At 71.7% G+C, this 55387-nt stretch carries 55 protein-coding genes, 6 tRNA genes and 1 other RNA gene (1 of these 62 running past the window's edge); 33 read left to right on the top strand and 29 right to left on the bottom strand.

The window, feature by feature from the left end; translation table 11 throughout:
• From hrpA to ACFYQQ_RS19010, 3 genes are all read left to right on the top strand, one after another.
• Positions 1–101, top strand: partial view of an ATP-dependent RNA helicase HrpA gene (gene hrpA, locus ACFYQQ_RS19020; protein ID WP_388904858.1) — the final stretch only. Its footprint begins 3868 nt before the window's first position; only the last 101 of its 3969 coding nucleotides appear in the window; its start codon lies beyond the left edge, outside the window; it ends in the stop codon at positions 99–101.
• Between the two features lie 92 nt (positions 102–193).
• A tRNA-Asp gene (locus ACFYQQ_RS19015) sits at positions 194–268 on the top strand.
• Positions 269–430: 162 nt separating this feature from the next.
• On the top strand, positions 431–622 hold the full coding sequence (locus ACFYQQ_RS19010; protein WP_355793926.1) for a DUF6274 family protein: 192 nt from the start codon (positions 431–433) through the stop codon (positions 620–622).
• 471 nt (positions 623–1093) lie between these two features.
• On the opposite strand, the gene bldC is transcribed toward ACFYQQ_RS19010, so the two are convergent.
• Positions 1094–1300 (bottom strand): developmental transcriptional regulator BldC, encoded by a 207-nt coding sequence (gene bldC / locus ACFYQQ_RS19005; RefSeq protein WP_003949541.1) that lies wholly within the window; start codon positions 1298–1300, stop codon positions 1094–1096.
• 544 nt (positions 1301–1844) lie between these two features.
• On the bottom strand, positions 1845–2696 hold the full coding sequence (locus ACFYQQ_RS19000; protein ID WP_355793925.1) for a hypothetical protein: 852 nt from the start codon (positions 2694–2696) through the stop codon (positions 1845–1847).
• Between the two features lie 245 nt (positions 2697–2941).
• On the opposite strand from ACFYQQ_RS19000, the gene ACFYQQ_RS18995 reads away from it, so the two are divergent.
• A complete protein-coding gene (locus ACFYQQ_RS18995; RefSeq protein WP_388904857.1) occupies positions 2942–4024 on the top strand; it encodes a Leu/Phe/Val dehydrogenase in 1083 nt (360 codons plus the stop codon).
• A 312-nt stretch (positions 4025–4336) separates the two neighbouring features.
• Positions 4337–4591: a DUF3073 domain-containing protein gene (locus ACFYQQ_RS18990; protein WP_355791219.1), complete on the top strand. Its 255-nt coding sequence runs from the start codon at positions 4337–4339 to the stop codon at positions 4589–4591.
• 108 nt (positions 4592–4699) lie between these two features.
• Here the strand turns inward: ACFYQQ_RS18990 and purM are convergent, their stop codons facing one another.
• The 6 genes from purM to purS all read right to left on the bottom strand — a co-directional run bounded on the left by purM (position 4700) and on the right by purS (position 11766).
• Entirely contained in the window at positions 4700–5767 is a 1068-nt protein-coding gene (gene purM, locus ACFYQQ_RS18985; RefSeq protein ID WP_355791217.1) for a phosphoribosylformylglycinamidine cyclo-ligase, read from the bottom strand.
• A 45-nt stretch (positions 5768–5812) separates the two neighbouring features.
• Complete coding sequence (gene purF, locus ACFYQQ_RS18980) at positions 5813–7339, bottom strand: amidophosphoribosyltransferase (protein ID WP_356163576.1); 1527 nt, start codon at positions 7337–7339, stop codon at positions 5813–5815.
• A gap of 266 nt (positions 7340–7605) precedes the next feature.
• Complete coding sequence (locus tag ACFYQQ_RS18975; protein ID WP_355795449.1) at positions 7606–8403, bottom strand: sterol carrier family protein; 798 nt, start codon at positions 8401–8403, stop codon at positions 7606–7608.
• 179 nt (positions 8404–8582) lie between these two features.
• Entirely contained in the window at positions 8583–10841 is a 2259-nt protein-coding gene (gene purL / locus ACFYQQ_RS18970) for a phosphoribosylformylglycinamidine synthase subunit PurL (RefSeq protein WP_355793163.1), read from the bottom strand.
• Positions 10838–11518 (bottom strand): phosphoribosylformylglycinamidine synthase subunit PurQ, encoded by a 681-nt coding sequence (gene purQ, locus ACFYQQ_RS18965; protein ID WP_355793161.1) that lies wholly within the window; start codon positions 11516–11518, stop codon positions 10838–10840. Before purQ ends, purL begins: the two co-directional genes overlap by 4 nt.
• Positions 11515–11766, bottom strand: a complete 252-nt coding sequence (purS, locus tag ACFYQQ_RS18960) for a phosphoribosylformylglycinamidine synthase subunit PurS (protein WP_121404865.1) — start codon at positions 11764–11766, stop codon at positions 11515–11517. The genes purQ and purS overlap by 4 nt, the downstream gene beginning before the upstream one ends.
• Before the next feature lie 361 nt (positions 11767–12127).
• Between purS and ACFYQQ_RS18955 the strand changes: the two genes are divergently transcribed.
• The 4 genes from ACFYQQ_RS18955 (at position 12128) to ACFYQQ_RS18940 (ending at position 13211) form a co-directional block, all read left to right on the top strand.
• Positions 12128–12445, top strand: a complete 318-nt coding sequence (locus tag ACFYQQ_RS18955; protein ID WP_355788774.1) for an Lsr2 family protein — start codon at positions 12128–12130, stop codon at positions 12443–12445.
• A 159-nt stretch (positions 12446–12604) separates the two neighbouring features.
• Positions 12605–12676 (top strand) — tRNA-Gly (locus ACFYQQ_RS18950).
• Between the two features lie 79 nt (positions 12677–12755).
• Positions 12756–12831 (top strand) — tRNA-Gly (locus tag ACFYQQ_RS18945).
• A gap of 304 nt (positions 12832–13135) precedes the next feature.
• A tRNA-Gly gene (locus tag ACFYQQ_RS18940) sits at positions 13136–13211 on the top strand.
• 43 nt (positions 13212–13254) lie between these two features.
• Here ACFYQQ_RS18940 and ACFYQQ_RS18935 read toward each other — a convergent pair.
• The 6 genes from ACFYQQ_RS18935 to ffs form a co-directional block, all read right to left on the bottom strand.
• On the bottom strand, positions 13255–14154 hold the full coding sequence (locus ACFYQQ_RS18935) for a phosphoribosylaminoimidazolesuccinocarboxamide synthase (protein WP_355788771.1): 900 nt from the start codon (positions 14152–14154) through the stop codon (positions 13255–13257).
• A 242-nt stretch (positions 14155–14396) separates the two neighbouring features.
• Positions 14397–15923 (bottom strand): N,N-dimethylformamidase beta subunit family domain-containing protein, encoded by a 1527-nt coding sequence (locus ACFYQQ_RS18930; protein ID WP_355788768.1) that lies wholly within the window; start codon positions 15921–15923, stop codon positions 14397–14399.
• 173 nt (positions 15924–16096) lie between these two features.
• Positions 16097–17962 carry a hypothetical protein gene (locus tag ACFYQQ_RS18925; protein ID WP_388904866.1) on the bottom strand — a complete coding sequence of 622 codons (1866 nt, stop codon included), beginning with the start codon at positions 17960–17962 and terminating at the stop codon, positions 16097–16099.
• A 403-nt stretch (positions 17963–18365) separates the two neighbouring features.
• Positions 18366–19619, bottom strand: coding sequence for a phosphoribosylamine--glycine ligase (gene purD / locus ACFYQQ_RS18920; protein WP_355794024.1), 1254 nt, complete (start codon positions 19617–19619; stop codon positions 18366–18368).
• Positions 19620–20570: 951 nt separating this feature from the next.
• Positions 20571–22859, bottom strand: coding sequence for a DNA polymerase III subunit gamma and tau (locus ACFYQQ_RS18915; RefSeq protein ID WP_388904856.1), 2289 nt, complete (start codon positions 22857–22859; stop codon positions 20571–20573).
• A gap of 117 nt (positions 22860–22976) precedes the next feature.
• An RNA gene (gene ffs, locus ACFYQQ_RS18910) (signal recognition particle sRNA small type) lies at positions 22977–23071 on the bottom strand.
• A gap of 72 nt (positions 23072–23143) precedes the next feature.
• On the opposite strand from ffs, the gene ACFYQQ_RS18905 reads away from it, so the two are divergent.
• Positions 23144–23231: transfer RNA gene (locus ACFYQQ_RS18905), tRNA-Ser, on the top strand.
• Positions 23232–23306: 75 nt separating this feature from the next.
• On the opposite strand, the gene ACFYQQ_RS18900 is transcribed toward ACFYQQ_RS18905, so the two are convergent.
• A complete protein-coding gene (locus tag ACFYQQ_RS18900) occupies positions 23307–24044 on the bottom strand; it encodes an SDR family oxidoreductase (protein ID WP_355782251.1) in 738 nt (245 codons plus the stop codon).
• A gap of 143 nt (positions 24045–24187) precedes the next feature.
• Here ACFYQQ_RS18900 and ACFYQQ_RS18895 point away from each other — a divergent pair, with 143 nt between their 5' ends.
• On the top strand, positions 24188–24823 hold the full coding sequence (locus ACFYQQ_RS18895; RefSeq protein WP_355782249.1) for a TetR/AcrR family transcriptional regulator: 636 nt from the start codon (positions 24188–24190) through the stop codon (positions 24821–24823).
• 225 nt (positions 24824–25048) lie between these two features.
• On the opposite strand, the gene ACFYQQ_RS18890 is transcribed toward ACFYQQ_RS18895, so the two are convergent.
• The 4 genes from ACFYQQ_RS18890 to ACFYQQ_RS18875 all read right to left on the bottom strand — a co-directional run bounded on the left by ACFYQQ_RS18890 (position 25049) and on the right by ACFYQQ_RS18875 (position 28690).
• Positions 25049–25504, bottom strand: coding sequence for a hypothetical protein (locus tag ACFYQQ_RS18890; RefSeq protein ID WP_355782246.1), 456 nt, complete (start codon positions 25502–25504; stop codon positions 25049–25051).
• 95 nt (positions 25505–25599) lie between these two features.
• The gene (locus ACFYQQ_RS18885; RefSeq protein WP_355782243.1) at positions 25600–27423 is read right to left on the bottom strand and encodes an alpha/beta hydrolase; all 1824 of its coding nucleotides are present in this window, start codon (positions 27421–27423) and stop codon (positions 25600–25602) included.
• Position 27424: 1 nt separating this feature from the next.
• Positions 27425–27886 (bottom strand): hypothetical protein, encoded by a 462-nt coding sequence (locus ACFYQQ_RS18880; protein WP_355782240.1) that lies wholly within the window; start codon positions 27884–27886, stop codon positions 27425–27427.
• 162 nt (positions 27887–28048) lie between these two features.
• A complete protein-coding gene (locus ACFYQQ_RS18875) occupies positions 28049–28690 on the bottom strand; it encodes a hypothetical protein (protein ID WP_355782237.1) in 642 nt (213 codons plus the stop codon).
• Between the two features lie 138 nt (positions 28691–28828).
• Here ACFYQQ_RS18875 and ACFYQQ_RS18870 point away from each other — a divergent pair, with 138 nt between their 5' ends.
• Positions 28829–29704, top strand: coding sequence for a DUF72 domain-containing protein (locus ACFYQQ_RS18870; protein ID WP_355782234.1), 876 nt, complete (start codon positions 28829–28831; stop codon positions 29702–29704).
• Between the two features lie 60 nt (positions 29705–29764).
• Here ACFYQQ_RS18870 and ACFYQQ_RS18865 read toward each other — a convergent pair whose 3' ends face one another.
• The 5 genes from ACFYQQ_RS18865 to ACFYQQ_RS18845 form a co-directional block, all read right to left on the bottom strand.
• Complete coding sequence (locus ACFYQQ_RS18865) at positions 29765–31750, bottom strand: copper resistance protein CopC (RefSeq protein WP_355782230.1); 1986 nt, start codon at positions 31748–31750, stop codon at positions 29765–29767.
• A 323-nt stretch (positions 31751–32073) separates the two neighbouring features.
• On the bottom strand, positions 32074–32904 hold the full coding sequence (locus ACFYQQ_RS18860) for an SDR family NAD(P)-dependent oxidoreductase (protein ID WP_356238135.1): 831 nt from the start codon (positions 32902–32904) through the stop codon (positions 32074–32076).
• On the bottom strand, positions 32892–33371 hold the full coding sequence (locus ACFYQQ_RS18855) for a cupin domain-containing protein (RefSeq protein WP_355782748.1): 480 nt from the start codon (positions 33369–33371) through the stop codon (positions 32892–32894). The genes ACFYQQ_RS18860 and ACFYQQ_RS18855 overlap by 13 nt, the downstream gene beginning before the upstream one ends.
• Before the next feature lie 9 nt (positions 33372–33380).
• Positions 33381–34007, bottom strand: coding sequence for a GNAT family N-acetyltransferase (locus ACFYQQ_RS18850; protein ID WP_355782745.1), 627 nt, complete (start codon positions 34005–34007; stop codon positions 33381–33383).
• Positions 33997–36102 (bottom strand): penicillin acylase family protein, encoded by a 2106-nt coding sequence (locus tag ACFYQQ_RS18845; RefSeq protein WP_355782743.1) that lies wholly within the window; start codon positions 36100–36102, stop codon positions 33997–33999. The genes ACFYQQ_RS18850 and ACFYQQ_RS18845 overlap by 11 nt, the downstream gene beginning before the upstream one ends.
• Before the next feature lie 84 nt (positions 36103–36186).
• Between ACFYQQ_RS18845 and ACFYQQ_RS18840 the strand changes: the two genes are divergently transcribed.
• From ACFYQQ_RS18840 to ACFYQQ_RS18810, 7 genes are all read left to right on the top strand, one after another.
• A complete protein-coding gene (locus ACFYQQ_RS18840; RefSeq protein ID WP_355782741.1) occupies positions 36187–36927 on the top strand; it encodes a siderophore-interacting protein in 741 nt (246 codons plus the stop codon).
• 87 nt (positions 36928–37014) lie between these two features.
• Positions 37015–37617: an HhH-GPD-type base excision DNA repair protein gene (locus ACFYQQ_RS18835; protein ID WP_355782738.1), complete on the top strand. Its 603-nt coding sequence runs from the start codon at positions 37015–37017 to the stop codon at positions 37615–37617.
• Positions 37618–37712: 95 nt separating this feature from the next.
• Positions 37713–38414, top strand: coding sequence for an HdeD family acid-resistance protein (locus tag ACFYQQ_RS18830; RefSeq protein ID WP_355782736.1), 702 nt, complete (start codon positions 37713–37715; stop codon positions 38412–38414).
• A 340-nt stretch (positions 38415–38754) separates the two neighbouring features.
• The gene (locus ACFYQQ_RS18825; RefSeq protein ID WP_356238131.1) at positions 38755–39021 is read left to right on the top strand and encodes a hypothetical protein; all 267 of its coding nucleotides are present in this window, start codon (positions 38755–38757) and stop codon (positions 39019–39021) included.
• Between the two features lie 70 nt (positions 39022–39091).
• Entirely contained in the window at positions 39092–39235 is a 144-nt protein-coding gene (locus tag ACFYQQ_RS18820; RefSeq protein WP_355794820.1) for a hypothetical protein, read from the top strand.
• A 330-nt stretch (positions 39236–39565) separates the two neighbouring features.
• Positions 39566–39862 carry a type II toxin-antitoxin system VapB family antitoxin gene (locus ACFYQQ_RS18815; RefSeq protein ID WP_003999914.1) on the top strand — a complete coding sequence of 99 codons (297 nt, stop codon included), beginning with the start codon at positions 39566–39568 and terminating at the stop codon, positions 39860–39862.
• A gap of 98 nt (positions 39863–39960) precedes the next feature.
• On the top strand, positions 39961–40608 hold the full coding sequence (locus tag ACFYQQ_RS18810) for a LytR C-terminal domain-containing protein (protein WP_355794819.1): 648 nt from the start codon (positions 39961–39963) through the stop codon (positions 40606–40608).
• A 67-nt stretch (positions 40609–40675) separates the two neighbouring features.
• Here the strand turns inward: ACFYQQ_RS18810 and upp are convergent, their stop codons facing one another.
• The gene (gene upp / locus ACFYQQ_RS18805; protein ID WP_355794129.1) at positions 40676–41311 is read right to left on the bottom strand and encodes a uracil phosphoribosyltransferase; all 636 of its coding nucleotides are present in this window, start codon (positions 41309–41311) and stop codon (positions 40676–40678) included.
• Between the two features lie 174 nt (positions 41312–41485).
• Between upp and ACFYQQ_RS18800 the strand changes: the two genes are divergently transcribed.
• The 9 genes from ACFYQQ_RS18800 to ACFYQQ_RS18760 all read left to right on the top strand — a co-directional run bounded on the left by ACFYQQ_RS18800 (position 41486) and on the right by ACFYQQ_RS18760 (position 47022).
• Positions 41486–41668, top strand: a complete 183-nt coding sequence (locus ACFYQQ_RS18800) for a hypothetical protein (RefSeq protein WP_355794128.1) — start codon at positions 41486–41488, stop codon at positions 41666–41668.
• Positions 41669–41940: 272 nt separating this feature from the next.
• Positions 41941–42483 (top strand): hypothetical protein, encoded by a 543-nt coding sequence (locus ACFYQQ_RS18795; protein ID WP_355794131.1) that lies wholly within the window; start codon positions 41941–41943, stop codon positions 42481–42483.
• A gap of 69 nt (positions 42484–42552) precedes the next feature.
• On the top strand, positions 42553–42984 hold the full coding sequence (gene tadA, locus ACFYQQ_RS18790; protein ID WP_355794130.1) for a tRNA adenosine(34) deaminase TadA: 432 nt from the start codon (positions 42553–42555) through the stop codon (positions 42982–42984).
• Between the two features lie 61 nt (positions 42985–43045).
• A tRNA-Ser gene (locus ACFYQQ_RS18785) sits at positions 43046–43130 on the top strand.
• Between the two features lie 187 nt (positions 43131–43317).
• The gene (locus tag ACFYQQ_RS18780; RefSeq protein WP_355796266.1) at positions 43318–43497 is read left to right on the top strand and encodes a hypothetical protein; all 180 of its coding nucleotides are present in this window, start codon (positions 43318–43320) and stop codon (positions 43495–43497) included.
• A gap of 58 nt (positions 43498–43555) precedes the next feature.
• Positions 43556–43849 carry a Dabb family protein gene (locus ACFYQQ_RS18775; protein WP_355796263.1) on the top strand — a complete coding sequence of 98 codons (294 nt, stop codon included), beginning with the start codon at positions 43556–43558 and terminating at the stop codon, positions 43847–43849.
• A gap of 194 nt (positions 43850–44043) precedes the next feature.
• Positions 44044–45063 carry an RNA polymerase sigma factor SigF gene (locus tag ACFYQQ_RS18770; protein WP_356163856.1) on the top strand — a complete coding sequence of 340 codons (1020 nt, stop codon included), beginning with the start codon at positions 44044–44046 and terminating at the stop codon, positions 45061–45063.
• A gap of 244 nt (positions 45064–45307) precedes the next feature.
• Positions 45308–46225: an RNA polymerase sigma factor SigF gene (locus ACFYQQ_RS18765; RefSeq protein WP_355788848.1), complete on the top strand. Its 918-nt coding sequence runs from the start codon at positions 45308–45310 to the stop codon at positions 46223–46225.
• A 38-nt stretch (positions 46226–46263) separates the two neighbouring features.
• On the top strand, positions 46264–47022 hold the full coding sequence (locus ACFYQQ_RS18760) for a hypothetical protein (RefSeq protein ID WP_355788850.1): 759 nt from the start codon (positions 46264–46266) through the stop codon (positions 47020–47022).
• Between the two features lie 25 nt (positions 47023–47047).
• Here the strand turns inward: ACFYQQ_RS18760 and ACFYQQ_RS18755 are convergent, their stop codons facing one another.
• On the bottom strand, positions 47048–47242 hold the full coding sequence (locus tag ACFYQQ_RS18755; protein WP_355788853.1) for a hypothetical protein: 195 nt from the start codon (positions 47240–47242) through the stop codon (positions 47048–47050).
• Between the two features lie 332 nt (positions 47243–47574).
• Here ACFYQQ_RS18755 and ACFYQQ_RS18750 point away from each other — a divergent pair, with 332 nt between their 5' ends.
• The 3 genes from ACFYQQ_RS18750 (at position 47575) to ACFYQQ_RS18740 (ending at position 51561) form a co-directional block, all read left to right on the top strand.
• Positions 47575–48075, top strand: a complete 501-nt coding sequence (locus ACFYQQ_RS18750; RefSeq protein ID WP_355788856.1) for a MarR family transcriptional regulator — start codon at positions 47575–47577, stop codon at positions 48073–48075.
• 20 nt (positions 48076–48095) lie between these two features.
• Entirely contained in the window at positions 48096–50618 is a 2523-nt protein-coding gene (locus ACFYQQ_RS18745; RefSeq protein WP_388904855.1) for an MFS transporter, read from the top strand.
• 121 nt (positions 50619–50739) lie between these two features.
• Complete coding sequence (locus ACFYQQ_RS18740) at positions 50740–51561, top strand: YceI family protein (RefSeq protein ID WP_355789635.1); 822 nt, start codon at positions 50740–50742, stop codon at positions 51559–51561.
• 27 nt (positions 51562–51588) lie between these two features.
• Here the strand turns inward: ACFYQQ_RS18740 and ACFYQQ_RS18735 are convergent, their stop codons facing one another.
• Both ACFYQQ_RS18735 and ACFYQQ_RS18730 read right to left on the bottom strand, forming a co-directional pair.
• Positions 51589–52353 carry a GAF and ANTAR domain-containing protein gene (locus tag ACFYQQ_RS18735; protein WP_355789632.1) on the bottom strand — a complete coding sequence of 255 codons (765 nt, stop codon included), beginning with the start codon at positions 52351–52353 and terminating at the stop codon, positions 51589–51591.
• A gap of 28 nt (positions 52354–52381) precedes the next feature.
• Positions 52382–53107 carry a GAF and ANTAR domain-containing protein gene (locus ACFYQQ_RS18730; RefSeq protein ID WP_355789629.1) on the bottom strand — a complete coding sequence of 242 codons (726 nt, stop codon included), beginning with the start codon at positions 53105–53107 and terminating at the stop codon, positions 52382–52384.
• A 237-nt stretch (positions 53108–53344) separates the two neighbouring features.
• On the opposite strand from ACFYQQ_RS18730, the gene ACFYQQ_RS18725 reads away from it, so the two are divergent.
• Together ACFYQQ_RS18725 and ACFYQQ_RS18720 are read left to right on the top strand one after the other, a co-directional pair.
• On the top strand, positions 53345–53695 hold the full coding sequence (locus tag ACFYQQ_RS18725) for an STAS domain-containing protein (RefSeq protein ID WP_355789626.1): 351 nt from the start codon (positions 53345–53347) through the stop codon (positions 53693–53695).
• A gap of 25 nt (positions 53696–53720) precedes the next feature.
• Complete coding sequence (locus ACFYQQ_RS18720; RefSeq protein ID WP_355789623.1) at positions 53721–54191, top strand: PPOX class F420-dependent oxidoreductase; 471 nt, start codon at positions 53721–53723, stop codon at positions 54189–54191.
• 16 nt (positions 54192–54207) lie between these two features.
• Here ACFYQQ_RS18720 and ACFYQQ_RS18715 read toward each other — a convergent pair whose 3' ends face one another.
• Positions 54208–54981 (bottom strand): TetR/AcrR family transcriptional regulator, encoded by a 774-nt coding sequence (locus ACFYQQ_RS18715; RefSeq protein ID WP_355789620.1) that lies wholly within the window; start codon positions 54979–54981, stop codon positions 54208–54210.
• Between the last annotated feature and the right edge of the window lie 406 nt (positions 54982–55387).

Genomic DNA, 55387 nt, shown 5'->3' with positions numbered 1-55387 from the left:
TGGAGGAGCTGCGGGTCAGCTATTTCGCCCACGCGCTGGGCACCGCGTACCCGGTCTCCGACAAGCGGATCGTGAAGGCGATCGACGCGGCGGCCCCGTGATCGGGTCCGCACGCTGAGTGAGTTCGACCACCGGGCTCCTGCTCCTGTACAGTCCTTCTCGCAGCACAGCGAAGGAAAGTGCCGCGAAACCTGGTCCTGTGGAGCAGTTTGGAGTGCTCGCCACCCTGTCAAGGTGGAGGCCGCGGGTTCAAATCCCGTCAGGACCGCAGAAAATCGAGAGCCCGGGTCTTCGGACCCGGGCTCTCGTGCGTGTGCCCGTCCCCCGGTCGGGGCCCTTTCGGCAACCCCGGCGGCACGACGGCGTCTTGACGGCGCCCCGTTCCGCCGGTACCCAGAAACCAGGGCCCTCGACCTCTCGGAGGTGGCGTATGGCAGCGACCGCCAGGCACGAGACGCGAGCCCTGCTGCGGGCCCATCTGGCGGCCGCCACGCAGTACCGCCACCTGACGCGGCACTGCCCCATCTGCCACCAACTCCTGCGGCTGGCCATGGAACCCGCCGCACGGGACGAGGAGAGCCCGGAGACGGCCGCCGAGGACGAGAGCCCCTCCCCGGCCTGACGCAGGCCGGTCCTCATCGGGACAACTCCCCTCTAGCGCACACCTCACAGGGGCAACAAGGACCCCGACGTGTGACGGGTGTCACCGCATAAGTTTTCAGAAGGGCGGTACTTACGCCCCACCTACAACAGGTCAATTTTATATGTGCAATTGCACGGGCCCCGTGGATGCCCCACAGGAGATCCGACACCCCTCCCCAGACTCCGACAAGCTCGCTCACAGTCGGGCCGTCCGGCGCACATCCCGGTCAGAAGCGGGGCACATCCAGAGCCCATCCCGGGAGCAACAGGGCATAAAAAAGATCGCGCTGGACCCGGCGGAGTCCAGCGCGATCTACGACACACCCTTGGCGCCTGCTTGTTCAGCTGGGGCGTGGGCTCCGTTGGGGCGGAACCCGCGTCGCTTGGAGCTGTTGGCCCGGACCTGCGGCGGGTTTGGGGGACCAGCCGAAATGCCCGGTTATGCGGTTGTTCAGGCTTCGCTGCGCTGCTGGGGGATGCCCGCGAGCAATGCGCGGACCTCCGCCTCGCGGTAGCGACGATGCCCGCCGAGCGTGCGGATCGACGTGAGCTTGCCGGCCTTCGCCCACCGCGTGACCGTCTTGGGGTCGACGCGGAACATGGTGGCGACCTCAGCCGGGGTCAGCAGCGGCTCGGCATCAGGGGTGCGAGCGGTCATGAGCGGCCTCCTCGGGAGAACCGAACCTTCTCGGTTCTTTCCTCTAAATTCTGCACCTTGACCCGCGTTGCCCGAAATGGCGGACGCGAGTCGAGTCGGTTATAGGACGAACGGCTTGTCCTCGGCACTACAACTACACCATCTGTCCAGCCGCGTCGGCCAAACCGATGGAATTGCCCTCCCAGGTGTTCATCAGCGACGGAAGCCGATGGACCATGCCATAGCGGACAGTCACACCCCTGTGACGATCAGTCACAGGGGCGATCAGGAGTCACCAGACCCCCCATAGCGTGCAATGCTGAGATTCCACCCAAAGTCGGACGGACGGAGTCCTCCCCGGACTCCTTGTCCTATTTTGGCATGAGGAGGGGCAAGCGGCGCAAGGGCCGAGTAAGTGCGGTCCGTCACCCTTGCGACAAACGCCCGGATCGGGACCTACGTCCGTGCCGAAGGATCCACGGCCCCGGACGGGAGCCGCGGGACGGCCGTGAAGACCGGCACGCGGCAGGTCAGTCCACCACGGCGGCCGTCTCCTGTCAGCCCCTCAGTTCGCCGAGCGCCGGTCCCGGACCGCGCGCCAGCGCTCCACGAGCCGGCCGTACGCCTCGCCCGCCATGGTGCCGTCCCCGGCCCGCAGCGCCTCGATGCCCTCGGCGACGTCGGCGGCCGAGTGGTCGCCCTCCAGCTCCCGGGCCGGCAGGACGTGCACCAGGCCGCCGTAGTCCAGCTCGACGAGCGAGCGGGGGTGGAACTCCTCCAGCCACCGGCCGACGTCCAGCAGGCCGTCGATCAGCGGCCCCTCCTCGATGGTGTCCTTGAGGGTGCGCAGGGCCCGCGCCACCCGCCGCCGCGCCTGCACCATCGGCGTCCGGTAGCGGAGCAGCGGCGCGTCCTGCCCCGACTCCCCCGGACCCTTGTCGTACTCGCGCTCCTCGTCGGAGACCAGCACGAACCAGTTCAGCGGCACCTGCCAGGTCGAGGTGCGGATCCACGGGCGGGCGTCGGGGTTGCGGGCCAGCCAGCGCTCGTAGTCCTGGGTGGCCTGGTGGCGTACGAGCGGCGGCAGCAGGGCGTCCAGGACCGGTGCCGGGAACTCCTCCGCGAGCTCGCCAAGGGCCAGCCAGCCGCGCAGCCGGGTGCGCCACGGGCAGACGCACAGCACCCCGTCGACCTCGGTGACGAAGGCGTCCCCGCTCTCGTGCACCGGCACCGGGACGGGCGGGACGGGCAGCAAGTCCGCCAGGGAACGACGCAGTTCGTCCTGGTACGACGGACGGTCGGGGCGCCGGGCGTAACGGTCCCAGTGACCGCGCTCCGGCTCCGGGAAGGCGGCCAGCGGTTCGTACACCCGCAGATAGGACGCGTACGGGACGATCACCGAGGACACCTTGGGCACCCCTGCTCCCTCCCCAACCGACCAGCCGTGAAACCCGGGCACGCCGGGCGCTCGACCCGCGCGCGAGCGACCGGGAAAACACTCAAATCGTCCCACGGCCGTGACCGAACGTACTCCGGGAGAGGGTGATCCTGAACACTGCCCGGATGGCGGCCGGGCGCAGGCTCTAATCTCAAGCCATCGGGAGCCCGCCACCCGCACGGGCACCGCCTCCAACCGCCGCTTCGTAGCTGGGAGTCACCACCGTGACCGACGTAACCAACGGCGTCCTGCACACCCTGTTCCAGTCGGATCAGGGGGGCCACGAGCAGGTCGTGCTCTGCCAGGACCGGGCCAGTGGCCTGAAGGCCGTCATCGCCATCCACTCCACCGCGCTGGGCCCCGCCCTGGGCGGTACGCGCTTCTACCCCTACGCGAGCGAGGAGGAGGCCGTCGCCGACGCCCTGAACCTCTCGCGCGGGATGTCGTACAAGAGCGCCATGGCCGGCCTCGACCACGGCGGCGGCAAGGCCGTCATCATCGGCGACCCCGAGCAGATCAAGACGGAGGAGCTCCTCCTCGCGTACGGGCGCTTCGTGGCCTCCCTCGGCGGCCGGTACGTCACCGCGTGCGACGTGGGCACCTACGTGGCCGACATGGACGTCGTGGCGCGCGAGTCCCGCTGGACGACCGGGCGCTCCCCGGAGAACGGCGGCGCGGGCGACTCCTCCGTGCTGACGGCGTTCGGCGTCTTCCAGGGCATGCGGGCCAGCGCCCAGCACCTGTGGGGCGACCCGACGCTGCGCGGCCGGACCGTGGGCGTCGCGGGCGTCGGCAAGGTCGGCCACTACCTGGTGGAGCACCTGCTCTCCGACGGCGCCGAGGTCGTGATCACGGACGTGCGCGAGGACGCGGTGCGCCGGATCGTCGAGCGGCACCCGTCGGTGCGGGCGGTGGCGGACACCGAGGCGCTGATCCGGGTCGAGGGACTCGACGTCTACGCCCCGTGCGCGCTGGGCGGGGCGCTGAACGACGACTCCGTGCCGGCGCTCACCGCGAAGGTGGTCTGCGGCGCCGCCAACAACCAGCTGGCGCACCCGGGCGTGGAGAAGGACCTCGCGGACCGCGGGATCCTCTACGCCCCGGACTACGTGGTGAACGCGGGCGGGGTCATCCAGGTCGCCGACGAGCTCCACGGCTTCGACTTCGACCGGTGCAAGGCGAAGGCGACGAAGATCTTCGACACCACGCTCGGAATATTCGCACGTGCGAAGACGGACGGGATTCCGCCGGCCGCGGCGGCCGACCGGATCGCCGAGCAGCGCATCGCGGAGGCACGCTCCCGCTGACCGCGGGCCGGCCCCTCGGGCGCCTGACACACCCTTGTCAGGGACCCGCCGACGCGTACTTCGAGAGAACTCTCACGTCCGTCGGCGGGTCGTGCGCCGAGAAGAGGTTAAAATCGCCGTTGACCAGCGGGGAAAGGGCACCTCGCGGGTTCTGGGCGAAGGCGCGTCCTGCGGGCGACGTACCGTATGGCCGCGGGCTCAGGTACCGTGGAAGCCCTACGGACCGGTCTCTCCACGGAGAGTCCGTTCCAGATCATGAACGCGTGTCAAGACTCTGGGGCCGTCGAGCCCCGTCACCGAGGGGGTCGAGCCATGGGGCGCGGCCGGGCCAAGGCCAAGCAGACGAAGGTCGCCCGCCAGCTGAAGTACAACAGCGGCGGGACTGACCTGTCGCGTCTGGCCAACGAGCTGGGCGCTTCGACTTCGAGCCAGCCGCCTAACGGCGAGCCGTTCGAGGACGATGACGAGGAAGACGACCCGTACGCCCAGTACGCGGATCTCTACAACGACGACGACGAGGACGAGGACGATCAGTCCGGTCCCCAGTCGCATCGTCGTGGCGCGTAGCGCTTGCAGCGGGCTCAGCAGGTTCCACGGCATCCGTAGGAACTCGTAGCACTTCACCCGGTCCGGGGCCTCAGCGCCGGACCGGGTTCAGTGCTGTCCCGGCCTGTCTCAGCTCGCGTAGTCACCCACGAGCGCCGCGCCCGTGGTGTGCTCGCCGCGCTCGGTGATCTCGCCCGCGATCCAGGCGTCCACGCCCCGGTCGGCGAGGGTGGCGAGCGCCGCGTCCGCCGACTCCTCCGGGACCACGGCGATCATTCCGACGCCCATGTTCAGCGTCTTCTCCAGCTCCAGCCGCTCCACCTGACCGGTCCGGCCGACCAGGTCGAAGACCGGGGCCGGGGTCCAGGTCTCACGGTCCACGATCGCGTGCAGCCCGTCCGGGACCACCCGGGCCAGGTTGGCCGCCAGGCCGCCGCCCGTGACGTGGGAGAAGGCGTGCACGTCGGTCGTGCGGGTGAGCGCCAGGCAGTCCAGCGAGTAGATCTTGGTGGCCTCCAGGAGTTCCTCGCCGAGCGTCCGGCCGAACTCCTCGATCCGCTGGTCCAGGCTGAGGTTGCCCCGGTCGAAGAGCACGTGCCGCACCAGCGAGTACCCGTTCGAGTGAAGGCCGGAGGACGCCATGGCGATCACCGCGTCACCCTTACGGATGCGATCCGCGCCGAGGAGCCGGTCGGCCTCGACCACGCCCGTGCCCGCGCCGGCGACGTCGAAGTCGTCCGGGCCGAGGAGACCCGGGTGCTCGGCCGTCTCGCCGCCCACCAGGGCGCAGCCGGCGAGGACACAGCCCTCGGCGATGCCCTTCACGATGGCGGCGACCCGCTCCGGGTGGACCTTGCCGACGCAGATGTAGTCGGTCATGAAGAGCGGCTCGGCCCCGCACACCACGATGTCGTCCATGACCATCGCGACCAGGTCGTGGCCGATGGTGTCGTACACGCCGAGCTGCCGGGCGAGGTCGACCTTCGTGCCGACGCCGTCGGTGGCGGAGGCGAGCAGCGGGCGCTCGAAGCGCTTGAGGGCGGAGGCGTCGAAGAGGCCGGCGAACCCGCCGAGGCCGCCGAGGACCTCGGGGCGCTGCGTCTTCTTCACCCACTCCTTCATCAGCTCGACGGCGCGGTCGCCCGCTTCGATGTCGACGCCCGCGGCTGCGTAGCTGGCACCTGTGGTCTCAGACATGGCTGTGAGAACTTTCGTGTCGTACAGCTGTAGTGCTGCGGAGTCTTACGGGCGACGGATCGCGTCGGCCGCGGCCGTCGCGGCGGGACCCGCCGCGAGCTCGGTCTCCAGAAGCTGCTTGCCCAGCAGTTCCGGGTCGGGGAGCTCCATCGGGTACTCGCCGTCGAAGCAGGCGCGGCAGAGGTTCGGCTTGGCGATGGTGGTCGCCTCGATCATGCCGTCGAGGGAGATGTACGAGAGGGAGTCGGCGCCCAGGGACGTGCCGATCTCGTCGATCGACATGCCGTTGGCGATCAGCTCGGCCCGGGTCGCGAAGTCGATACCGAAGAAGCAGGGCCACTTCACGGGCGGCGAGGAGATCCGGATGTGGACCTCGGCGGCGCCGGCCTCGCGGAGCATGCGGACCAGGGCGCGCTGGGTGTTGCCGCGCACGATCGAGTCGTCGACGACGACCAGGCGCTTGCCCTTGATGACTTCCTTGAGCGGGTTCAGCTTCAGACGGATGCCGAGCTGGCGGATCGTCTGCGAGGGCTGGATGAAGGTCCGGCCGACGTACGCGTTCTTCACGAGACCCGCACCGAAGGGGATGCCGGATGCCTCGGCGTAACCGATCGCGGCGGGCGTCCCGGATTCCGGAGTCGCTATGACCAGATCGGCGTCGACGGGAGCTTCCTTGGCCAGCTTGCGGCCCATCTCGACACGCGAGAGGTACACGTTCCGGCCGGCGATGTCCGTGTCCGGGCGGGCCAGGTAGACGTACTCGAAGACGCAGCCCTTGGGCTTTGCCTCCGCGAACCGCGACGTCCGCAGGCCGTTCTCGTCGATGGCGACGAACTCGCCCGGCTCGATCTCGCGCACATAGGCGGCGCCGCAGATGTCCAGGGCGGCGGACTCGGAGGCCACCACCCAGCCGCGCTCCAGCCGGCCGAGGACCAGCGGGCGGATGCCCTGCGGGTCGCGGGCCGCGTACAGGGTGTGCTCGTCCATGAAGACGAGGCTGAAGGCGCCCTTGACCTGCGGAAGGATCTTGGCGGAGGCCTCCTCGATGGTCAGCGGCTTGCCGTCGTCGTCCACCTGGGCGGCGAGGAGCGCTGTGAGGAGGTCGGTGTCGTTGGTGGCCGCGACCCGGGTGGTCCGGCCGTCCTGCTTGGGGAGGTCGGCGACCATCTCGGCGAGCTGCGCCGTGTTGACCAGGTTGCCGTTGTGGCCGAGCGCGATCGAGCCGTGCGCGGTGGCACGGAACGTCGGCTGGGCGTTCTCCCACACGGAGGCACCGGTGGTCGAGTAGCGGGCGTGACCGACCGCGATATGACCCTGGAGCGAACCGAGAGAGGTCTCGTCGAAGACCTGGGACACGAGGCCCATGTCCTTGAAGACGAGGATCTGGGAGCCGTTGCTGACCGCGATCCCCGCGGATTCCTGACCTCGATGCTGGAGGGCGTAGAGCCCGAAGTAAGTGAGCTTGGCGACCTCTTCGCCCGGAGCCCAGACACCGAAGACGCCGCAAGCGTCCTGGGGGCCTTTCTCACCGGGGAGCAGATCATGATTGAGTCGACCGTCACCACGTGGCACGCCTCCGAGTGTAGGCGAGATCGAGTACTGGTCCGAATTGGGTACGGCGGGTCACCGGGCGTCACACGACGGCCACGACCACCGAGCTCGTATCGTTTGCGCAGGTCAGAGCGGGTGCGTGGAGGCCGGAGCGGTCCCGTGCCGGCCCGGCGGGGGGCGTGCGGGGGCTCCGTCCGGCGTCCGTGAGTGAGCCGTCGCACATCAATCTGGTGCGGACGGGGGCTCCGAGGGTGATATGTCCGTCGCGGACGGCGACACCCGGCCGCTCACTTCATCAGCGGCAGCAGCCCCGACAGGTCCGCGCGCTCCCCGCTCGCGCTGACCTTGGCCTCGTCCAGTGCCGTACGCCAGGCGATCCGGCCCGTCGCGAGCCTGATCCACGTCAGCGGGTCGGTCTCCACGACGTTCGGCGGGGTGCCGCGGGTGTGCCGGGGGCCCTCGACGCACTGCACCACGGCGAACGGCGGGATCCGCACCTCCGTGGAGGCCCCCGGCGCCTTCAGGGCGAGGGCGTCGGCGAGCAGCCGGGTGCAGGCGGCGAGGGCCTGCCGGTCGCGGGGGATGTCGAGGCCGGGCACGGCGCGGTTCAGGTCGTCGGTGTGCACGACGAGTTCGACGGTACGGGTGACCAGGAAGTCGGCGAGGGTCATGGCACCGGCGCGGAGGTCGACGATCCGGGTCCCGGGGGCGGCGGCCAGGCGCTCGGCGAGGCGCTCCTCGGTACGGGCGAACAGCGCGTCGAGGTCCGGGGTGCCGGCGGCGAGCCGGCGGACACCGTCGGCGATGGCCTCCGCGAAGCCGGCGCTCCCGAACAGCAGGTCCACGAGGGAGAGTTCCGCCTTGCGCGGTTCGTCCCGGTCCAGGGCGCGGCTGACGGCCTCCACGGTCATCGTGACGTGGACGGCCAGCTCCCGCACGGTCCAGTCGCCCAGGCCCGAGGGCAGCGCCAACTGCTCGTCGTCGAGGGCCCGTACGGCCTCGCGCACGTTCCCGAACTGGGCGGAGACGGCGGCGCGGATCTTGGCGGGGTCGTAGCTGCGGGTGCGTTTCCTGGCCGGTGGCATGATCCTCAGCCTAGATCCTGGGCGCCGGGGGCGACCGGGGTTCTCCCGCCGCCGGCGTCGGGTCCCGCTCCGCACCCAACGGCGAAGGCCCCGCCCGGAGAACAGCCCGGACGGGACCTTCACACACGTACCGCCGCTCGGTCACCGCCCGGGGCGGCACCCTGTGCGGCAGAGGACGCCTACGCCAGCAGCGCGGGGATCGTCCCCTCGTGCGCCGTGCGCAGCTCGTCCAGGGAGAGCGCGAACTCGCCCTGGACCTCGACCGTGTCGCCGTCGACGACACCGATGCGGGTGACGGGCAGACCCCGCGCGCCGCACATGTCGTTGAAGCGCAGCTCCTCCGAGCGCGGGACGGCGACGACCGCGCGGCCCGCCGACTCCGAGAACAGGAGGGTGAACGCGTCCAGGCCGTCGGGCACGATCAGCCGCGCGCCCTTGCCGCCGAGCAGCGCCGACTCGACCACGGCCTGGATCAGACCGCCGTCGGACAGGTCGTGCGCGGAGTCGATCATGCCGTCACGGGACGCCGAGATGAGGATCTCGGCGAGCAGCCGCTCCCGCTCCAGGTCGACCCGCGGCGGGAGACCGCCCAGGTGGTCGTGGACGACCTGCGACCAGGCCGAACCGCCGAACTCCTCGTGGGTGTCGCCGAGCAGGTAGAGGAGCTGGCCCTCTTCCTGGAAGGCGACCGGCGTACGGCGGGCGACGTCGTCGATGACACCGAGCACGGCCACGACCGGCGTCGGGTGGATGGCGGCCTCGCCGGTCTGGTTGTAGAGCGAGACGTTGCCGCCGGTCACCGGGGTGCCGAGCTGCTGGCAGCCGTCGGCGAGTCCGCGGATGGCCTCGGCGAACTGCCACATGACGGCCGGGTCCTCGGGCGAACCGAAGTTCAGGCAGTCGGAGACTGCGAGCGGCTTGGCGCCGGTCGTCGCCACGTTGCGGTACGCCTCGGCCAGCGCGAGCTGCGCGCCGGTGTACGGGTCGAGCTTGGCGAAGCGGCCGTTGCCGTCGGTGGCGATGGCGACGCCGAGCCCGGTCTCCTCGTCGATGCGGATCATGCCCGAGTCCTCGGGCTGCGCCAGCACCGTGTTTCCCTGCACGAAGTGGTCGTACTGGGAGGTGATCCAGGACTTGGACGCCTGGTTCGGGGAGGAGACGAGCGCGAGGACCTGCTCCCTGAGCTCGTCGGAGCCGGCGGGCCGGGGCAGCTTGTTCGCGTCGTCGGCCTGGAGGGCGTCCTGCCACTCGGGACGGGCGTACGGGCGCTCGTAGACCGGGCCGTCGTGCGCGACCGTGCGCGGGTCGACGTCGACGATCTTGCCGCCGTGCCAGTAGATCTCCAGGCGGTCGCCGTCGGTGACCTCACCGATGACGGTCGCGATGACGTCCCACTTGTCGCAGATCTCCAGGAACCGGGCGACCTTCTCCGGCTCGACGACCGCGCACATGCGCTCCTGCGACTCGCTCATGAGGATCTCCTCGGGCGAGAGCGTGGAGTCGCGCAGCGGTACGTCGTCCAGGGTGACCCGCATGCCGCCCGAGCCGTTCGAGGCCAGCTCGGAGGTGGCGCAGGACAGGCCGGCCGCGCCGAGGTCCTGGATGCCGACGACCAGCTTCTCGGCGAAGGCCTCCAGGGTGCACTCGATGAGGAGCTTCTCCTGGAAGGGGTCGCCGACCTGGACGGCGGGGCGCTTCGAGGGCTTGGCGTCGTCGAAGGTCTCCGAGGCCAGGATCGAGGCGCCGCCGATGCCGTCGCCGCCGGTGCGGGCCCCGTAGAGGATGACCTTGTTGCCGGCGCCGGACGCCTTCGCGAGGTGGATGTCCTCGTGCTTCATCACGCCGATGGCACCGGCGTTGACCAGCGGGTTGCCCTGGTAGCAGGCGTCGAAGACGACCTCGCCGCCGATGTTCGGCAGGCCCAGGCAGTTGCCGTAGCCGCCGATGCCGGCGACGACGCCGGGCAGCACGCGCTTGGTGTCGGGGTGGTCGGCCGCGCCGAAGCGCAGCGGATCCACGACCGCGACCGGGCGGGCGCCCATCGCGATGATGTCGCGCACGATGCCGCCGACACCCGTGGCCGCGCCCTGGTAGGGCTCGACGTACGAGGGGTGGTTGTGCGACTCGACCTTGAAGGTGACCGCGTAGCCCTGGCCGACGTCGACGACACCGGCGTTCTCGCCGATGCCGACGAGCAGCGCGTCGGACTGCGGGGCCTTCTCGCCGAACTGGCGCAGGTGGACCTTGGAGGACTTGTACGAGCAGTGCTCGGACCACATGACCGAGTACATGGCGAGCTCGGCGCCGGTGGGCCGGCGGCCGAGGATCTCCACGACCCGCTCGTACTCGTCCCTCTTCAGGCCGAGTTCGGCCCAGGGCAGCTCGACGTCAGGGGTAGCGGCCGCGTTCTCGACCGTGTCCAGAGGCGTGCGGCTCATGCGTTGACCAGCTTCTTGAGGATCGAGGTGAAGAAGGGGAGGCCGTCGGTGCGGCCGCTGCCGATGAGCCGCTCGACGGCGTGCTCGGGGTGCGGCATGAGGCCGACCACGTTCCCGGCCTCGTTGGTGATCCCGGCGATGTCCCGCAGCGAACCGTTGGGGTTGAAGCCGACGTAGCGGAACGCGACCCGGCCCTCGGCCTCCAGCTGGTCGAGCGTGCGCTCGTCGGCGACGTAGCGCCCGTCCATGTTCTTCAGCGGGATGTGGATCTCCTGGCCCGACTCGTAGTCGGTGGTCCAGGCGGTGTCCGCGTTCTCCACCCGCAGCTTCTGGTCACGGCAGATGAAGTGCAGGTGGTCGTTGCCGAGCATCGCGCCGGGCAGCAGGTGGGCCTCGGTGAGGATCTGGAAGCCGTTGCAGATGCCGAGGACCGGCAATCCCGACTTCGCCTGCTCGATCAGCGGCTCCATCACGGGCGAGAAGCGGGCGATGGCGCCGGCACGCAGATAGTCGCCGTAGGAGAAACCCCCGCACAGCACCACGGCGTCGACCTGCTTGAGGTCCTTGTCCTTGTGCCAGAGAGCGACGGGTTCGGCACCGGCGAGCCGGATCGCGCGCTGCGTGTCCCGGTCGTCGAGGCTGCCCGGAAAGGTGACGACTCCAATACGAGCGGTCACTTCTCTTCCTCCACCTTCACGGTGAAGTCCTCGATCACGGTGTTGGCGAGGAAGGATTCCGCCAGTTCGTGGATGCGGGCGAGAGCGGCGTCGTCCACCGGTCCGTCCACTTCGAGTTCGAATCGCTTTCCCTGACGTACGTCGGAGACACCGTCGAAACCGAGGCGCGGCAGTGCACGCTGCACCGCCTGGCCCTGGGGGTCGAGGATCTCCGGCTTGAGCATGACGTCGACTACGACGCGTGCCACTGGCACTCCCGGTGTGTGGTGCTGAGCAGGTCCCTTCAGACTACCCGTACAAAATTTCTACTCGCGTAGATTCGTAGAATCCTACGTGACCCCGATCACGATCCGGCATCGGCGCGAGGGCGCCCACGGAAAATCCTGGGAAAAACCGCAGAAGACCGGTGGCACCCCATTGCCTCTGGACACGCGGGGGGATTTAGTCGGGCTTCACAATGCAATGCCGGGCACTGTACAAAGGAAAAGGCATTAGCCGATACTTTGCCCAATAACAGCCGGACAGTCGACATCTCTCCGCCCACTTCACGACGTCAGAGCACGTCATGGCGCGTGATCGCGGAGGAGTCGCACGAAGGGACCGATATTCGTGGCGCAGCGTGTCGTGGTCACTCTCTTTGACGACATCGACGGCTCGGAAGCGGCGGAGACGATCGCCTTCGGACTCGACGGCAAGTCGTACGAGATCGACCTCAATCCCGCCAATGCAGAAAAACTGCGTGAGGCCCTCGCGCCCTACGTCGAGGCCGGCCGCAAGCGCGCCAGGTCCGGCAAGGCGTACACGCACACGGCACTGACCCCGGACCCCGCCGCCGTCCGGGCCTGGGCCCGCTCCAACAAGCTGGACGTGCCGCCGCGCGGCCGCATCCCGCAGAAGGTCTACGAGGCGTTCGCCGAGGCGCACTGAAACCGGCGTCCCCCGTTCGGGGGACCCGGCCTCCCGGGCCTGACGAGGGGCCGTCAGCGGACCCTGGGGGCAGCCGACTTGCGCTGCCCCCCTGCTGGTCAGCTAGAGTCTGGAACACGCCGAGGGGCGAGGCCGAAAGGCCGGAGCCCACGAGGTCGTGCGGGTGTAGTTCAGTAGTAGAACATCCCCCTTCCAGGGGGAAGGCGCAGTGTGCAATTCCTGTCACCCGCTCCGCATCGCTTACCCACCACTCTTGTGGATCAGGTAAGGTGGTGCTCGCGCCGATCGGTGAGAGCCGGTCGGAGGCAATGCGAACGTAGCTCAGTTGGTAGAGCGCAACCTTGCCAAGGTTGAGGTCGCGAGTTCGAACCTCGTCGTTCGCTCCACAAAGAAGACCCCGGTCCATGACCGGGGTCTTCTGCTGTACCCGCTCGCCCTGTCCGCGGCCTTCGCGAATGCCGCGCGGTGATGTGAGCACGGCCACAGACTTTTCCTCGCCGCGCATCGGGAACGACCCGCGGGGCGCTGTACGCCCTCTTCCGCATACGCCCGCGTGTCCGCCGAGTTGGCCCGTCCCGGGGTGGACCGGCGAGCGCTCGGAGCGGGTCCGGAGGCGGCGGCCGAGCAGCCGGCAGGGCGTCCACGGCACCCGGGAGGTTGGGTATAGTAGCTGTCGCGCCACGGCGCAGTGCGGACGTAGCTCAGTTGGTAGAGCGCAACCTTGCCAAGGTTGAGGTCGCGAGTTCGAGCCTCGTCGTCCGCTCCATATGAAGAAGCCCCCGGCCTCGGCCGGGGGCTTCTTCGTGCGTTCAGGACCAGCTCGTACCGGTCAGCCGCTCGAACGCCTCGATGTACTTGGCGCGGGTCGCCTCCACCACGTGGGCGGGCAGCGCGGGCGGGGGCTGCTCGCTCTTGCGGTCCCAGCCGGACTCCGCAGAGGTCAGCCAGTCGCGGACGAACTGCTTGTCGTACGACGGCTGCGCGTGACCCGGCTCCCACTCGTCGGCCGGCCAGAAGCGGGAGGAGTCCGGGGTGAGCACCTCATCGGCGAGGACGAGCGTCTCCCCCTCGAAGCCGAACTCGAACTTGGTGTCCGCGAGAACGATGCCCCGGTCGCGGGCGATGTCGCGGGCGCGGCCGTAGACGGCGAGCGTCGTCTGGCGGAGCTGGGCCGCGGTCTCGGCGCCGACCTGGCGGGCGACCTCCTCGTAGGAGACGTTCTCGTCGTGCTCGCCGACCGCCGCCTTCGTGGCCGGGGTGAAGATCGGGGCGGGCAGCTCCGAGCCGTCCACGAGGCCCTCGGGGAGGGCGAGGCCGCAGACCGTGCGGGACTCGTCGTACTCGACCAGGCCGGAACCGGTCAGGTAGCCGCGCGCGACGCACTCCACGGGGACCATCCGCAGCGACTTGCAGACCAGGGTGCGGCCCGCCCAGTCGGCGGGGGCGCCCGGCGGGAGCTCGGTGCTCAGGACGTGGTTGGGGGCGAGGTCCGCGAGCTGGTCGAACCACCACAGCGACAGCTGGGTGAGGACGCGGCCCTTGTCGGGGATCTCGGTCGGGAGCACCCAGTCGTAGGCGGAGATGCGGTCGCTGGCGACCATCACGAGGTCGCCCGCCTCGTTCTGGTACAGGTCGCGCACCTTGCCGGTGTGCAGGTGCACCAGACCCGGCACCTGAAGGGGCTCGGGCTTTTCGGCGAATCCGGACACGGTTCCTCCCCGTGGTTGAAGAAAAAGGGGCGCCCGCGGGCCCGAAGAGGCTGCGGTGGGCGACGGGTGGGCCCAGGTGGCTCGATTCTCCCGTATGCGGCGACCGGTCCGGGCCACGGGGTGCGCGGCGGGAGCGCGGGGTTGCGGGTGGTCCGGGGTGTGGCCGGAGGGGTGTGGCCGGTGGCCCGGGGCGCGGGGGAAGGGAGGGGCCGAAGGGGAGCGCGGTGCGGGAGGGGTGCCTCTCAGTCGCGTTTGCAGATGCGGTCCAGGAGGTTCGCCGTGGCGCGCTGGACACGTGTGTCGACGTGGCCGGGCCGGTCCAGGGCCGGGGACCAGGCGAACGTTCCGGACGCGAAGACCAGGGCGCCGGACGCGGCACGGTAGACGGAGGTCTCCTGGTGGCGGGTGACGCCCTCGCTGTCCGCGTAGGGGGAGTGGGCCAGCAGGATGCGGCCCTGGTGCTCGGGGAGCGGGGTGCGCGGGAAGTAACGGTCCGCCTCGCCGGCGACCAGGCCCGGGAGCTCGTCCCCCTCGTGGGCGCCGGTCGCCTCCCACAGCCAGTGGTCCGCGTTCCTGACGACGAGGGGGTGGGGCTCCGGGACGCGGCCCGCGTACTGGATGCCGATCAACTGCTGTTCCGGGCGGTCGATCTCCCGCCAGAGCGCCGGCTTTCCGGGGCCCTTGCGCTTGCGGCAGGTCAGCAGCCGGTCCGGGACGCCCGACGGGGACGGGCCCAACTCCACCTGCCAGTACATGGTGTTGGCGGAGAGGAAGACGAGCGAGGTGCCGTGGTCGCGGGCGCGCTCCACGGCACGGCGCATGGCGGGCGACCAGTACTCGTCGTGGCCGGGGAACACCAGGCCCCGGTAGCGGGTGGGGTCGACCCGGCCGGCGTGCAGGTCGCGGGCGTCGGCGTAGGCGAGGTCGTAGCCGTAGCGCTCGGCCCAGCGGATGAAGTCGTAGGCGTGCCCCACGTGCAGGGGCAGTCCGGCGCCCGCGTACGGGCGGTCGAAGGAGATCGTCGTCGCCGCGTCGGCCTCGCCGAGCAGCCGGCCGTCCTCGTCCCACGCGTGGTAGAGGCTGGCGCCCGTGCGGCCGTCCTCCGGGTAGAGGTTGTACGCCTGCCACGTGATGTCCGGGAGCAGGAGCAGCAGGTCGGCCGGCTGTTCGTCGCGGACCGTGAAGGGGACGTGGGAACGGTAGCCGTCGGCGGTGGTGAGCACGGCGACGTACGCGCCGACCGACCAGTACGTCGGGACCTGCAGCCGCCAGGACAGCCACCAGTGGTGGCAGGAGACCGTGCGGTCGGCGGTGAGCGGGGGCGGCTGGACGATGCCGGAGAGGCGCGGGCTGGTGGTGATCTTCGAGGCGCCGTCGCCGCCGTAGTGGCCGATGCGGTAGATGTCGACGCTGAATTCCTGCGGCGGGTCGACCGTGATGTGGAAGTCGATGGCCTCGCCGGGGGTGGCCGCGCCGGTGGACGTGAACCCCTTGATCTGGCGGCGGACGTCGTCGGCGGAGCGGGGTCCCGGGGTCGTGGGGCGGGAGCGCGACGGGCGGGGACGCGGGACGCCTCGGCCGGGGCGGGCGGTGGCCTGCGCTCCGGGGAGGTCGTCGACGGCGTCGATGTACCAGGGGACGACCTGGCCGGTGTCGCCGAAGTACTGCTCGTCACCGCGGAGCCACGGGACGGGGCCCTGACCGAAGGGGTCCGTCACGGCGTGCGCCAGTGCTCCCGACTCCCAGCGGCGGATCTGTTCCGACCCCATGTGTCCTCCCCTCCCCAGCGCCCCCGTCACCGTTGCGTTTCCTGCCCTGTGCGCGATCGGTCCCAGCACATCACATAACGCGCGCACTCCGTCACCGTTCGTCGCGAATTGACGTGAACGGAACGGGAGGCTCCGCCAAGGTCGAACGCAACCGTCAGCGCGGGAGGGCGCCCTCAGACCAGCCGGACGGGTTTCTCGGGGCGGACGCCCGTCTGGTGCAGCCAGGTCTTCAGGGGGGCCGGGTCGCCGGTCTCGACCAGGGCGAGGACGCGGGGGCCGAGGTCGGCGGCACGCTCACCGTCGACGAGGAGGGAGGGGCCGTCGAGCCAGTCGAGGCCCGGTATCGCGCCCGCCGTGTCCATCGCGGCGCAGCAGACCATCGCGGTGACGTGGTCGGCCAGCAGGTCCCGGCCCGTGCGGGGCGGCTGCAGGGGGAAGAGCGGAAGCATCCCGTCCTCCCACAGCGCGCTGTCGGGGCCGCCCTGCTCCACGCCGGACGCGGGGACGGGTCCCGCGGCCGCCTCCTCGCGCGCCACCTCCGCGCTGAGGGCGGCGGCCAGCGCCGCCGTCCGCTCGTTGCCCAGCGGGTCTTCGTCCTCTTCGTCGTCGCCGTCCAGGCCCCCGCCGGGCGCGACACCGTCCGCCTGCCCCCCGCCGGCTATGCCCCCGTCGCCGGCGCCCGTGTCCGGTTCCCCGTACGGAGGGGGCGTCACCGCGGCGGCGGGGTCCGGCCCGTCACCGGCGGCGGTCGTCAGGTGCTCCATGACCCGGGACAGGGTCGGGCCGGGGCCGCCGGGCTCCGCCGGGCCGCCGGAGGGGCAAACGCCCTGGGCGTCGAGGACGCGGTGGAGGCGGGCCGCGTCGGTCCGCCACTTCCGGTCGACGACCTCCTCCGGGTACTCCTGCCAGTTCACCGGCGCCCAGTCCGGGCCTCGCTCGGCGGGGCCGCCGTGGAAGAGGCGGGCGGCGAGGAGGGAGGCCGCCTCGTCGACCGCGCCGGGCTCTTCGAGGAGGTCGCAGGCCGGGCGCTCGCCCAGCCGGGAGGCGAAGCCCTCCGCGAGGCGGTCACGGCGCGAGAGTTCGGTGAGGGCCGCCACGACGCCCGCGTCCAGGCGAGAGGGCCAGCGGCCCATGCGCCAGGCGGGCAGCGCGACCCGGGTCAGCAGCCGGTCCCAGCCCGCGTACGCGAGCCCGACCTGCTCCTGGGCGACGATCCGCAGTCCGTAGTCCACGGTCTGCGCACGCTCGGCGGCGGCCGCCGCCACCCCCCGCTCCATCTCCGCCGCGTGCCCGCGGCAGCTGCGCAGGAGCAGCCGGACCACCCAGCCGGCGCCGCCGAGCACCGTCCGGACGAGGGGACCCCGGGTCGGTGCGGACGTCACGGCCACGGCCGCGTCCAGACCGCGTACGAAACGGCGGGCCGCGGCTATGTCCGGGTGGGCGGAGGGGCCCGTGCCCGCGACGACGGGGGCGAGGACCGCGCGCAGCTCCCCCACCCGCATCCACCACAGGAACGGCGAGCCGATGACGAGGACGGGCGTGGCGGTGCTCCGGCGGTGCGCGTGCCTCGTGGCCCGGCCGAGACCGCCGGACAGCGCGGAGAGGCGGCCGCCGCGGCGCTGCGGGGGCCTGCCCTGCGCCGGGTGCGTGCGGTCCTCCAGCCAGCTGTCGCAGTCCGGGGTGAGCGCTATCGCGGAGGGGACCGGGACGTCGAGCCGGTCGGCCAGGTCGCGCACCATCCGGTACAGGTCGGGCGCCGAGGTCTCGACGACCGGCACCGTCGGGCTCATCGCCGGCCGGGCCCGGGAGACCACCAATGCGATACCGGCGGCCGCCAGCAGGACGACCACGGCCAGGGCGGTCACGACCCGGCGGGCCGTCCCCCAGCCGCCGCCGACGAGATGGCCCGTGGACCCGCCGACGAGCAGCACGACGGCGACGGCCGCGGGCAGCAGGGCGACGGCCAGCGCCCTGCTGCGGATGCGCAGCACGGCGAGAGCCCGGGAGCGCGCCGCCAGCGCGCCCACCTCCACACCCATACCGGTCACGACCGGATGCCACCCCCTACCGTCTCGCCCGGGGCCCGCCGTGACAGTGGCTGTCACGGTCGGCGCCGGGGCATCTGCTGGCGTTGCTCATCCCCCCACTGTGGCACCCGCCACCGACATCGCAATGCCGGTGGGCCAAGTGCCGGAACGCTTGCGCCGCACCCTAGTTGGGGCCTCGGCCCCAGTCAGCCGGATGGGGCATCGGTCACTCGATGGAATGGCTTTGGGGAGAGCTGGATGACAGTGGGCAACGATCAGGCCCCGGATCCCAAGGGGAATCCGGGGCCTGAGGTGGCGGGCCGTGGGTGACGGAGCGTGTCCGTCACCGTCGTGCCGCGGGCCGGTAGGCGATCGGGGTGCCGGGCGGCGTCCGCGCGCCGCCCACCTCCCCGTTCTACGCTTCCGCCGCCGCCTTCGCCGCGATGTCGGTGCGGTGCTGGGAGCCGTCGAGACGGATCCGGGAGAGCGCCGTGTACGCACGGTCGCGGGCCTGCGTGAGGTCGTCGCCGACGGCCGTGACGGACAGGACGCGACCGCCCGCGCTGACCACCGCGTCACCGTCGCGCTTCGTCCCGGCGTGCAGGACGTACGCGTTCGGCGCGTCTTGGGCCGCCACCTCGTCGAGGCCGGTGATCGCGTCGCCGGTGCGCGGGGTGCCGGGGTAGTTGTGCGACGCCACGACCACGGTGACGGCCGCCTCCTCGCTCCAGCGCAGGGGCGGGAGGAAGGCGAGGTTGCCGGTGGCCGCGGCGAGCAGCAGACCCGCGAGCGGGGTCCTGAGGCGGGCGAGGACCACCTGGGTCTCCGGGTCGCCGAAGCGCGCGTTGAACTCGATGACCCGCACGCCGCGGCTGGTGATCGCGAGGCCCGCGTAGAGAAGGCCGGAGAACGGCGTACCGCGGCGGCGCAGCTCGTCGACGGTCGGCTGGAGGACGGTCTCCATGACCTCGTCGACCAGCTTCGGGTCCGCCCAGGGCAGGGGCGAGTACGCGCCCATGCCGCCGGTGTTCGGGCCCTCGTCGCCGTCCAGGGCGCGCTTGAAGTCCTGGGCCGGTTGGAGCGGGACCACGGTCTCGCCGTCGGTGACCGCGAAGAGGGAGACCTCGGGGCCGTCGAGGAACTCCTCGATGACGACGCGGTCGCAGGCGTTGGCGTGGGCCCGGGCGGCGTCGAGGTCGTCGGTGACGACGACGCCCTTGCCGGCGGCGAGGCCGTCGTCCTTCACCACGTACGGGGCGCCGAAGGCGTCGAGCGCCTCCTCGACCTCGTCCGGCGTCGTGCAGACGTAAGAGCGCGCCGTGGGGACGCCGGCGGCGGCCATGACGTCCTTGGCGAAGGCCTTGGAGCCCTCCAGCTGCGCCGCCTCCTTGGAGGGGCCGAAGCAGGGGATGCCCGCCTCGCGCACGGCGTCGGCGACTCCCGCGACGAGCGGGGCCTCCGGGCCCACGATCACCAGCTCGGCGCCGAGGCGCGTGGCCAGCGTGGCCACGGCGGCACCGTCGAGGGCGTCGACCGGGTGCAGCTCGGCCGTCTCCGCGATGCCTGCGTTCCCGGGGGCGCAGTGCAGTGCGGTGACGTCGGGGTCGTGGGACAGGGAGTGGCACAGGGCGTGTTCGCGGGCGCCGCTACCGATGACAAGGACCTTCACGGGGGTCAGCCTAACCGTCCCGGGCGAGTGCCTTTGTAGAGGATTCCGAGGCGTGGACGCGGGCGGGTTGGTGTGAATCTCCAGTTGGGGGTGGGGGGTACGGGGGCGGGGCGGGATTGAGGGTGAGGTTCGGGGGTGGGGTGCGGTGGGGGGGGAGGGCAGGGCTGCGGGACTTGGGGAGCCGGAGGCCGGGGAGTGGGGGCGCGGTCTGCGCGGGGCGGGGACACGGTCGCAGGCGCCCGGGGGGCCGGGGTTGCGGTCGCGTCGCCTTGGCGGCGCGGGGCGGGGACACGGTCGCAGGCGCCCGGGGGGCCGGGGTTGCGGTCGCGTCGCGTTGGCGTGGGCCGAAGTTACGGCTGTACGGCGCCCGGTGGGCCAGGGCCACGGCCGCAGGCGGCCGGGGTGGGGCATGGCCACGCCCGCCGGGGGCCGAGGGATGGCCGCAGCGTCGGCTCAGCGTGGGCGGCGGCGTGGCCCAAGGCCACGGCTGTAGGGCCCTCGACGTGGGCGGGGTCACAGCCGCACCGCGTCGGTGTGGGTGTGGGCGGTGGGCGTGGGCGTGGGCCGGAGCATCGCCTGCACGGCATCGGCGTAGGCCGGGGATCAGGCGTACGGCGCCTGCGGGGGCCTGGGCCACAGCCGCACCACGTTGGCGTGGGCGTGAGCCGCGTCTCCGGAGCCGTACCACATCGGCGAGGCCCGGATCAGGACCGCATGCCGTCGGCGTGAGCCAGAGCCACGGCCGTACGGCATCGGCGTGAGCCGGGGATCAGGGCCGCCACGGCCTCGGCGTGGGTGTAGACCGGCGTCACGCCCGTACGGCGCCGACGTGGGCCGGGGCAACAGCCGCACCGCGCCTGCGTGAACCGGAGTCGCGGCCGCACGACATCGGGTGAGCCGGGGACGGGCCGTACGGCATCGGCGTCGGACTGAGCCGAGGCCGGGGTCGGGCTACTCGTGCGAGACCTCTTCGACCACCGTCGCGCCCAGTTCGCGGACGATCAGGTCGTGGCCCGAGAGGGCGGACTCGTCCAGGTCGGGGTCGTCGTCCTCGGGGGTGTCGTCCTCGGGTGAGACGGGGGGCGGGGGCTCCGCCGCGGGCGGGGCCGGTCTCGGGGCGGACGCGGACGGGCCCGAGGACGCCGGGCCCTGCGAAGGGGCGGGGCGGGCCGCCGGGGCCGGCTGCTGCGGGGCGGGACGGGGCGCCGCCGGTCCCCCACCGTGCCCACCGCCGAAACCGGGGCCCGGCGCGGGAGGCGGCGCCGAGCCGCCCGACGGGTCGACGATGGCGTCGATCTTCCACTGCACGTTGAACTGCTCGGCCAGCGCCTGCTTCAGCACGTCCTCGCTGCCGCTGCTCGCGAAGTTGTCCCTGGCGCCCGCGTTGACGAAGCCGATCTGGAGGGTCGTGCCGTCGAAGCCGGTCACCTGCGCGTTCTGGCTGAGCAGGATCCAGGTGAAGCGGCGCCGGTTCTTCACCGCCTCCAGGATGTTCGGCCAGAGCGTGCGCGGGTCGGGGCCGCCGGGCACGGAGGCGGAGGGGGCGGGCGCGGCGGCTGCCGGAGCCGGGGCGGGTGCGGGCGCGGGGGCGGCCGACGGGGCCGGGGCCGCGGGCGGGCCCGAGGCTGTCTGGCCACCGGCGGGCGTGGTGGTGGGCCAGCCGCCGGGGCGCCGGGCGCCTCCGCTGCCCGCCGCCGTCGCGGTGGGCCAGGCGCCGGGGGCGGGGGCGGCGGGCCGGTCCGGCTGGGCAGGCGGGGCCGCCGGGGCCGGAGCCTGGACGGGCGCCTGCGCCGCGACCGGGGCGGGCGCGGGCGTGGGCTCCGGCTGGACCGGGGCCGGGGCGGGAGCCGGTGGCTGTGCCAGGGCGCCGGTGTCCGTCGCGGGACCGCCGGTCCCCGGAGCCGCGCCGGCCGACCGCACCGCGGCCCGGGCCGCGGCGGCACCGCCTCCCGGGGGCACGGCGGGTCCGCCGCCCGGCGCCGGTGCGGGAGCGGCCGCCTGCGCGAGCGGCGCGCCGTGGGCGTCCGGGCCCGGTGCGGGCACGTAACCCATGGCGGGGGCGGCGCCGGCCCCGGTGAAGTTCACCCCGCGCTCGATGCGGTCCAGCCGGGCCATGACGGAGCGCTCGTCCCCGTAGGCGGCGGGCAGCAGCACGCGCGCGCAGATGAGCTCCAGCTGGAGCCGCGGCGAGGTGGCGCCGCGCATCTCGGTCAGTCCCTCGTTCACGAGGTCGGCTGCACGGCTCAGCTCGGCGGCGCCGAAGACGGCGGCCTGGGCCTGCATCCGCTCCACGACGTCGGCGGGGGCGTCGATGAGCCCCTTCTCCGCGGCGTCCGGCACGGCCGCCAGGATCACCAGGTCCCGCAGGCGCTCCAGCAGGTCGGCGACGAACCGGCGGGGGTCGTTGCCCCCCTCGATGATGCGGTCCACCACCTCGAAGGCCGCCGCCCCGTCCCCGGAGGCGAACGCCTCGACCACGGAGTCCAGCAGCGACCCGTCCGTGTAACCGAGCAGGGAGGTCGCCATGGCGTATGTCACACCGGCGTCGCCCGCTCCGGCGAGCAGCTGGTCCATGACGGACATGGAGTCACGCACGGAACCGGCACCCGCGCGCACGACCAGCGGCAGCACGCCGTCCTCCACGGGGATGCCCTCGCTGCCGCAGACCTCGCCGAGGTACGTGCGCAGGGTCCCGGGCGGCACCAGACGGAAGGGGTAGTGGTGGGTCCGCGAACGGATCGTCCCGATGACCTTCTCGGGCTCGGTCGTGGCGAAGATGAACTTGAGGTGCTCCGGGGGCTCCTCGACCACCTTCAGCAGCGCGTTGAAGCCGGCCGGCGTGACCATGTGGGCCTCGTCGATGATGTAGATCTTGTACCGGCTGCTCGCGGGGCCGAAGAATGCCTTTTCCCGCAGGTCACGGGCGTCGTCCACGCCTCCGTGGGACGCGGCGTCGATCTCGATGACGTCGATGGAACCCGGCCCGTTCCTGGCCAGGTCGCGGCAGGACTGGCACTCGCCGCAAGGTGTCGGCGTAGGACCCTGCTCGCAGTTCAGACAGCGGGCGAGGATGCGCGCGCTCGTGGTCTTACCGCACCCACGCGGACCGCTGAACAGGTACGCGTGATTGACCCGGTTGTTCCGCAGCGCCTGCTGCAACGGGTCGGTGACATGCTCCTGCCCGATGACCTCGGCGAACGACTCCGGGCGATAGCGGCGGTACAGCGCGAGAGACGACACGCATACGAGGTTATAGGCGCCCACTGACAACCCGGACCGCCCGGAAGCGACCCCCGCTCCGGACCCGCCCGCCCTTCGGGGCCACCGGCCGACCGCCGGCCGCACGGCCCTGGGAACGCAGACGCCCCCCACGCACCCGCCAGAGCCAACCTACCCTTGCTGCCTTCCGGCCCTGGGGGAGTTCAGTCAGATAGCGCCACGTGAGGGGCTCCGCACAGGTTACCTGATCCTGGCGGTGAGAACGAGTTCGCGAGCACTCCTCAACGTCTTGTATTGTTTGCCGCGGAGGATTCGCCTAGAGGCCTAGGGCGCACGCTTGGAAAGCGTGTTGGGGGCAACCCCTCACGAGTTCGAATCTCGTATCCTCCGCCAGTGCCTCACCGGGCACTAACGTCGAAGGGCCCCACCGCGAGGTGGGGCCCTTCGACGTTGTCCGTCCTATTCGGTTCAGAACATGCCTCCACCGGCGCCGATCGTCTGGCCGGCGATCCAGCGGCCCTGGTCGGAGACCAGGAAGCGGACGATGTCGGCGATGTCCTCCGGCTGTCCGACGCGGCCGAGCGGCGTGTTCGCGACCTCGGCGTCGATCACCGCCTGTCCCGCGGCGACCAGGGCCGGCGTCAGGACGGCGCCGGGCAGCACGCTGTTGACCGTGATGCCGCGGGGGCCGACCTCGTGCGCGAGCACCCGGACCAAGTGGTCGACGGCGGCCTTGCTGGCCGCGTAGACGCCGGTTCCGGTGCGCGGCATCCGCGTCAGCCCGGCCGAGATGGCGACGATCCGCCCGCCGTCGGGGAGCCGGAGCGCGGCCTCGCGCAGCGCGATGAACCCCGCCCGCGCGTTCACGGCGAACATCGCGTCGAACTGCTCGTCGGTCGTGTCGACGATCGTGCCGTGGTTCACGTTGGCGGCGTTCAGCACCACGATGTCGAGGCCGCCGAACTCCTTCTCCGCGAAGTCGAACAGCCCGCGCAGCTGCGCGGCGTCGGCGATGTCGGCCGGAGCGGCCACCGCGGTGCCGCCGGCCCCCTTGATTCCGCGTACGACGTCCTCGGCGTCCTGGCGCTCCGACGGGTAGTAGTGGACGACCACGCTCGCCTCGTCTCCGGCCAGGCGTTCCGCGATCGTCCTGCCGATTCCCCGCGACGCTCCCGTCACGAGCGCGACCTTGCTGTGCACTGCCATCGAACGACCTTCTTCGTGCGGCCCGGCCTCCCGGGATAAGCTGACTTCTGACACTTGTCAGATTACGCCCGTTCTGACAGGCGTCAAGCAGAGGTGACCCAGTACACGCGGCGCCTCCGCGCCAGACCGACGGAAGGTGTCAGATGGAACCGCGACGGAAGAACGCCGCCGTGCAGCTCGACGAGAGCGAGATCCTGCGCCGAGGGCTCGACACGTTCGCCGAGCTCGGCTACGACGCGACCACCGTGCGGGAGCTGGCCCGCCGGCTCGGGGTCAGCCACAACTTCATCAATGACCGTTACGGGTCGAAGGCGAGCTTCTGGCGCGCGGTGGTCGACTTCGCGCTCACCGGCGTCCAGGCCGAGCGTGACGCCCTGCTGGCGCGGCACCGCGACGACGCCGAGCGGCTGAGGGAGGCGGTCGGTCAGCTCTATCGCATGACGGCGAACGCGTCGCAGCTCAACCGGCTGATCGCCGACGAGTCCACTCGCGACTCCGACCGCCTGGACTATCTGCACCAGCGGTTCGTGCAGCCGTTCTGGGACAGCCTCACGCCGACGATCACGGCTCTCGTCGACGCGGGGCGCATCCCGCGCGTAGCCCCGCGCATCCTCTACTTCGCGATCATCGGCCCGGCCCTGGCCCTCACCCAGGACCCCATCGCCGACCGCCTCGACCCCGCCACCACGCCGACCGCGCACCACGACCGGAACGGCATGGCCGACGCGTTGGCGGCCCTGGCCCTGCACGGTCTGCTGCCGCCGGAGGAACGGACGTGATTTCAAGTCCGTGACGCACCGCGAGGACGACTCTCAGCCTTGCGCCGCCACTACGACGCGGGAGAGCTGCAGGCAGGGCCAAACTCCTAGACATGCTGCACACATCACGCCTCTCCGTGGCTGCCGCGTCGTGCCGGTCACGCAGTACAGAGGCGTTCCATCATCAGGCCGCGCTGCAATTAACTTCCGGGGCAGGCCGAATCTCTGTATGCCCAGCCGGATTTATCAGCTCTTGACGGGTGCGTTGCTCGACCAGAACGTGGACTTCACGTTCGGCGCCGGCAACTCCTGCTTCGAGTAGTCAGGGCCGTTCGGCTTACTGGTCGGCTGCGCAACCTCGGACTCCTTTACGCATGGGGTGGTGACGCTTAGGTGTGCTTGGCCGTTGGGGCCGATCAGGACTTCAAGCTGGAAGCCGTCTTGTGTCCTGAAGTGCGCTACGAGTCCGTTCGGGCTCGTGGTGACAAGCTTGTAGCCCTTGCTCTTCCAGTGCCGTTCGAGAACGCCGAGGAAGCTGCCACGCCGCTCGGCAGAAATGATCGTCATGACGGCACGATCGCGGTCCACATAGCAGTCACCCGGCATGGAGTACCGATGTGTCCACTCCACGGGAGGCTTGATAACGGCAAAAGCCTCGTCAAGAATTTTGTCCGCCCTGTCGGCGGCTTCCTGCAGATTCATCTTCGACTGGCTTTCCTTGCTCGAGGACGCGGAACCCGTCGTACCGCATCCAGTAAGAAGCAGTGCCAACACTGCGACCACTGCAACTCTTCCCCTCATCGCGGCGTCTCCCTTCTGACGTATTCCGGATGCCCTGCAACAATGGCAGCGATATTCTGAGCAGAGATTTTATCCTTCCCCGCTTCTGGAGAGAAATAATTACTGTGGGCTTCGAAATCCAACTTTGAATCCAAAACATCTGAGTAGACCGGTTGCACAAGCTCCGGCCCGGGTAGGGTCTCGAACCTGTTGGCGCCGAATGCTTTACTTGCCGGATCCTTGCCAAACCAGATGTCGTCGTCACCCTGGTCAGCGACCTCTGCTCCTAGATACGCGCCGGCCGGCCCTCCCCCGAAGAATCCCATGGTTCCTGCCACGGCTTCCTTCGACGAAGGAAGCTTGGTGACAATGTCGTTCTCCGCTGCGCCCACCCAGACGTGATCCTTACCAACACCCAGATCCTCGGCCTTGTCGACACCGACGCCGGGACTTCCGACGAGAATGATGTCATCGGCGCCCGGAATCCCTCCCGCCTCCTGCGTGGCGCCACCTACCAATCGAGAGCCATATGAATGCCCGATGGCGGTGACGTGGGGATCAGAATTCTCATTCGTTGCCGTAATTCCACTCATGAAGCTGTTGTAGGCGGGGGCACCGCGCTCGGCGTCGCTCGTCGTCATCACATCGAGCGACTGAGGCGCGTCGTAGCCGAGCCATACGATCGATGACGAGGATGCATCAAACTTCTGGGCTTCCGTGGCCGTATAAAAAGCGCGTTTCACCGTACCATCAGCAAATTCAGCGTCGAGTTTGGTGCCCAACCCGGGCGCATAAGCCGATACGTTCTTTGAAGTGTCAGGGTTTCCGTAGGCGACGATCGCTCTCCCGTTCCCGTCGAGACTGATACCCAGAAGGAGCATCGGCGGCTGGCTTCCTGCGTTGAGCTTGTTCTGGATACCCCTCAGCCCTTCGAGCTTTTCCTTGGAAGCCTCGTCGTGCTGTCCTTCCAAGTGTGCGATGAGGAGCCGAATGTTCTCTCGGTTTACCTCGTCCCTGACCGTGGACGGAATCCCGTCCAAGTTGCCGATGATTTCCGGGAATCCCGCCTTGTACTCCTCGCGCTGCTCTACGCTGAGGCTGTCCCACCATTCCTTGCGGTCGGTGGCTGACTTGTCCAACGGGATCTGGTCCTGAAGGTACTGACTGGCCGCTGCACTCACGACATCGACATCGGCCGCTGCGTCCGCCCATGTCTTGGAGTCGACGTTCAGCCCTGGCGCCGCCTTAAGCTTGTTCAGTGCCTTGCTGTACCGATCGTCGATCTCCTGGGCTTCCCGTACGGCGTGGGCAATGCGGTCGGCGATCTCCGCAGCCCGCGCATGGTGAGGATTCGGGTTCTTGAGCTGAGGGCTCCTGGGCACCAGGCCCGGTGACTGAAACCCTGTGTCGTTACCCGTGATCAGTCCGTTGTTACCCAGGACTGTGCCGCCGGGAATCGGCTCACCAGTGAGCTGATTCTTACCGCCTGCGGGATACGTGATAGTGCCGTCCGTATTGACCATGTACGCCAGCGCTTCCGCATCGTCCAAGGCCTCATTCAGGCGGCGCCTGGGCGCGGCAATCTCGGCCGAAAATCCGTCAAGAGCTGCAGCGACCAGGCCGCACTCGACTTGCGTGTAATGGAAGTTTTCCGACAATTTCCGCAACTGTTTGAGTGCCGCGTCCGCGGCCTCACCTTTGTTGGCCTTCCGCATGGTCGCGGTGATCTGCTTATCAATCCGGTCCAAGGCCGCGCCCGCAGTGCTGCTGATCGCATGGTATCCGTCTGCCGCCTCCGCGTACTCGGTCGGCTTGAGAGCTTTAAGAGTCAGATGGTCCATGTCACCGCCCCTTGGCTCGGCTGGCGGAGGACGCGTCCTCGTAGTACTCCGTCCTGACCTTGGCAATCTCGGCCTTGATCGCCTCGTCAGTCCGTAGCTGGTCGTTGCCCGTCTTCTCCAGCACGTCGGCAAGTCCGGCGCACACCTCGCTCACGTCTTTCACGTAGCGCTTCCAGGAGTCGTAGACGCTGCGCTGGGCCGCTGCGGTCAGGCAACCGGGTTCCTTTACGAGTCCAGTCTGGCCCAACTCCGTTTTCCGCCACGCCTCGCCAAGGTCTTTGCGCACCGATCCGACGCCCTCCCCCGCCTTGGTCCAAGCCGCTTTGTCGGAGCTAAGTTCGGGGACACCGCCTTCACTGGAGCCCGTACCGCCCTGGTCTGCCGGCATTTGATTGAGCTGCATCTGCGTGGTGTGCCGCTCGGCCGCTGCGGCCTTGAGCTGCTCCCACTCCTCCCACGCCATCCGCGGTCCCTCCCCGTGTCCTGATCGTGCGTCGCCTGGCGGGCTGAGCCCGTGACCGAGCGCTTTGGAGCCTGAGACGTACCGTAACGGCCACGCATCACGGGCCTCATCCGTATCGGCCACCATGACCCGTGAGTACCTGTACTCAGGCGGTGGCGCTCGTCACGGTGATGGTGTCGGTGGGAGGGGGGTGGTGCCTGGGGCGAAGTGGGTGCGGAGGTAGATGCGGGTGTGGGTCGGGGTGTGGTCGTGGGCGTACAGGCGGACGCAGCGTTCATCGGACATGTCGTACGTATCAGGCGGGGATTGCGCCCACTCGGCGGTGGCGCCGGGGCAGACGTAGCCGTAGCGGATGCCCTTCTTCAGGGTTTCCGGTTCCGGTAGGCCGAAGTGGGCGAAGTCGTGGGCGTTGGTCGTCTGTGCGGACGTCGGCTCCAGCCACTTGCCGTCCGGCGGGTGCTTCTCCAGGTACCTCTTCGCCTCCGCCCTCGTCAGCGTGAAGGTGAGGATGCCCGTGTCGAAGCGTGAGGTCACCTCGTACGCCGCTCGCGGGGAGCCGGCCGTGGCCGGGACGTCCAGGCCCATCCGCTCGGCCATCCACTCCGGTGTGATCCCCTCGGCCCACCTCGCGTCCGCCGCCTCCCGGGCCGCGCGCCCGCCGTCCTTACCGTCGTCCGCGCCGGTGAGGAGCACTCCCGCCGCGATCACGGCGCCGGCGAGGACCAGCACCGCGGCAGCCCGCCACCTTCGTGGGGCGCGGCCGTCCTTCTGGCCGGGTGCGCTGCGCGCGTTGGGGTCGGTCATCGCGTCGGCATCCAGTTCCGTAGGTGTCCGTACTCCTCGTCAGGAGGAGGGACGGTCCCGGGTGGTTCCTCGGGTCGGCGACTTCCCCTCCGGGGCGGGTTCGTGGCGTCGGGCCGGTGGCGGGGTAGCCGGTCGTCCATGGGTGAGATTCTGGTGGGTGCGTGTTCGTGGACGGATCGGGCCCTCGTGGGGAGCGGCTGGTATCCCCCGGGGTGGCGGGACGCGGAGGGGCGGCTGCGGCACTACGCCGGGCAATTTTCCGTCGTAGAGGTCGACTCCGCCTACTACGCGCTGCCCAGTGAGCGGAACAGTCTCCTCTGGAGCCAACGGACCCCGGCCGGCTTCGTGTTCGACGTGAAGGCGTTCTCGCTGCTCACCGGGCACCCGACGCGGGACGCCGCGCTGCCCGCCGATCTGCGGGGCCGCACCGGGCGCGGCGTGCCGGACGCCGTGCTGCTCGACGAGGTGTGGGCGCGGTTCGCCTCGGCGCTCGAACCGCTGCGGCGCACCGACCGGTTGGGGACCGTGCTGTTCCAGTTCCCGCCGTGGTTCGCGCCCGGCGCCCGGTCCGAGACGTTCCTGCGGGAGTGCGCCGCCCGTACGGCGGGGTGGCCGCTCGCCGTGGAGTTCCGGCATCCCGGGTGGTGGCAGGAGGGGCTGTACGACCGTACGGCCGGGCTGCTCGCGGAGCTGGGGACGAGTGCCGTCGCCGTGGACATGGTGCAGACGCTGCGCACGTCCGTCCCGCCCGTCACGCCGGTCCCCTCCCCCGAACTGGCCGTCGTCCGCTTCCACGGGCGGAACGAGGCCTGGGGTACCGGCAGCAAGGAGGACCGCTTCCGGCACACGTACACCGACGGTGAACTCGCCGAGTGGGTCCCCCGGGTGGCCCGTATGGCCGGGCACGCCAAGCGGGTCCACGTGCTGTTCAACAACTGCTGCGCCGACGCGGCCGTCCGGGCCGCCGAGGCCATGCGGCGACTGCTCGCCGACGAGGGACTGACCGTGCGGTGAGGTGTCAAGACGGCTGCCCTGTAGGCGCGTTGGCCTCTTTCCTCGGTACGTCTGCGACCTCTAGCCGATCCGTATCGTCTTCGAGACCGTGACCTGGTCGATGTCGGTCGTACGGATCGTCACCTTCATCGTCCAGGTGCCGGGCAGCGGGAGGTTGACGCTGTCGGTGCCCCAATAGCCGCCCCGGTCGGTGAGCCCGGCGTCGAGCGGGCCGATCTTCTGATCGCCCAGCGTGAAGCTCAGGCGCAGTTCGGGGACGGTGGCGATGCCTCCGTCGGGGCCGAACACGACGGCCTGGACCGTGTTCTCGCCCACCCGGCCCGGGCCCAGGTCGATCTGCACCTTGCCGTGGCCGCCCGGCGTACCGACGTCGAAGGGGACCAGGGCGGTGGTGTCGGCGGGCTGTCCGGCCGTCTCCGCGCCGGAGGCCGCCGCCGCCTGCGCGGCCCGGCCCGGCTGGGTACCGGTCAGCACCGTGGTGATCACCAGGACCACGATCCCCAGGGTGACCTCCGCGAGCACCGAGCGACGCAGGGCGCGGCGATGCGGTCCCGGGTCCGGAGCCGCCAACTCTTCTGCGGCGCCGGGCTGTTCCGGGGTGGTGGAGTCGTCCCCGGCGGTGGGCTCGTGCGGTTTCTGCTCGGCCCCGGTCACCCCCGACTCCGCTTCGGCCTCGGCGGTCGCGGTCTGGGCCTGATGGTTTTTCGCGCCCGCGGTCGAGGTCTCCGCGTCCGTCCGGGCCAGTGCGCCGACCCGTTCCGGGATGCGCGCCGGGGTCGTCACCGTCCCCTCCGTCGTCGTCGCCGGCCGCGCCGGGTCGGGAGCCCTGTCCCGGGCAGACCGGTCGAGGGGCGCGGCGGGGGCCTCCCCAGCCGTACCGGTTCCCGCCGTCACCAGGCGTCCCGTCCAGCGGCGGGAGTACGCCGCCGCCGCCAGCACCAGCAGTACCGTCACCAGCTTGGCCGTCAGGATCCTGCCGTACGACGTGGTGGTGAGGGCGTCGAGGGAGCCGAGGCCGCGCCAGGACTGGTAGGCGCCGGTGGCCACCAGGACGCAGACCGCCGTGAAGGCCAGCCGGGAGTAGCGGTGCACGGCGGAGGCGGGCAGCGCCTGCGGGGACCGGTGCAGGGCGGTCAGCAGGGCCGCGAGGCCGCCCAGCCACACCGACATGGCCAGCAGGTGCAGCACGGCAAAGACCATGGCGACGGGGACCTGGATGCCCGCGGAGGCGTGTTCGGCGGCGGCCCAGGTCGACGCCAGGCCGACGGCGAGCAGTGCCGCCCCGGCCTGCGTGCCCCTCGTCGCGGGCGACGCGTCGCGGCCTGGGACGATCCGTAGCGGGAGCAGCGCGACGGCGGCCAGCAGCACCAGCCGGGCCAGCAGCGCCGTCCCGGGCCGGGAGGTCAGCGTGGCGGACAGGACGGACGGGTCGAACGCGGTCGCCGGGCCGCTCCCCCGCTCGTACGGGCCGCGGAGCAGCAGCAGGGCAACCGTGGACAGGGACAGCGTCCACCAGCCGGTCAGGAGCAGGCCCCGCAGAGGTCCGAAGCCGGTGGCCGCGGCGAACGCCGCCGTCCCGACGAGCAGGGCGACGGCCGCGTACGCGACGTAGCGGGCGGCGTCGTACAGCGTGCGGGCGAGGGTGTCGGCGGCGCCGTCGGACGGCAGGACGGCGCTGGTCGCGGAGGGTTCGCCGACGGAGAAGGTGAAGGCGCCGGAGACGGGGTGGCTGTCCGCCGAGACGACCCGCCAGGCCACCGTGAAGGTGCCGGTGCCCAGATCGCGCGGGAGGGTGACCCGGGCCGTGTCCGAGCGGCCGCCGGCGTGTCCGGGCTCGCCGGTGTGGACCCGCCGGTTGTCGGGGTCGAGGACGCGGAAGGAGTCGTCCAGGAGTCCGACGGGCTCGGTGAACGTCAGGGTGACGTGGCGGGGTGCGGACGCGAGGACGGTTCCGTCCCGGGGGTCGGTGCCGCTGAGGGCGGCGTGCGCGGACGCGGGACCCGCGCCGCCGAGGAGGAGCAGGACCAGCACGGGGCCCAGCAGCACCAGGCCGCGAAGGACCCGTCCCGCGCGGGGTTCACCGCCCCTGCCGCGCCGGGCAGGGGTTCCGCCGCTCCCGGCCCGCCCTCCGTCCCGTCCGCCATCGCGTCCTTCCGCTCGCCGAGCGTCTCGCCACAGGCCCACGTCACGTCTCCGTATCGGGCGTCCGGCGTCGACAGCCGGGCGTCCGGGTCGTTCAGGTCGTCGTGTGTCCGGGTGTCCGGGTGCGCACGTGTCCCCGGAGACACCCGCGTCGCTCCTCCATACGTACGCGGGCGGCCCGGCGCTCAGCGTGCGCGCGTTCCGTGCGGGCGGGCGGGACGGGGCGTTCACCACGTGGGGCGGGCCGACACCCCTCCGTCGACCACCAGGTCGTGGCCCGTGATCCAGGACGCGAGCGGCGAGGCGAGGAACACGCAGGCGTCCCCGACGTCCTGCGGGCGCCCCAGCCGCCCGGTGGGGGCCGCCTGCCGCCATCGCCGTACCCCGTCGGGCCAGTCCCCGGCCAGTCCCTCGCGCTCGATCAGGCCGGGCGAGACGGAGTTGACGCGGATGCCCTGCGGTCCGTACTCCAGGGCCGCGGAGCGGGCGTGCATGACGACGGCCGCCTTGGACGCGCAGTAGTGGGCGTGGTGGGGCGCCGGGTGGGCGGCCTCGACGGAGGCGATGTGGGTGATCGTGCCGCCGTCGCTCGCGCTCATCAGTTCCGCCGCCGCCTGGGTGCACGCGAAGACGCTCGACAGGTTGAAGTCGACGACCTCCCGCCACTCGGCGGCGGACATGCCGGGCAGCGCCTGAGTGGGCTGCACGCCCGCGTTGTTGACCAGGGCGGTCAGCCCGCCCGGCGCCGGACCGGCGTACCCCGGCAGGCTTCTGCCCCACTCCGCCGCCTCGCGGACCAGCCGGCGGCAGGCGTCCTCGTCCGTGAGATCGGCCCGCAGCGCGATGGCCGGGGCGCCCAGCTCCCGCAGCCGGGCGAGCACGTCGTCCGCCGGGCTCGTGCGGTGGTGCACGGCGACCGCCGCCCCGGCCCGGGCGAAGCTCAGCGCGACGCCCCGGCCGATGCCGCCCGCGGCACCGGTCACGAGGGCCACCTGACCCGCGAGCAGGGCGCCCGGGGGAGCCGCGACCGGCCCCGGGGCGGCGCTCACGGGCGGCACAGCGCGGTGATCCGCGCCGCCTCGGCGGGGTAGCGGGCGGTCAGTTCGGCCGCGTCCCCGTGCTCGTAGCCCTCGTAGGTGAAGCCGGGGGCCATGGTGCAGCCGAGGAAGGACCAGGCGCCGCCGCGGGCGACCCGCGCGCCCATCCAGGTGCCGGCGGGCACGGTGTACTGCGGTTGCTGACCGCCCAGCACATCGGGTCCGAGGACGGCCGAGCGCACGCCGCCGTCCGGCGCGAGCAGCAGCATGTCGAGCGGATCGCCCGTGTAGAAGTGCCAGATCTCGTCGGAGGGCAGCCGGTGCAGGGCCGAGAAGTCGTCCGGCGCGGAGGTGAACAGGGCGACGATCGCGGTCCCCTCGGGGCGGCCGTCGGGCCGCTCGGGGCCCGCCCAGGTCTGCCGGAAACGGCCTCCCTCGCGGGGGATCGGCTCCAGACCGTAGTGCCGTATGAGGTCTTCTGGCGTCATGCGGCCAGGCTACTGAGCGGGAACCCCGGCGAGGGCCGCCTCCTTGGTGAGGAAGGCGAGTCGGGCGCGCTTCTCCGGCAGGTGGACGTCCGGGAGGTCGATCTCGGGCAGGACGACGACGGGCCCGGCTTCGAAGCCCTGGCGGACGAACCGCTCGACGGCCTTCTCGTTGCGCTCGTCCGGGTCGACCACGATCCGGGTGCGGCCGAGCCCGGTGAACACGTACGCGGTGAACGCGGCGAGCAGTCCGGTGGAGAAGCCGGGGCGGGCGCCGCCAGGTCCGCTGGGGGCGATCAGGACGTGGACGCCGAGGTCACCGGGCCGGACCTCGTAGCACTCGCCGACCCGGTCGGCGTCCGGCTCGTACGTCTGCAGCAGCGCGGCGGGTTCGCCGTCCTTGACCGCGAGGAAGGCGTGGTGGGTGTCGAGCGAGTCCAGGTGGAGGTAGGTCTCCAGGACCTGCTCCCTGGTGAACCCGTTCATGCCCCAGAACGCGGCCCGCTCCTCCGTGACCCAGGCGTGCACGACGTCCAGGTCGGCGTGCGGGTCGAGCGGGAGGACGCGGACGGTGCCGAAGCCGTCGGTCCGCTGCTCGTGGACGGCCTCGCGGCCGGCCGCGTACGGCTCAGTGCTCATCGTTCTCCTTCGTCAGGCGGTTCCAGTCGGTGACGACCGGGGCGAGTTCTCCCGCGAGCCACAGGGGGAGCTGGTCGCGGTGGTGCGGGGTGCCGGGGACGCCGCTCGCGCCGAGCGGGACCACCCAGAGGCTGTCCTCGCGGCGGGCGAGGTCCCAGACGTAGCGGGCGGCGGGCCCGCGTGCGGCGCGGTGGGTGAGGCCGGGCACGGAGGAGGTGCACAGCACGCAGTCGTGGTCGCCGGAGAGGCCGGGCCCCTCGTGCGGGTCGGCGGGCAGCGCGCGCCACGGGACCAGGCGGTGGACGTCGCCCCAGGTGGTGTCCGGGGTGACCGCCTCGGCGCCGGCGGGGGCCGTGTCGGCGGCCGCCTCCTCCAGGGCCTCGCGGACGACCTCGGCGCGGTCGATGCCGTACAACTCCCATACGGTGAGCAGGTTCTGCAGGGCGTAGCCGACGCGGACGGTGAGGTCGAGCCAGGGCCGGAAGACCTCCGGGCATGCGGGCGGGTCGGTCAGGCAGGCGAGGGCGGGGTGGGCCGCGAGCCGCCGGACGACGGCTCCGCGCACCGCCGCGTAGGCCGCCGCGTCGGTGCTGCCGGCGTCCATGTGCCGGTCCCAGGCCAGGAGCCGGGCGCGTACGGCGGCGGCCCGCGGGCTCAGTGCGGCCTCGTCGAGGGCGGCGAGGCGCTCCAGCAGGGGGGCCGCCGAGGCGAGGTGGGTGTCGGTGTGGACGGCCGCCATGTCCGGGGCCGACCAGGTCCGCCGGGCGGTGAGCAGGGCGCGGATGCGCCGGGCCCGGTGCGGGGCGGCGAACTCGGTGCCGAGCGGGGTGGCGGGGCCGTGCTGGTTGGCCATGACGGCGATGCCGTCGTCGACGGTGCCGTGCGGCATCTCGTGCCAGCCCCGCCATTCGTGGCCGGGCTCCCAGGCGGGCACGACCCGGGTGCGGTTGTCGGTGCCGCGCACCGGCACCTTCCCGGCGACGCGGTGCAGCAGGCCGCCCTCGGTGTCGGCGGCCTGGACGACGTTCACGGGTTCGGCCCACCGGTCGAGGGCCCGGTCCACGTCGGCGACCCGGCGGGCCCGCAGCAGAGGCAGGAGCGCGCCGAAGCCGAGGTCGCCGGTCACCCGGGGCGGGTACCGCAGGCTCATGGCGTCCTCGGTGCCGTCCTCGCCGGGGTCCGGGCCGACGACTACGGGACCCCGCGCGGTCTCGACGACCTCGACCTCGACCGGTTCGCCGCCCGCCACCTCCACGGTCTCCACGTGACGGGAGGCGGGGTGCCACCGTCCGTCCGGGCCGAGCGCCTCGACGCCGGAGGGGGTGCGCCGCAGCCGTTCGCGGTAGAGGTCCTGGTAGTCGGCCATGGCGTTGGTGATGGCCCAGGCGACCGCGCCGGTGTGCCCGAAGTGGGCGATGCCCGGCATGCCCGGGACGGCGATGCCGACGACGTCGAACTCGGGGCAGGCGAGGCGGATCTGCTGGTAGACGCCGGGGTCCTCGATGAAGCGGTGGGGGTCGCCCGCGATGACGGGCCGGCCGGTGGTGGTGCGCTCGCCGGCGACGAGCCAGCCGTTGCTGCCGACGGTGCCGGGGCCGTCGGCGGCGAACAGGGCGACCGCGTCCGCGCCGAGCCGCCGTACGACCTCCTCGCGCCACAGCTTGGCGGGGAAGCCGACGAAGAGGATGTGGGTGCTCAGCCAGACCCCCATCGGGGTCCACGGCTCCCACCGGCCGGGAGCGAGTGCGGTGCGCGCGAACTCCGGGGCGCGGCGGGCGCCTTCGGCCAGTCCGGCGTTGACGCCGTCGACGTACGCCCGCAGCCAGTCGGCCGTCTCCGGGTCCCGTTCCTCCAGGGCCGTGAAGCAGCGCCGGGCGGTGTCGTCGACGCGGGCCCGGCGGACGAAGAGGTCCCAGGGGAGGGAGTCGGCGCCGAGGAACGCGGCCGAGGTGCCCTGCGCGCGGTGCCGCTCGACCTCCAGCTGCCAGGCCCGGTCGAGGGCGGTGACCCGGCCCTGGGCGTGGGCGAGTTCCCGCACGCCGTCCGCACGCAGATGGGGAATGCCCCAGGCGTCACGGTAGATCTCGCTGCTCACGGACCAACCCCCGTCATTTCAGGTTAGGCTAACCTAACTTTGATTGCGGCGGAATCGTACGCGACGTGGGACGAGGGAGACTCGATGGGGCAGGGGCACGGCTGGGAAGGTGCGGTGCTCAGGCTGCTGGGCGCCAAGAACTTCGCGTTCACCGTCACGGGGGCCGAGGACGTCACCCCGCACTACCGGCGGGTGCGGCTCACCGACGGCGGCATGCTGGCGGCGACCGGCGTCCACCCGACGATGTGGGTGCGGCTGTGGTTCGACAACGCGGGCAGGCCCCATCAGCGGGCGTACACGCTGGTCGACCCCGATCCGGCCGCCGGGACCTTCAGCCTGGAGTTCGCCCTGCACGAGGGCCGCGCGAGCGACTGGGCGCGGACGGCGAAGCCCGGCGACACGATCGAGGCGACCGTGCAGGGGACCGGGTTCACCGCGCCCCGCCCGGCCCCCTCCCACGTCTTCGCGGTGGCCGACCCCGCGTCGCTGCCCGCCCTCAACTCCCTGCTGGACGCGATGGACGGGACCCCGGCGACGATCTGGTTCGAGACCGACGGCTCGTCCCCGGCCGGGCTCGGCGGCCTCCCCGCGCGGACCGTGCCCTCCCTGCACGAGGTGCGCGCGGTACCCCGCCTCGACGGCGGCGCCGGCCTGGTCGCCCGCGTGAAGGACGACCTCCCCGGCCTCCTGGCGGAGCAGCCGGAACCGTACGTGTGGATCGCCTGCGACACGGCCACGACCCGCTCCCTCGCGGCATACGTCCGCAAGGAACTGTCCCTGCCCAAGCAGCGGGTGAACGCCCTGGGGTACTGGCGCGCCGCCTGAACCCCCGGCCGCCCTCCCGCTCCGGTGACGGCCCGCTCCCCGGGACCCGGGGAGGCGCCACGCGCGCGTGCGGGCGATCATCGAGGCATGGACGCCACTCTTCACCTCGCCCAGCAGCCGGAAGCGGACGAGCTGCTGGGGCGCAGTGCGCTCGCCGCCCTCGTCGGGATGCTGCTCGACCAGCAGGTCCCGATGGAGTGGGCGTTCGCCGGCCCCTACACGATCGCCCGGCGGCTGGAGAAGGACGACCTGGACGCGCACGAGATCGCCGCGCAGGACCCGGAGGCATTCGCCGCGCTCCTCTCGCAGAAGCCCGCCGTGCACCGCTACCCGGGATCGATGGCCAAGCGGATCCAGCAGCTGTGCCAGTACCTCGTGGAGCACTACGACGGTGACGCGAGCGCGGTGTGGGAGGGCGTCGGCACGGGCGGGGAACTCCTGCGCCGGCTGAAGGAGCTGCCGGGCTTCGGCACCCAGAAGGCCCAGATCTTCCTGGCGCTGCTGGGCAAGCAGCTCGGCGTACGCCCCGAGGGCTGGCGCGAGGCCGCCGGCGCGTACGGGGAGCCGGACGCCTTCCGCTCGGTCGCCGACATCACCGGCCCCGAGTCGCTGACCAAGGTGCGGGCGCACAAGCAGGAGATGAAGGCGGCGGCGAAGGCGGCCAAGGCGGCCCGCGCCACCGAGGGGTAGGGCGCCGGCCGCCGCCCGGTGCCTGGCACGTCCGGCGTCAGCCGCGTGGACCCTCCCGGAGTGCGCGGTGTCCGGGCGCGGCCGGAGCATGAGGCATGACCGAGGCACCCAACGGCTCCCCGCGGGGCCCCGAGTACGACGACCGCCGGGTCCACGCCGCCCGGGACCCCCGAGTCGGGCACCCCGGCCACCCGGAGGGCGCCCTCGGGCGCCAGGGCGGCGGACCCGAGGGCGTCGAGGGCCCCCTGCACTTCCTCTCCCGCGCCGCCTGGCAGGCCGTCATGGCCGCCGGGGCCGCCGCACTGGTCCTCGGGATCCTGGTCCTGGCCTGGCCCGAGGCGACCCTGTTCGCGGCCGGCGTCCTCTTCGGGATCTACCTGGTGTGCAGCGGGGTGCTGCAACTCGTCGCCGCCTTCGGGACGCACGCGGCGACCTCGCTGCGCGTCATGGCGTTCATCAGCGGCGTGCTGTCCCTGCTGCTGGGCCTGTTCTGCTTCCGGGGCGCGATGCAGTCGATCCTGCTGCTGGCCCTGTGGATCGGCATCGGCTGGCTGTTCCGCGGGATCACCCAGACCCTGGCCGCCGCGTCGGACCCGAGCGTGCCGGCGCGCGGCTGGCAGATCTTCCTCGGCGTCGTCAGCTTCCTCGCCGGGATCGTGCTGATCGTCTCGCCGTTCGAGTCGGTGGCCGTGCTGGCCGTGGTCGGCGGCTGCTGGCTCCTCGTGGTCGGCGTGACGGAGATCGTCACGGCGTTCCGGATCCGCGGGCGCGCGCATCTGGTCCCCCGCACCCTCTGACGGGCACCGCGCGGCCGGACCGCGCCGCACGGACCCGTACGCCAAGAGGGCGGTTCCGGCCGCCGAACCGATGAGGACACCGTCGCCGAGGGGGACATCACCTTCCATGAGCACCGCCCCACGTCCACCGCATCCGCCGCCGCGGTGCGCACGGGCGCGGGGCGGGACTCCCACGGGGGCTTCCGCCGGAACTCCCACGGGCGCCCCGCCGTGCACTCGGGTGGGCACGGCGGGCACCCGGACCCTCCCGCCGCCGCCGTCCGCCGCTCCCCCTTCACACGCGGCGCGGGCCACCCGCCGGCACGCGTGGCTGCGGGTCCTCGTCCTATTGGTCGTCGCGGTGCTCGCGACCGGCCCGCACCCCGAGGCCCTCGCCGCGCCGCCCCTCGCCGTCGCCGCCGAGACGGGCGGCCTCGAACCCGACGCGCTCGACACGGCCCTGCGCCCGCCCGCCCGGCACGGCCACCGCCTCCTGGCCCCCCTGACGCCCACGCCCCGCCCCGACACCGGGCGCCCGGAGCACGCGGCGCTCCTCCCGTCCGCCCCCTCGCCACCGCCGTACGCCCTCGCGCTGCACGTCCTGCGCTGTGTGGTCCTGCGCTGCTGAGAGGCCCGGTCCCCGGACCGTTCCGCATCCCGCAGCAACGCACAAACGGACCAAGGACAAGGACACAGCCATGCCCCACGATCCCTACGCGATCCTGCACGCCCTCCTGCGGGCGGAGGCCGTACGCAACGCGCCCAAGCCGAAGACCGAGTCCCGCCCCGGACCGGACGGGCGGCGCGAGCGGACGCCCCTCAAGGAGCACGGACGGCGGTGAGCGCAGGGCGGCCGTCCCACCCGGGGCGGCCGCCCGCCGGAGACCCCTGGGGAAGTCGCCTTCCAGGCGCACCGGGGACGACGGTGACCCTCACACCTTCGGGCCGGTCGTCACCGCCACCGCTCACCCTCCCGGGTGTCACCTTCCGCCCGGTCCCGCGGCGCCGTCCGCCGGGCCTCCGCCGCCGGTCCTGGCCGGTCCGGGCGCCGCCGGAGCCTTCCGGGGAACCCCGGACACCTACCGGTCTGCCCCGCTTTCCGCCGTCTTTTCCGGCACCGCACTCCGTCCCCATGGCTGCGCCCGGAAGGTCTTGACCGGTAGGCTTTCCGTGTGATCTTCAAGCGCATCGGAAACGGCCGGCCGTACCCCGACCACGGCCGGGAAAGCACCCGGCAGTGGGCGGACGTCGCGCCGCGCCCGGTCCGCCTCGATCAGCTCGTGACGACCAAGGGCCAGCTGGACCTGGAGACCCTCCTCGCCGAGGACTCCACCTTCTACGGCGACCTCTTCGCGCACGTCGTGAAGTGGCAGGGCGACCTGTATCTGGAGGACGGACTGCACCGCGCGGTCCGCGCAGCGCTCCAGCAGCGCCAGGTGCTGCACGCCCGCGTCCTCGAGCTGGACTGAGCGCCGCGGGCCCGCCGGTTGACCCTTTCGGGTTCGACTGAGCCGCCGTCAATGATCATTTAGTAGTTATCGTCGCCAAGTCGCACTACGCTGCGCCCATGAGCATGCTGACTCCCCCGGGCATGGGCCGCCAGTACCGCATCACGGGGGACAAGTACCCGCGGATGCGCCGACCCCGGGGGCGCCGCAGGCTGGCGTTCCTCGCCATCGCCTCCGTCGCCGCGCTGGGGTTGATCGGCTGGGGAACACTGCAGCTCATCGACGTCTTCACCGGCGGCGACAAGGCCTCGGCGGCCGGCGCCAAAGCCAACTGTGCGAAGAAGGCGAGTCCCTCGCCGACGGCGTCCGCGGCGGCGGGCGCCCTCCCCGAACCGGGCCAGATCACCGTCAACGTCTTCAACGCCACGCCCCGCAGCGGGCTCGCGAAGAAGACCGCCGACGAGCTGAAGAAGCGCGGCTTCCGCATCGGTGACGTGGGCAACGCGACCAAGGCGTACGACAAGAAGGTCGAGGGCACCGGGCTGCTGCTCGGCGCGAAGGCCGCGGACGCCGCCGCCCTGCCGGTGCTGAACACCCAGCTCCCCGGCGCCGAGGTGCAGACCGACGGGCGCCAGAAGGCCACCGAGGTCGACCTCGTCATCGGCACCGGCTTCAAGGCGCTGACGGACAAGGAGGACGCCACCAAGGCGCTGGCCGTGCTGGCCAGGCCCGAGCCGACGCCCTCCGCCACGAAGAAGTCCTGCTGACACCTCCGCCAGCAGCGCGACGAACAGCGGCGGGGCCCGGTGACGGGCCCCGCCGTCCGCGCGTGGACTACTCCGCGGCGCCGTACATCCGGTCCCCGGCGTCCCCGAGGCCCGGGACGATGTAGCCGTGCTCGTTGAGCCGCTCGTCGACCGAGGCGGTCACGACGGTGACCGGCGTGCCGGCCAGGTCGCGCTCCATGACCTCGACACCCTCGGGGGCGGCGAGCAGGACCACGGCCGTCACGTCGTCGGCGCCCCGCTTGATGAGCTCCTGGATCGCCGCGACGAGCGTGCCGCCGGTGGCGAGCATCGGGTCGAGGACGTAGACCTGCCGCCCGGAGAGGTCCTCGGGCATCCGGGTCGCGTACGTGGACGCCTGGAGCGTCTCCTCGTCGCGCACCATGCCCATGAAGCCGACCTCGGCGGTCGGCAGCAGCCGCACCATGCCGTCGAGCATGCCGAGGCCCGCGCGCAGGATCGGCACGACCAGCGGGCGCGGGTAGGAGAGCTTGACGCCCGTGGTGGAGGAGACCGGGGTCACGATGTCGACCTGCTCGGTGCGCACGTCCCGCGTGGCCTCGTAGGCGAGCAGGGTGACCAGCTCGTCGGCGAGCCGCCGGAAGGTCGCGGAGTCGGTGCGGCGGTCGCGCAGGGTGGTGAGCTTATGGGCGACCAGAGGGTGGTCGACGACGTGGAGACGCATGTCCACAACAGTAACCGGGCCCGGCCCGCCCACCACCGCCCCGCCCGGCTCCCCGCCCGGGCGCGACGGCGCCCGATCGTCCGCGCCGCGCCCGGACCGCGCCTCGCCCTCCGGCTGGCATCAAACCGGCCGTCGGAGGGAAAGTGGGAGGGACGGACCTGGGGTGGTGTGCCTATGCCGGAGCGGGACGACGACTTCCTGGAGCAGCGGGAGACGGAGGCCGAGCGCCGCAGACGCCGCGCCCAGTTCCTGCGGGAACTGACCGAGGCACGCGAGCTGCGCGACCGGGTCCAGCCGCGCCGCGCCAAGGCGGCCCGGCTGCGCCACGCCATGCGTATGCGCACCTTCCGCTGGTAGTCCCGCCCGTCGCGGACGTGGTCGGGCCCCTGTCCAGGAATGGTCGCGGGCCCGCTCCCACGGGCGGTTGGGCCCCTGGGCGGGACCCCCGGCCGCGTACGATCCCGCTGGTAGCGATCAAAAGAGGCAGACACAGCAGGGCGAAGACGTCCCCTGGACGCTCTCTTTCTGCCACGATTCCGAGTGGGTGGGGCTCGAAGCAGCGGTTCCGCCCACAGCCTCCGCCGGGGGGACCCCCAACCGGCACGCCTATGACCAGTGGGAGAGTCACGGTGTACTTCGCCGCACTGCTCGCGCGCACCGAAGACGGGTGGGAAGCGAGCGACACAGAGCTCGACGATGTGGAGACCCTGTCGGATTTCACCGACCTGGCCCGCGAGGCCTCGGTCGACGACGACACGGTCCTCCTCCTCATCGAGCAGGAGGACGGATGGTTCGGGGTCGTCCGCGTGGACGGCGAGGAGGACCCTCGTATCTACGTCTCGGACGCCGCCGCAGCATCCCGCAGTTCGTACGGCGAGATCCTGCTCACCGACGAACTTCTCGGAAGGGAGCCCGGTGACGACGACGTCCCCGATCTGGACTCCCTCGACCTCGACGGCACGGAAGACGGTGAGCGAGAGGACCCCGACGACGAAGAAGAAGAGGCCGGCACATCCGGCGAGGCCGTGCCGCACAGCCCGGTGGGTGACCGCGAGGTCCTCTCCGACCTGGGCGTCAGCGAGAAGGAGTTGCTCCTCCTCCACGAGGGCGACGCGCTCAACACGATCGCCGAGGCGCTGGGGGCCGCGGAGGTCCTGGAGACCGTCCGTTAGGTTCCCCCGGTGAGCAGCACTGAGGAGACGTCCCCGCCCGATCCCGTACGTGATCCCTGGCGGGCCGCGATGCGGCTCGCCCTGGAACAGGCCCGGCTGGCCACGGGGGGCGGGGACGTCCCCGTCGGCGCCGTCGTGCTGTCGCCGGACGGTACGACGGTGCTCGCGGCGGGGCACAACGAGCGTGAGGCCACCGGCGATCCGACGGCGCACGCCGAGGTCCTCGCCCTTCGCCGGGCCGCGGAACGCACCGGTGAGTGGCGGCTGAACGGCTGCACGCTCGTCGTCACCCTGGAGCCCTGCACGATGTGCGCGGGCGCGCTCGTGCAGTCGCGGGTGGACCGGGTCGTCTACGGCGCGCGCGACGAGAAGGCGGGCGCGGCGGGCTCCGTGTGGGACGTCGTACGCGACCGGCGGCTCAACCACCGGCCCGAGGTGATCGAGGGTGTCCTGGCCGGTGAGAGCGCGCGTCTGCTGACGGAGTTCTTCCGGCGGAGGTGACCGCGGAGGATCTCCGAAACGGATTTCTGACCACGGGCCACCTTGGGGTAGGGTCTCCCTCGGTAGCGTGTCCGAGCGGCCGAAGGAGCTCGCCTCGAAAGCGAGTGTGGCGCAAGTCACCGAGGGTTCAAATCCCTCCGCTACCGCTTCTGAAGGGCCCCGTCGAAAGACGGGGCCCTTCGTGCTGTGTGCCCGCTTCCGTAGGCGAGGTGAGGGGCCGGTGGATACGTGATCATGTGCGGGTGTCCGAACACCTGGTCGGGTTACACTCACCGCCGTCAACAGGGGGCCCACCGGGGCGCAGCAGGCACAGCAGGCACAGGGGAGGCCGCGGTGGCGGTGAATGGGAAGAAGGTCGCCGTCTACGCGGTCGTGGTCTTCGCGCTCTACGTGATCATCACCGACCCCGAGAAGGCCGCCGACTACGTCCAGATAGGGTTCGAGGGCATCTCGAACGCCGCTCAGGCGGTCGGCGACTTCATGACGTGGATCGCCGACGGAGCCCAGGACTAGGTCCGGCCGGACCTGCCCCGGCGCCGGGCGGCCGCCCGCAACACCCCTGGGAGCGCCCGTGATCCGCCATCTGGTCCTCTTCAAGCTCAACGAGGGCGTCCAGCGCGACGACCCCCGCGTCGTCGAGGGCGTGGCCGCCTTCCGCGCGCTCGGCGGGCAGATCCCGGAACTGGAGTTCTGGGAGTGCGACTGGAACATCACCGACCGGCCCATCGCGTACGACTTCGCGATCAACTCGGCGGTGGCGGACACGGATGCGCTGAAGCGCTACCTGGAGCACCCCGCGCACCAGGCGGGCGTCGCGCTGTGGCGCGAGTTCGCCACCTGGGTGATCGCCGACTATCCCTTCTGAGCCGCGCCACCCGTTCCAGGAGCCTCCCGCCGCAACCGGCGGGGGGCCCTTTTGCGTCGTATGCCCGGAGTGGTTACCAACACGGTGTTATGGGGTGCTTGCACACAGTGCACATGTCTTGTGATGCTATGACCGCTTTTGACGGATGAGTTGACGGAGACGTCGACGGATCGTTGACGAATGAAGAGGTGGCGTTGACCGTGTCGGCCAGTACTGCGCCACCCCAGGAGGAAGCCCCCGACCAGGCTCAGGTCCAGGACCGCCCCCGGTCCCAGGCCCCGACCTCCGCCCCGGCCCAGTCGTCCGCCCCGACCCAGCCGCCCGCGCCCGCCCTGCCGTCCGCCCCCTCCCTGCCCGCCGCGCCCGCACAGTCCCCCGCCCCAGGGCAGCCGGCAGCCCCGGCCCCGCCGCCCGCCGCCGGGGAGCAGCCCGCCCCCGCGCCGGAGAAGCGCCGGGGCGCCGACACCCGGGCGCTGACACAGGTGCTGTTCGGGCAGCTGAAGCAGCTGGAGCCGGGCAGCCCCGAGCACGGGCGGGTGCGCGGCGCACTCATCGAGGCCAACCTGCCGCTCGTCCGGTACGCCGCCGCCCGCTTCCGCAGCCGCAACGAACCGATGGAGGACGTCGTCCAGGTCGGCACCATCGGCCTGATCAACGCCATCGACCGCTTCGACCCCGACCGGGGGGTGCAGTTCCCGACCTTCGCCATGCCGACCGTCGTCGGGGAGATCAAGCGGTACTTCCGGGACAACGTGCGCACGGTCCACGTGCCGCGCCGGCTGCACGAGCTGTGGGTGCAGGTGAACAGCGCCACCGAGGACCTGACGACGGCCTTCGGGCGCTCCCCGACGACCGCCGAGATCGCCGAGCGGCTGCGGATCTCCGAGGAGGAGGTCCTGTCCTGCATCGAGGCCGGGCGCTCGTACCACGCGACCTCGCTGGAGGCCGCCCAGGAGGGCGACGGGCTGCCGGGGCTGCTCGACCGGCTCGGCTACGAGGACCCGGCGCTCGACGGGGTGGAGCACCGCGACCTCGTGCGCCACCTTCTCGTACAGCTGCCCGAACGGGAGCAGCGGATCCTGCTGCTGCGCTACTACAGCAATCTGACGCAGTCCCAGATCAGTGCCGAACTGGGTGTGTCACAGATGCATGTGTCAAGGCTTCTCGCGCGTAGTTTCGCGCGTCTGAGATCCGCAAACAGGATCGAGGCGTAACTCCCGGGAGCGAATCGCTCAGCGGGCTTTTTTCCGACGGTTCTTCACTGATAAACCGTCAGACCCCCTTTTTCCAGGGCCGATTCACCCTTCCCATGTCGACATGTCACTACAGCGTGTTGCCGACATGTGACATTCTGCCGGAAGCGCGTTTGCCGCGGCCTCGCCGCCGGTATTCAGGTGGAGGCTGCGTTCCTCCGACGGGAGCGTCCGCCGCGACCGTCCGCGACCCAAAGGGGGTGGCATGTCCGCAGATCAGGGCAGCTCGAAGGTGCTCACGCTCGCCAAGAGCGACTCGGCGCCCGACGTGCTTCATGACGTCCCGGCCCTTCCGGACCAGGAAGCCGTCCCGGCCCTCCCGGACCAGGAAGCGGCCGTCCCGGCCCTTCCTGCCTCGGGAGCCATCGACACCCGCACCCTGTCCCGCTCCCTGTTCCTGCGGCTCGCCGCGCTCGACGAGAACAGCCCCGAGCGCGCCTACGTACGCGACACCCTGATCGAGCTCAACCTCCCCCTCGTCCGGTACGCGGCGGCCCGCTTCCGCAGCCGCAACGAACCGATGGAGGACATCGTCCAGGTCGGCACCATCGGCCTGATCAAGGCGATCGACCGCTTCGACTGCGAACGCGGCGTGGAGTTCCCGACCTTCGCGATGCCGACGGTCGTGGGCGAGATCAAGCGCTTCTTCCGCGACACCTCCTGGTCGGTGCGGGTCCCGCGCCGCCTCCAGGAGCTGCGCCTGGCCCTCACCAAGGCCAGCGACGAGCTGTCGCAGAAGCTGGACCGCTCGCCGACCGTCGCCGAACTCGCCGTGGTGCTCGGCGTGTCCGAGGAGGACGTGGTCGACGGCCTCGCCGTGGGCAACGCGTACACGGCCTCCTCGCTGGACTCCCCGGCCCCCGAGGACGACGGCGGCGAGGGCTCCCTCGCGGACCGCCTCGGCTACGAGGACCCGTCCCTGGAGGGCGTCGAGTACCGCGAGTCCCTCAAGCCGCTGCTCGCCAAGCTGCCGCCCCGCGAGCGCCGCATCATCATGCTGCGCTTCTTCGCGAACATGACGCAGTCGCAGATCGGCGAGGAGGTCGGCATCTCGCAGATGCACGTCTCCCGGCTGCTCACCCGCACGCTCTCCCAGCTGCGGGAAGGTCTCATCTCCGACTGAGTCTTCATAATTGACGCACCGTCAACCACACTGTCGCGATGCGCCGACTCCCGATACGCGACCGCCGAGGCGCCCTGCTGGGTGCCTCGGCGGCTGTCGTCTGCCTGGGTGCCGTGGCCGTCACCTGCGGGGGAGGCGGGCTCGGCGGCGGCTACGTCGCGGTCGGTCCGGCCGGCGGGCCGCCGGGCGCGTCCGGGGCGGCGGCGCCGACCGGGGACGTGACGCTGGCGCCACTGGACGAGGAGGGCGGCGCCGCGCCGCCGGCCGTCAACAGGGGCGCGGATCAGGGGCGTTCGGACCCGGCGAGCTCATCGGCACCCGGCACGGGGCCCACGCGGTCACCGGGTGCGCAGACGCGGGGTCCCGGCGCGACGACGGAAGACGGGACGGAGCGGCCGGGTTCGGCGGGCGCGGGCGGTGACTCCGGGCGGCCGGGCGCTGGTTCGGGCGGCGGTACGGCGACCGAGGCGCCCGCGAGTCCCCCGGCCGGGCCCGCCGTACTGACCGCCGGAGAGCCGCGGCGCGCGGCGGGTGAGCACCGGTGGTGCGAGGAGGTGACCGTCTCCTTCCGCAACACCGGTGGGACGGCGGTGCGTTCGGGCACGGTGACGTTCGGGACGCATGTCGTCGGGGCGCTCGGGATCGACTGGGCGACGGTCGAGTCGACCGAGGACCTGCCGGCGCCGATCGCGGCCGGCGCCGTGGAGGAACGGACCTGGACGGTGTGCGTGGACGCCTGGCGGGTGCCGCTGGGCATGCACGTCGAGACGCGGGACGTGTCCGTACGGTGGCGGTAGCCCGCCCCTGGGGGCGGGCCGCCGGTTACGAGAGCGCCAGCCAGGCCACGGCGGCGACGACGATCACGGCGGCCACGACGCCGAGGATCAGGCCGATGCGGGGGCCCGACTGGGCCGCCTGCTGGGGACGCGCCTGGGGGCCCTCGTCGACGAAGGCCCGGAACATCTGGGTGCTACCCGCGGGGTCGTAGTTGCCCTCGGGGCCCTGGGTGTTTGCCATGGCCCTGGACCCTAGCGAATGAGCGGGGACTGCCCAAGTGCCGGGTTCCCCTTCCGGCCGTTCGGCGGGGCCCGCGATTCCGCTTCCGTACTGCTCGCGGCCCTTTTCGCCGGTTCCCGGGAGGCCTCGCGCCAGCCGGCCCGGCGGGGCGCGGACGGGGACCGTACCGGCCGGACGGTCGTTGACGGCGGCACTTACCCCCCTCACCTGCGGGTTTACGGTTGCCAATGCTTGCCTTTGCCAAGTTTTTAGGGCGACTGGTCCCGATTTCGTTTGCCTGTGGCAACCAACTGTCTCTATGGTTGCCCTAAGCAACGAATACGGGAGGTGCGATGGCCGAGCAGGCGCAGTACGAGGAACTGGCTCGTCAGCTCAGCGCCATCGGTGCCGTGAAGAGGGACATGGGGCGGATCCTGCCGCACGACTGCCCGGCGGGTTCCGCCGCCGTCCTGACGCTGCTCGGCCGGCACGGCGACATGCGGATGAGCAGGCTCGCCGAGCTGCTCTCCGTGGACATGTCGGTGACCAGCCGCCATGTCGCCCATGTCGCGGACCGGGGCTGGATCGAGAGGTCCCCCGACCCGGCTGACAAGCGCTCACGCATCCTGCGCCTCACCGCCGCGGGCCGGCATCAGCTCGACGAGCTCTCAGAGCGTTCGTCGCGGCTGCTGGCCGACCGGCTGAGCCACTGGTCCGACGACGAGGTCGGTCTGCTCATCGAGCTCATGGGCCGGCTGCGCGAGAGCTTCGGCGACTGCCGTGGCACCCCGCCGCACCGACCGGCGCCCCCGCACTCGTACGCGACGGAACCGACCACCCGTACACCCGCATAGAACGTAAGAAAAGGAAGCCCATGGCAACGACCACACCAGCCGGTGTGCGGGCTCACGCCAAGCACGGAGGTGGGTCCTCCGACGGCGCTCCGATGACCCACCGGCAGATCATGGAGGCGCTCTCCGGGCTGCTGCTCGGCATGTTCGTCGCGATCCTGTCGTCGACGATCGTCTCCAACGCCCTTCCCGAGATCATCGGGGACCTGGGCGGCGGCCAGTCCGCCTACACCTGGGTCGTCACGGCCTCGCTGCTGGCCATGACGGCGACCACGCCGCTGTGGGGCAAGCTGGCCGACCTCTACAGCAAGAAAGCGCTCGTCCAGATAGCGCTGATCATCTACGTCCTCGGCTCCGTGGTGGCAGGCCTCTCGCAGAACGCGGGCATGCTGATCACGGTCCGGGTCGTCCAGGGCATCGGCGTCGGCGGTCTGTCCGCCCTGGCGCAGATCGTCATGGCCGCGATGATCTCCCCCCGTGAGCGGGGCCGCTACTCCGGCTACCTCGGCGCGACCTTCGCCGTGGCCACCGTCGGCGGTCCGCTGCTCGGCGGTGTCATCACCGACACCTCGTGGCTCGGCTGGCGCTGGTGCTTCTACGTCGGCGTGCCCTTCGCGGTCATCGCGCTGATCGTCCTGCAGAAGACCCTGCACCTGCCCGTCGTGAAGCGGGACGTCAAGGTCGACTGGGCCGGCGCGTTCTTCATCTCCGCCGCGGTCTCCCTGCTGCTGCTGTGGGTCACCTTCGCCGGGGACAAGTACGACTGGATCTCCTGGCAGACCTACACGATGCTCGCCGGCGCGGTCGTGCTGGGGCTGCTCTTCGTGCTCGTGGAGTCCCGGGCCAAGGAACCGATCATCCCGCTGCGGCTGTTCCGCAACCGCACCATCACGCTGTCCTCGATCGCCTCGCTGTTCGTCGGTGTCGCGATGTTCACCGGCACCGTCTTCTTCAGCCAGTACTTCCAGCTGGCCCGCGACGAGTCCCCGACGATGTCGGGCGTGATGACCATCCCGATGATCGGCGGCCTGTTCGTCTCCTCCACGGTCTCCGGCCAGATCATCACCAAGACCGGCAAGTGGAAGGCCTGGCTGGTCAGCGGCGGCGTCCTGGTGACCGCCGGACTGGGTCTGCTCGGCACGATCCGGTACGACACCGAGTACTGGCACATCGCGATCTTCATGGCGCTCATGGGTCTCGGCATCGGCATGATGATGCAGAACCTGGTGCTGTGCACGCAGAACCAGGTGGCCCCCTCCGACCTCGGCGCGGCCAGCTCCACGGTCACCTTCTTCCGGTCCCTCGGCGGTGCGATCGGCGTCTCCGCGCTGGGCGCCGTGATGGCCAACCGGATCGGCGACTACGCCCGGGACGGACTGACCGACCTCGGTCCCAAGTACGCCTCCGCGGCCTCCGCGGCGAGCTCCGACAGCAGCATCCCGGACATGGACGCGCTGCCCGGCCCGCTGCGCACGGTCCTGGAGAGCGCGTACGGCCACGGCATCGCGGACGTCTTCCTGATCGCCTCGGCGATGGCCCTCGTCGCCTTCTTCGTGACGCTGTTCATCAAGGAGGTCCCGCTGCGGACCTCGGGCGGTCTGGCCCAGGCCGCCGAGGCCGACGCCAGGGCGGCCGTCCCGGCCGCCGCCGAAGCCCCCGCCGTCGAGACCGTCGAGACCGCGAACCGGTCCGCCTCCCCGACGGAGACGGCCGGCCCCGGCCCCGAGGGCACGCAGCAGCTCGGCGCCGTCGCCACGGCGGCGACCGGGACCGCGCCCGGCTCCGGCGGCATCCCGGTCCGCGGCCACGTCCGCGGCGCCGAGAGCGCGCCCGTGCCGCGGGCCGCGGTGACGCTGATCTCGCTCGCGGGACGGCAGCTCGGCCGGTCGGTCGCGCAGGCCGACGGCGCCTACGCGGTGGACGCGCCCGGCACCGGCTCCTACGTCCTGATCGCCTCCGCCGACGGCTTCCAGCCGCAGGCCTCGACGATCGTCGTCAACGACGAGCCGGTCGCGTACGACATCCTGCTCAGCGGCACCAGCGGGCTGAGCGGTGTGGTGCGGGCCGCCGGGTCCCGGACCGCGGTCGAGGACGCCATGGTCATCGTGACCGATGTGCGCGGTGACGTGCTGGCCACCGGAACCACCGGTGAGCAGGGCGAGTTCACCTTCGCCGAGCTGGTTCCCGGTGCCGTGACCGTCGCGGTGAACGCCACGGGGCACCGTCCGGTGGCCCTGCCCGTCGAGGTCGGCGGCACCGGCGTCACCCGGGTCGAGGTCGAACTCAGCCCCGGCGCCCACGTGCAGGGTGTCGTCCGCGCTCCGGGCGGTCCGCTCGGCGACGCCCGGGTCACCCTGGTCGACGCGGCCGGCAACGTGGTCGGCACGGCGAGGACCGGCGCCGACGGGGCGTACGCCTTCACCGACCTGGACGGCGGCGAGTACACCGTCATCGCGACGGGCTACCCGCCGGTGGCCACCTCGCTGACCGTCGACGGCCCCGGCACCGACGGCCACGACATCGAACTCTCCCACCCGGGCGAGTAGTTCGGCTCCGGCCCGCGGGGCGCACTCCGAGCGGAGGTGCGCCCCGCGGGCCGGTCTCTTTTTCGACCGGTCCGGCCGGCCCCGCCGGCCCGGACAGCTTGGCTTGCAAGGAGAAAACGGGATGGGACTGACCGCAAGGATCCGCACGCGGGACGGATGGGCCGTGTCGCACGCGGTCGTCACGGTGACCGACATGACGGGCACCCAGGTGGTGCGGGCCGAGGCCGACACCGAAGGTGCCGTGCGGGAGACGACGGACCTGGCGCCCGGCGCGTACACCGTGATCGTCACCGCGGTCGGGTACGCCCCCGCCGCGTCCAGCGCGATCGTCACGGCGAGCGGGCGGGCGGACGTGGGGAACGTGGTCCTGACCCGCCAGGGCGGCACCGAACTGCCCCCGCCGGGCCCCTGGACCATCGACCCGGTGCATTCCTCCGTCGGCGCGGTCGCCCAGCACCTGGGCATCTCCAGCGTGCGCGGCCGGTTCACCGAGTTCTCGGGCCTGATCGAGATCGCCCCGGACGAGGTCGCCAAGTCCCGGGTGGAGGCGGTGATCTCCGCGGCCTCCATCGACACCGGGAACGCGATGCGCGACGGGCACCTCAAGTCGCCCGACTTCCTCGACGTGGAGACGTATCCGCAGATCACGTACCGCTCGACCGGGCTGACCCTCGCCGGTTCCGACCGCTGGACGGTGCACGGCGAACTGACCATGCACGGCGTCGTCCGCCCCGTCGACCTGGACCTGGCCTACCTCGGCACCGGCGCCGACCCCTGGGGCGGCACGCGGGCGGCGTTCCGCGCCACCGCCGAACTGCGCCGCGAGGACTTCGCGATGAACTACAACCAGGTGCTCCAGGCGGGCATCTCCGCCATCGGCACCACGCTGCGCGTCGAGCTGGACGTCCAGGCGGTCCAGGGCGACTCGCTGCCCGCCGTCTGACCGGGCGGGCCCTCCCGGGGCGGCCGCTCAGGCGCCGGCCCGGGAGCCGCCCGGCGTCCTGCCGTCGCGGACCGGCGTACGGGACACCCGGGCCACCAGATCCCCGCACAGGTCCCGGAGTTTGACGTTCGAGTCCTGCGAGGCGCGGCGCAGCATGTCGAGCGCCACCCGGGCGTCGCAGCGCTCCTTCGCCATCAGGATGCCGACCGCCTGGTCGATGACGCTGCGCGAGAGCAGCGCGGTCCGGACGTCCCCCGCCGACGCCCGGTCCCGCTCGATGCGCAGCGCAGCGTTGATCGCCTGCGCCGCGCGAGCCGCGAACTCCCGGGCGGTCTCCCGCCGGTCGCGAAAGGCGTTCTCCGTCACGGCGTAGAGATTGAGCGCCGCGTCCGTCTCGCCGTCGACCGCGAGCGGGACCGCGAGGACCGAGCGGACCCCCTGCGAGAGCGCGTACTCGGTGTACGAGGGCCAGCGGGTCTCCTGGGTGAGGTCCGGCGAGTGCTGCTCGGCGTCCGCCTCGGCCGCCCGGACGCAGGGGCCGTCCCCGTTCTCGTACTGCCGCTGGTCCAGTCCGCTCGGCAGTCCGTCCGTGCCCGCCAGGGTGAGCAGCCGTCCGTCGCGGCGGACGGTGATGCTGGAGGCGGCCGCTCCCTCGACGGCGAGCACGGCCCGCTCCGTGAGGTCCTTGAGCAGCGTGTCGAGGCCGCCGCCCTGAGCCAGCGCCTCGTGGAGGGGGCCGGCTTCCGCCGCGACGGCCCGCGGCGACCGGGGTGGATCCGCTGGGGGTCTCATACAGAACGGTTATCCCGTCGGCACCCGCTCACGCCTGGTCCCTGGCCTCCACGATCCGCCCCGCGAGGTCGCGCAGCTTCACGTTCTCCCGCTGAGAGGTCCGCACCAGACTGTCGAAGGCCTCCGCCGCGTCGATGTCCAGGCGCTCCATGAGGATGCCCGTGGCCTGGCCGATCAGGTCGCGGGTGCGCATGGCCTCCGTCAGCTGCTCCCGTACGGTCGCCGACTCCAGCGCGATGCTCACGTGCGCGGTGAGCAGCCGGCCGATGCGGGTGGCCGAGTCGTCGAAGGCCCGCGGCTTGCGCGCGTAGACGGTGAGGACGGTGACCCGGCGGCGGTCCGCGCGCAGGCGCAGGGAGAGCACCGAGCGCAGTCCGAGGCCGGACAGGGTGAGTTCACCGTCCTCGTCGTCGCCGCTGTCCTCGATCCCGGCGACCGGCGCGCTCCACAGCCCGTTCCAGTACGCGTCGTGCTCCCGGCCCGCGTTCAGGGCGTCGGCGGAGCGGACGACGTCGTCGGTCCAGGCGAGGGTCTGCCGGTGCGCGGCGCGTTCGATGACGGAGACGCCGGCGTGCTCGGCGCCGGGCAGGAGGTGCACGGCGAGCCGGGCCGCGGTGCGCAGGGTGCCGTTCGCCGTGGATGTCTCATGCAGCTGCTGAGCGGCCACGGACAGAGCCTCGGCCAGCTCGAAACCCATCGCGAAATGGGGCAATTCAGTAAAGTCGGACGCAGCCACCACGAACCTCTTCGGCATGCATGACCAGGATCCCGTCGTCGTTCGACGACAGGCCCCAGCGCCATGCGCAGGAGAGCTCCGCAGCACATTCCCGACTGCGAGCACAGGACGAACAGCACTTTAGCTGCTCCGATGGGGTGAGGTTGCGGCTCGGTGGCCGAGCTTCCGAAGAGAGCCGCGCCCGTGGTGGAATGGCCGTACAGGTCAGGAAGCGGCCTCATCGGATCCGGACACATGTCTTTCAGGTGAGTTGCCATGACCTTCTCCCCGACCCCACGTGACCTGCCGAACTGCACGCTCGTCACGCTGCCCGCGGACATCGACATCTCCAACGCCGACTCCGTGTACGCCGGGACCATGGGCGTGGTGAACACACGGAAGGACCGACTGCGCCTGCTCGTCCTGGATCTCACCGGGACCGAGTTCATGGACTCCCAGGGCGTACGCCTCATCAACGAGGTACGCGAACAGCTGCACCGCCCGCCGCGCACCGAACTGCGCGTGGTGGCGCGGCCGGAGGGCCTGGTGAGCCGCGTCCTGGAGCTGACCGGGCTGCGCCGGGACGTCGCCGTGTACGACGACCTGGCCGAGGCGATCGAGTCCTAGGCCGTGTCCGACCTAGGCTGGCCGCATGGCACCCAACATCGCGAAGAACACCTCCGTCTCCCTGGACGAGTTGCTCGACTTCGTACGGCCCCGGCACCGCGCCGTCCTGCTGACCCGGCGGGCCGACGGCGGCCCCCAGGGCTCCCCCCTGACCTGCGGCGTGGACGACGCGGGCCGCATCGTCGTCTCCACCTACCCGGAGCGCGCCAAGACGCGGAACGCCAAGCGGGACGAGCGGGTCAGCCTCATCGTGCTGAGCGACGAGTGGAACGGGCCCTGGGTCCAGATCGACGGCACCGCCGAGGTCATCGACGCGCCGGACTCCGTCGAGCCGCTGGTCGAGTACTACCGCAACATCGCGGGGGAGCACCCGGACTGGGACGAGTACCGGGAGGCGATGCGCAAGCAGGGCAAGTCGATCATCCGCGTCACGCCCGAGCGGTGGGGGCCGGTGGCCACGGGCGGCTTCCCGGCGCGGCTCGCCCCGCAGGACTGACCCGGGAGCGGCGCGGTCAGCCCCTGGCGACCATCGCCTCGATGCCCGCGATCAACGTCTCCAGCGCGAAGGCGAAGTCGCGTTCGCGCATCTCCTCCACCGTGTCACCGCCGCGGGCCTCCATGAGGTCCGCGGCGCTCTCGAACTGCTCCGCGAACTCCGGCCGGTCGCGGATGGCGCCCATGGCCTGGTGGACGTACTCGTCCTGGGTCATCCCGGCCGAGGCGCAGCGCCGCACGAAGTGGCCCTCGATCGTGCCGAAGCCGTAGACGAACTGGAAGACCGCCGACAGGGCGCCCGTGCGTCCGTGCGGGGGCAGCCCCGTGTCGCGGACGATCTGCTGCACGCGGTGCGAGAAGGCCATCGAGTGCGGCCCGATGTTCAGGAAGTTGCCGATCAGCGGGGACACCCACGGGTGGCGCACGAGCAGCGAGCGGTAGCCGGCGGCCAGGGAGCGCAGCTGGTCGCGCCAGTCCCCGCCCGGTCCGGCGTCGGACGGGTCCAGCTCGCCGAAGGCCGCGTCCAGGGCGAGTTCGAGCAGGTCGTCCTTGGTGTCGACGTACCAGTAGACGGACATCGCGGTCACGTTCAGCTCGGCGGCGAGGCGGCGCATGGAGAACCGGGCCAGGCCCTCCGCGTCCAGCAGCCGCACGGTGGCCTCCGTGATGCGGTCCCGGTCGAGCCCCGACGGCTGGCTACCGCCACGCGCCGTACGTCCCCGGGCCGCCTTGCCGTCCAACCAGACACTGGTCCGCGCCGGACGCCCGGCCCGGTCGGCTGCCCTCACCATGGCGCACCTTTCTCGGAACTGCGGGACCCTGAGGTTCTGGTTTCCCGAGGTGGGGGCCGGAATGCCCCGGTCCTCCCCTCCCGGTGCTAAGCGTGCGTCACGCGGACGCCGTCACCGCGGAGTCTGCCCTCTCCGCCCGCCGCGGCAACGCCGCCGCGAGCAGCCCGCCGGGAAATGGTGCGGGGCCCTTCCGCGGTGTACGGAGAGGGCCGTCCTACACCGTGGAACCGTTCCGTGCGCCGTACAAGGCAGTTTCCGGCGGGACGTGGAGCGGCGGGGGGGGGGGGGGGGGGGGGGCCCCCCCCCCCCCCCCCCCCCCCCGCCGGGGGCCCCCCCCCGCCCCCGGGGGGGGGGCGGGACCAACCCACCCCGGAAACCCCCGCCCCCCCCCCGCCCCCGGCCAAAC

This window comes from Streptomyces sp. NPDC005496 (assembly GCF_042872045.1).
Taxonomy (GTDB): Bacteria; Actinomycetota; Actinomycetes; order Streptomycetales; family Streptomycetaceae; genus Streptomyces.
Note: the sequence above shows the minus strand (reverse complement) of the source record. Positions and strands in the feature narration are given on the sequence as shown.

Bases quoted from the DNA above. Each gene is read 5' to 3' on its own strand.
- ACFYQQ_RS18765 (WP_355788848.1), top strand. From the start codon at position 45,308: ATGTCCGCAGATCAGGGCAGCTCGAAGGTGCTCACGCTCGCCAAGAGC.
- purL (WP_355793163.1), bottom strand. From the start codon at position 10,841: ATGAGCCGCACGCCTCTGGACACGGTCGAGAACGCGGCCGCTACCCCT.
- ACFYQQ_RS18835 (WP_355782738.1), top strand. From the start codon at position 37,015: ATGGACGCCACTCTTCACCTCGCCCAGCAGCCGGAAGCGGACGAGCTG.
- ACFYQQ_RS18925 (WP_388904866.1), bottom strand. From the start codon at position 17,962: ATGGGTGTGGAGGTGGGCGCGCTGGCGGCGCGCTCCCGGGCTCTCGCC.
- ACFYQQ_RS18745 (WP_388904855.1), top strand. From the start codon at position 48,096: ATGGCAACGACCACACCAGCCGGTGTGCGGGCTCACGCCAAGCACGGA.
- ACFYQQ_RS18750 (WP_355788856.1), top strand. From the start codon at position 47,575: ATGGCCGAGCAGGCGCAGTACGAGGAACTGGCTCGTCAGCTCAGCGCC.
- purM (WP_355791217.1), bottom strand. From the start codon at position 5,767: ATGTCTGAGACCACAGGTGCCAGCTACGCAGCCGCGGGCGTCGACATC.
- ACFYQQ_RS18875 (WP_355782237.1), bottom strand. From the start codon at position 28,690: ATGACCGACCCCAACGCGCGCAGCGCACCCGGCCAGAAGGACGGCCGC.
- ACFYQQ_RS18880 (WP_355782240.1), bottom strand. From the start codon at position 27,886: ATGGCGTGGGAGGAGTGGGAGCAGCTCAAGGCCGCAGCGGCCGAGCGG.
- ACFYQQ_RS18800 (WP_355794128.1), top strand. From the start codon at position 41,486: ATGCCGGAGCGGGACGACGACTTCCTGGAGCAGCGGGAGACGGAGGCC.
- ACFYQQ_RS18730 (WP_355789629.1), bottom strand. From the start codon at position 53,107: ATGCCGAAGAGGTTCGTGGTGGCTGCGTCCGACTTTACTGAATTGCCC.
- ACFYQQ_RS18820 (WP_355794820.1), top strand. From the start codon at position 39,092: ATGCCCCACGATCCCTACGCGATCCTGCACGCCCTCCTGCGGGCGGAG.
- ACFYQQ_RS18830 (WP_355782736.1), top strand. From the start codon at position 37,713: ATGACCGAGGCACCCAACGGCTCCCCGCGGGGCCCCGAGTACGACGAC.
- ACFYQQ_RS18840 (WP_355782741.1), top strand. From the start codon at position 36,187: ATGGGGCAGGGGCACGGCTGGGAAGGTGCGGTGCTCAGGCTGCTGGGC.
- ACFYQQ_RS18890 (WP_355782246.1), bottom strand. From the start codon at position 25,504: ATGAATCTGCAGGAAGCCGCCGACAGGGCGGACAAAATTCTTGACGAG.
- upp (WP_355794129.1), bottom strand. From the start codon at position 41,311: ATGCGTCTCCACGTCGTCGACCACCCTCTGGTCGCCCATAAGCTCACC.
- ACFYQQ_RS18715 (WP_355789620.1), bottom strand. From the start codon at position 54,981: ATGGTGAGGGCAGCCGACCGGGCCGGGCGTCCGGCGCGGACCAGTGTC.
- ACFYQQ_RS18975 (WP_355795449.1), bottom strand. From the start codon at position 8,403: ATGCCACCGGCCAGGAAACGCACCCGCAGCTACGACCCCGCCAAGATC.
- ACFYQQ_RS18900 (WP_355782251.1), bottom strand. From the start codon at position 24,044: ATGGCAGTGCACAGCAAGGTCGCGCTCGTGACGGGAGCGTCGCGGGGA.
- ACFYQQ_RS18870 (WP_355782234.1), top strand. From the start codon at position 28,829: ATGGGTGAGATTCTGGTGGGTGCGTGTTCGTGGACGGATCGGGCCCTC.
- ACFYQQ_RS18990 (WP_355791219.1), top strand. From the start codon at position 4,337: ATGGGGCGCGGCCGGGCCAAGGCCAAGCAGACGAAGGTCGCCCGCCAG.
- ACFYQQ_RS18810 (WP_355794819.1), top strand. From the start codon at position 39,961: ATGAGCATGCTGACTCCCCCGGGCATGGGCCGCCAGTACCGCATCACG.
- ACFYQQ_RS18760 (WP_355788850.1), top strand. From the start codon at position 46,264: ATGCGCCGACTCCCGATACGCGACCGCCGAGGCGCCCTGCTGGGTGCC.
- ACFYQQ_RS18720 (WP_355789623.1), top strand. From the start codon at position 53,721: ATGGCACCCAACATCGCGAAGAACACCTCCGTCTCCCTGGACGAGTTG.
- ACFYQQ_RS18930 (WP_355788768.1), bottom strand. From the start codon at position 15,923: ATGGGGTCGGAACAGATCCGCCGCTGGGAGTCGGGAGCACTGGCGCAC.
- ACFYQQ_RS18895 (WP_355782249.1), top strand. From the start codon at position 24,188: ATGGAACCGCGACGGAAGAACGCCGCCGTGCAGCTCGACGAGAGCGAG.
- ACFYQQ_RS18740 (WP_355789635.1), top strand. From the start codon at position 50,740: ATGGGACTGACCGCAAGGATCCGCACGCGGGACGGATGGGCCGTGTCG.
- ACFYQQ_RS18725 (WP_355789626.1), top strand. From the start codon at position 53,345: ATGACCTTCTCCCCGACCCCACGTGACCTGCCGAACTGCACGCTCGTC.
- ACFYQQ_RS18885 (WP_355782243.1), bottom strand. From the start codon at position 27,423: ATGGACCATCTGACTCTTAAAGCTCTCAAGCCGACCGAGTACGCGGAG.
- ACFYQQ_RS18850 (WP_355782745.1), bottom strand. From the start codon at position 34,007: ATGAGCACTGAGCCGTACGCGGCCGGCCGCGAGGCCGTCCACGAGCAG.
- ACFYQQ_RS18735 (WP_355789632.1), bottom strand. From the start codon at position 52,353: ATGAGACCCCCAGCGGATCCACCCCGGTCGCCGCGGGCCGTCGCGGCG.
- ACFYQQ_RS19010 (WP_355793926.1), top strand. From the start codon at position 431: ATGGCAGCGACCGCCAGGCACGAGACGCGAGCCCTGCTGCGGGCCCAT.
- bldC (WP_003949541.1), bottom strand. From the start codon at position 1,300: ATGACCGCTCGCACCCCTGATGCCGAGCCGCTGCTGACCCCGGCTGAG.
- tadA (WP_355794130.1), top strand. From the start codon at position 42,553: ATGCGGCTCGCCCTGGAACAGGCCCGGCTGGCCACGGGGGGCGGGGAC.
- ACFYQQ_RS18855 (WP_355782748.1), bottom strand. From the start codon at position 33,371: ATGACGCCAGAAGACCTCATACGGCACTACGGTCTGGAGCCGATCCCC.
- ACFYQQ_RS18755 (WP_355788853.1), bottom strand. From the start codon at position 47,242: ATGGCAAACACCCAGGGCCCCGAGGGCAACTACGACCCCGCGGGTAGC.